Below are 57671 nucleotides of genomic sequence, written 5' to 3'. Positions count from 1 at the left end.
TCCGCCGTGCCCGGCTCCGCCGCTTCGGCTCCGGCCCGTCCGAGCGCCCCCGCGCACGAGCCGGAGGACCTCGAGCTCACCCGGATGAGCGCCGTCGCCCCCGCGCAGCCGCGCCCGCGCGCGGTCCGGCTCCGCTTCGACGACGGGACCGTCGTTGTCGTCTCCGACTCCGCGCTCGTCGGGCGCAACCCCGCGCCGCGCACCGGCGAGGCCGCGGGCGAGCTGGTGGCGCTCGCCGACACGACCCGCTCGATCTCGAAGACGCACGCGAGGCTCGAGCTCCTCGGCGACGAGCTCTCGGTGATCGATCGGCACTCGACCAACGGGACCGGGGTCGTGATCGACGGCACGGCGACCCCGGTGCCGCCCGGCGGGCGCGCCGCGGTGCCCGTCGGCGCCACACTGACCTTCGGCGACCGCACGGCGGCGGTGGAGTGGGCATGAGCGCTGCGGGCAGCCCGATCGCCGTGCAGTGGGGCAGCGCCACCGACCGCGGGATGAAAAGGGCGATCAACGAGGACTCGCACGTCGCGGAACCCCCGGTCTTCGTCGTCGCCGACGGCATGGGCGGGCACGACGCCGGAGAGGTCGCCAGCGCGATCGCCGTCGACGCGTTCCGCAGTCTGGTCGGCCACGACACGGTCCGCGTCTCCGAGATCGAGGAGTGCTTCGCCGGCGCCCAGGTCCGCATTGCGGAGCTGGCCCTCAGCACCGAGCGCAGCGCCGGGACGACCGTCAGCGGACTGGCCATCGCCGAGATCGAGGACCTGGGCTACTGGCTCGTGTTCAACCTCGGCGACTCCCGCACCTACCGCATGGCGCACGGCGCCCTCGAGCAGGTCAGCGTCGACCACTCGGTGGTGCAGGAGCTCGTGGAGGCGGGCGAGCTCGACGCCTCCGGGATGCAGACCCACCCGCAGCGCAACGTGATCACCCGGGCGCTGGGTGCGGGCAGCGCCGGTGCGCCCGACTTCTGGCTGCTCCCCGCCGCGACTGGCGACCGGATGCTGGTCTGCTCCGACGGGCTCACCACCGAGCTCGACGACGCCCGCATCGCTCTCGTCCTCCGCGACGAGGCCGACCCGCAGGCCGCGGCCACCCGGCTGCTGCACGAGTCGCTCCTCCACGGCGGCCGCGACAACCTGACCGTGCTGGTCATCGACGCGACGGCCGTCAGCGCCGGCGACGACCTCGATCGCACCGTGCCGAGCGACCGGCTGCCGCTCGCCACCGCCGTCAGCGACGACACCGTGCCGCGCGCGATCGTCACGCGCGAGATCGTCGCGGCACCGTTCGTCGCCGGCACTCCCGACACCGAGGGGGCTCGCCCGTGACCGAGATCCGCTATCGACCCGGCCGCTGGTTCGGCGTCGTCTCCGACCGCGGGATGGCGCTGCTGCCCGACGTGCTGGGCGAGGAGGGCGTCAAGCAGGTCTCCGAGGCCTTCGCGGCGGGCCGCGGCCTCGCGGGCGTGCTCGAGTCGCTCACCGGAGTCTTCGGGGCCGGCCTGCTGGCGCTCCCGCCGTTCGCCGTCGTCTCCCTCGAGGACGACCTGTCGCGGGTCGCGGTCCGCGGCGATCTGCTCGTCGAGGTGATCGAGGAGCTCGGCGACGACGCGCCCGTCGTCGCACTCTCCGGCGAGGGGGTGACCACCTGGAACGAGCGGATGATCGCCGCTCCGGTCTCGATCAGCCTGCGCGTCAAGGCGGGCCGGCGCGGGGCGGCGCTGAGCCTGCCGATCGGCAGCGGGGTCGTGCTCTGCTCGCGGCTGACGGCGACGTTCCGGGGCGCGACCCTCGAAGCCCGGCCGGTCGGCGCGGAGGTGGGCGACGTGGCGGATCCGACCGAGGAGGAGCCGGTCGTCGAGGTCGTGCCGGTCGTCGACACGGCGATCGTCGAGCCGCAGGTCGTCGGGGTCGCTGCCGTCGAGGCTCCCGCCGCGCCGCCGCCGGCCGAGGAGGCCGTCCCGGTCGTGGTGGCGCCGGTGGTCGCGGTGCCGGTCACCGTCGAGCCGGTGCTCGTCGAGCCGGTCGTCGTCGATCCGGTGGTCGTCGAGCCGCAGGACGCGGACCCGGCGTCGGTCGGGCGGATCCCCGCCGCCGAGCCCGCGGCCGAGACCGGCGAGCTCGACGAGTGGGGCTACTCCGCCCCGCCCGCCGCCGCGCCCCCTGCGGCTCCGGCGCCGCCCGCCGTCTCCGCGCCGGCCGCCGCGCCCGAGCCCGCCGCCGCCCCCCTCGGCCACGACGAGACCCGCGTGCCCGTCTCCGACACGGTCCGCGCCGCCGACGACGAGTACGACCACCTCTTCGGCGAGACCGTCGCCCGGGTCGTCGAGGACGCCGCGATCCGCGAGCCGGAGGACGAGCACGGGCTGATCGACCTCGTCCCGGCCGCGTCGCCGTCTCCGGAGGTCGGAGACGGGGACCACGACGGGCACACGATCTCGATCGCCGAGCTGCGCGCCCTCGCGCCCGCCCCGGCGACGCCGACGCCGACGAGCGCGATCGCCCGCCTCGAGCTCTCCACCGGCGACGTCGTCGAGCTCGACCGTCCCGTCGTGATCGGCCGGCGCCCCTCCGCGGGCCGCGTGGCCGCGCACGAGCTGCCGCGGCTGATCACCGTGCCGAGCCCGCTCCAGGACATCTCGCGCAGCCACGTCGAGGTCCGCGCGGAGGGCCGGTTCGTCGTCGTCCGCGACCTGGCGTCGGTGAACGGCACGCTCCTGCTCCGCTCGGGGCAGGTGCCCGTGCGGCTCACCGGGTCGGAGTCGATGGTGCTCGCCGGCGGCGACGTCCTCGACCTCGGCGACGGCGTCACCGTGACGATCCGAGAGCAGGCATGAGCGCGCCGCGGTCGTCCCCGCCCCCCGCGATCCAGGGCTTCGAGTTCCAGCGGCCGCTGGGCTCCGGCGGCTTCGCCGACGTCTTCCTCTACGAGCAGGCCCGCCCCCGGCGCACCGTCGCGATCAAGGTGCTCCGCGCAGGCCTGACGACGGATCGCGAGCGCGACGCGTTCGAGGCCGAGGCGAACCTGATGGCCTCCCTCTCGACGCACCCGTCGATCGTCACCATCTACCAGGCCGACATCGCCGCCGACGGCCGGCCCTACCTGGCGATGGAGTACTGCCCGAACCCCAACCTCGCCGTCCGGCTGAAGAGCGGCCGGCTGGCCGTCGCCGACGCGCTGCGCATCGGCATCCAGGTGGCCGGCGCGGTCGAGACCGTGCACCGCGCGGGCATCCTGCACCGCGACATCAAGCCCGCCAACGTGCTCGTGACCGCCTACGACCGGCCGGCCCTCACCGACTTCGGCATCGCCGGAGCGCTCCTGGACGGCTCCGCCGACCTCGCAGGACTGTCGATCCCATGGTCGCCCCCCGAGGCGTTCGGCGCCGAGATCCCGAACGAGGTCGCCCTCGACGTCTACGCCCTCGGCGCGACCGTCTACTCCTTGCTGGCCGGGCGCTCGCCGTTCGAGCTGCCGGGGCGCTCGATCAATTCGCACGAGCTGATCGAGCGGATCCGCTCGGCGCCGCTGCCGCCGCTCGGGCGCGCCGACGCGCCGGCCTCGCTCGACCGGGTGCTCGCCATCAGCATGGCGAAGGCGCCGCAGGGCCGTTTCACCACCGCCCTCGAGTTCGGCCGCGCCCTGCAGCGGATCCAGGTCGAGCTCTCCCTCGCCGTCACCACGGCCGACGTGCTCGACGACGCCCTGCCGCAGGAGCGGGTGGAGGAGGAGGACGACGGCAACACCCGCATCCGCGGCATCGTCAGCATCGATCCGGTGCCGCGACCCGTCGCTCCTCGCGCGGCCGCGCCGGCGCTCGCCGAGATCTCCGGCGTCCCGGCGTTCGACCTGGAGCGGACGATGGCGCGCGGGTCCGCCGCCTCCTTCGTCGCCCCGGCTCCGCTGTCGGAGCCCCGCGCGCCGGTCCAGGAGCCGCCGCGGAGCGCACCGGCACCCGCGCGCCGTCGCCGGCCGCTCGTGATCACCGGGATCGCGGTGCTTGCCGCCGCCTCCGTCGCGGGCGGGGCCGCACTGGTCGCGGCGATGCCGACCTCGACCGCGGACCCCCGCCGCACCACGGCGCCCGAGGCTCCCGCCGATCCGGTCGGCCGGGTCGACGTCCCCGCCGTCACCGGACTCACCGGCGCGGTCGGTGCCGACGGCGTCGTCTTCACCTGGACCAACCCGCAGCCGGAGGACGGCGACCGCTTCCTCTGGGCTCCGGCCGGCACCGGCTCGATCCCCGATCCCCGTACGCAGGAGGAGAGCACCGTGACGGTCCCCGCCGATGCCTCAGGACAGACCTGCCTCGAGGTGACGCTGCTCCGCCAGAGCGGCCGCGCCTCGGCCCCGACGACGGCGTGCGCGCCGTGAGCGGGTCCGTGCCGATGCCGGTCGTCGCCGACGCCGAGCTGAGCGTCGAGTTCTGCGGCGAGTGGTTCCCGCTCGGCGACGAGCCCTTCGAGATCGGCCGGGAGGGCGCCCTCGACCTCGACGACAATCCGTTCCTGCACCGGCGGTTCCTGCAGGTCGTCCGCGCCGAGGGTCTCTGGTGGCTCTGCAACGTCGGGAGCCGGCTGTCGGCGACCGTCACCGACGGCTCGGGCGGCATCCAGGCCTGGCTCTCACCCGGCAGCCGCCTGCCGATCGTGTTCGGCACGACGATGGTGGTGTTCACGGCCGGTCCGACCACCTACGAGCTGACGCTGTACTCGAGCAGGCCGACCTTCGACTCCGTGCTCGCACCGCGCGCCCTCACCGGGGCGACGACGATCGGCGTGACCCCGTTCACGGCGTCGCAGCGGCTGCTGATCGTCGCCCTCTGCGAGCCGATGCTGCGCCGGGAGGGCACCGGCACGAGCGTGATCCCGAGCTCGGCCAAGGCGGCGGCGCGGCTCGGCTGGACGCAGGCCCGGTTCAACCGCAAGCTCGACAACGTCTGCGAGAAGCTCGCCCGCGTCGGCGTGCAGGGCGTGCGCGGCGAGACCGGCTCGCTGGCCACCCACCGCCGCACCCGCCTGGTCGAGTACGCGGTCACCAGCCGACTGGTCACCCGCGCCGATCTCGCGCTCCTGGACGCGCCGCAGGACGAGCCGGACGAGGACGGGACCGACTGATGCGCCTGAAGCTGACACTCCGACGCGCCTCCGGCTCGAGCACGGACGTCGTCGTCACCGTCGATGCGACCGTCTCGGTCGGCGCGGTGGCCGCGGCCCTGCTTGAGGCCGACCCGCTGCGGACCGACCGCGAGCACGCGGGATCCGGCGGCGGCGGACCGGTCACCCTCGACGTCCTCGGCGCGAGCGGCCTCGACCGCCCGCGCTCGATCCACCCCGATCTCGCGATCGTGGAGGCCGGCATCCGCTCCGGGGGGACCGTGCAGATCTCGCGGGCCGCCGCCGCGGACGGCGCCGACCGGGACCGCGGCCCGGCGGTCGCCGTGCTGCGCGTGCTCTCGGGCCCCGACGCCGGCCGGGAGTTCCCGCTCCCGGCCGGCACCAGCCGTCTCGGCCGGGAGCGCGGGGTCGACGTGCGGCTCTCCGATCCCCTGATCTCCAAGCGGCACGCGAGGGTGAGCATCGGCGAGACGGTGGAGATCATCGACACCAACTCCGCGAACGGCCTCAGCATGGGCGGGCGGCTCGTGCAGCGGGCGATGCTCACCCCGGCCGACGTCGTCGTGATCGGCGACAGCGCCATGAGCGTCGTTCCGCTCGCCCGCCTCGGCGGCGCCCCGCCCACCACTCCGGTGATCGACTTCACCCGCTCGCCGCGGGTCGTCGTGCGGTTCGAGGAGCGCGTGCTCCCCGCCCCGACGCCGCCGTCCCGGCCGACGCCCCAGCGGTTCCCGCTGCTCGCGCTCGTCGCCCCGCTGATCATGGGCGCCGTGCTCTACGTGCTCACGCAGCAGCTGCTGAGCGTGATCTTCGTCGCCCTCAGCCCGCTGCTCGCGATCGGCACCTGGATCGATCACACCGTCACCGCGCGGCGGACCCGGAAGGCGCAGGTCGCCGCGTTCTCCCGCTCGCTCGAGGCCCTCGAGGAGGACGTCCGGGCCGCGCAGGCCGTCGAGCGGGCCGTCCGCCTCGCCGAGCAGCCGTCGGCCGCCGACGCGGTCACCGCGATCGCCCAGCGCGGCGAGGACCTCTGGACCCACCGCCCCGAGCACCGCGGCTTCCTCGCGGTGCGGCTCGGCGTCGGCTCGCTCCCCTCCCGCTGCCGGATCGAGCAGACCGCGGGCAACGACACCGAGCCCGAGTTCCTCCGCGAGCTGGCCGCGACCGTCGAGCGTCACCGCCTCGTGCACGGCGTTCCCGTCGTCGCCGAGCTCCGCAGCAGCGGTGCGCTCGGGATCGCCGGGCCGGCCGCCGTCCGCGCCGATGTCGCCCGCGCGATCGCCGTGCAGCTGGTCGGCACGCACTCGCCGGCCGAGCTCGCCGTCGCGGCGCTCACCTCGCCCGCCTCGCGCCCGACCTGGTCGTGGCTGGAGTGGCTGCCGCACACCGGCTCGGTGCACTCGCCCCTCGCGGGGGAGCACCTCGCCGACAACCCCGGATCCGGCGCATCGCTGCTGTCCCGGCTCGAGGAGCTCGTCGAGGAGCGGCGCGAGGAGGGGCCCGCCCTGCGCGGCTCGGTCGGCCCCGAGGAGGCCGACCGCCTGCCAGATCCCGTGACGCCCGCGGTGATCGTGGTCGTCGAGGACGACGCTCCCGTCGACCGGGCCCGGCTGATCCGGCTGGCCGAGCGCGGGCCGGACGCGGGCGTCCACGTGCTGTGGTGCTCCGCGAGCATCGCCGAGCTCCCCGCCGCCGCCCGCAGCTTCCTGCTCGTCGCCGACCCGGGTTCGCCCGCGACGACCGGGCAGGTCCGGCTCGGCGAGCACTCGCATCCGGTGGTCTTCGAGACGGTCGACGCGAGCACGGCCCTCGCGCTCGCGCGCTCCCTCTCGCCCGTCGTCGACGGCGGAGTCCCGGTCGAGGACTCCTCCGACCTGCCGCGAGAGGTCGCCTACGCCGCACTGGCGGGTCCCGAGCTGATCGCCGCGTCCGGCGCGGTCATCGACCGCTGGCGCGAGAGCAAGTCGATCACCGTGCGCGACGGGTCCGCCCCCGTGCGGCGCCGCTCGGCCGGATCGCTGCGGGCGCTCGTCGGCTCGGCCGGCACCGAGCCGTTCTACCTCGACCTGCGCAGCCAGGGACCGCACGCTCTCGTCGGCGGGACCACGGGAGCCGGCAAGTCGGAGTTCCTGCAGTCCTGGGTGCTCGGCCTCGCGTCCGCCTACAGCCCCGACCGCGTCGCCCTCCTCTTCGTCGACTACAAGGGCGGCGCGGCCTTCGCCGACTGCGTGCAGCTGCCGCACACCGTCGGCCTGGTCACCGACCTCTCGCCGCACCTCGTCCGCCGGGCGCTGACCAGCCTCCGCGCCGAGCTGCGCTACCGGGAGCACCTGCTCAACCGCAAGAAGGCGAAGGACCTCGTCTCGCTCGAGAAGACCGGCGACCCGGAGACCCCGCCGAGCCTGCTGATCATCGTCGACGAGTTCGCCGCGCTGGTGAACGAGGTGCCGGAGTTCGTGGACGGCGTGGTCGACGTCGCCCAGCGCGGCCGCTCGCTCGGTCTGCACCTGATCCTCGCGACGCAGCGGCCGGCGGGCGTCATCAAGGACAACCTGCGCGCGAACACCAACCTCCGCATCGCCCTGCGGATGGCGGACGCCGACGACTCGACCGACATCCTGGGCACGCCGATGGCGGCCTCCTTCGACCCCGGCATCCCCGGGCGCGGGGCCGCCAAGACGGGGCCCGGCAGGATCGCCGGCTTCCAGACCGGCTACGCCGGCGGGCGGACCACCGGTGAGGCGCCGCCGCCCCGGATCGACATCGAGGAGATGGCCTTCGGCTCCGGCACCGCCTGGGAGCAGAGCGCGGTCGAGGCGGAGGAGACCGGGGACCCCGGTCCGACGGACATCGCCCGCATGGTGGCGACGATCGGCCGGGCGGCCGCCGACGCGCGCGTCCCCGCACCGCGGAAGCCCTGGCTCGACGAGCTCGCCCCCGCCTACGACTTCTCGAAGCTGCCGCACCCGCGCACCGACGACCGCCTGCTGCTGGGGGTCGTCGACAGCCCGGAGACGCAGAGCCAGCCGACCGTCTTCTACGAGCCCGACCGCGACGGCAACATGGCAGTCTTCGGCACCGGCGGCTCGGGGAAGTCGACGACCCTGCGCTCGATCGCGGTCGCGGCGGCCGTGACGCCGCGCGGAGGCCCCGTGCAGGTCTACGGCCTCGACTTCGGCGCCAACGGCCTGCAGATGCTCAACGACCTGCCGCACGTCGGCGCGATCGTCCGCGGCGACGACGACGAGCGGGTCGTGCGCCTGCTCCGGATGCTCCGCGACCTCGTCGCCGGCCGCGCCGAGCGCTTCGGCGCCGTCGACGCCTCGACGATCGGGGAGTACCGCCGGCTCGCGGATCGCCCAGACGAACCGCGGATCCTGCTGCTCGTCGACGGCATCGGCGCTTTCCGGGAGGCCTACGAGTACGCCGGCACCAGTGCCTGGTTCAGCGTCTTCACGCAGATCGCGACCGACGGGCGGCAGCTCGGGATCCACATCGTCGTCGCGGGCGACCGTCCCAACTCGGTGCCCACCTCGCTCAACTCGACCATCCAGCGCCGCGTCGTGCTCCGCCTCGCCGCCGAGGACGACTACCTGCTGCTAGGCGTGCCCAAGGACGTGCTCTCCGCCACCTCGCCGCCGGGACGCGGCGTGAGCGAGGGCAGCGAGGTGCAGATCGCCGTGCTCGGCGGCGAGTCGAACGTGGCCATCCAGGCCCGCAAGATCGCCAGCCTGGCCGACGCGATGCGCCGGCAGGGCGCTGTGGCGGCTTCGCCCGTCGAGCGCCTCCCGGAGGTCGTACCTCTTGCCGGCCTGCCGGCCGTCGCATCGTCCGGCGTCTGCATCGGACTCGCCGACGAGGATCTCGCCCCGATCGGAGTGGACGCCTCCGGTGCGTTCCTGGTCGCAGGGTCGCCGGGGGGAGGACGGACGACCGCGCTCGCCTCGCTCGCTGCGGCACTGCGGCGAGGCGGGCGCGGAGCGCGCGTCGTCCACCTCGCCTCTCGGCGGTCCGGTCTCGGGGCCAGGCCCGCCTGGAGTGCCAGCGTCGTCGGGGTCCCCGAGGTCGCGGCGGCGGCCGATTCGCTCACCAGCGAGATCGAGCTCGGACGCTTCGGGCCGGCGGGCAGCGCCCTCGTGATCGAGGGGCTCACCGACTTCACCGGGACCGAGGCCGAGATGGCGCTCGACCGGCTCGTGCGAGCCGGTGTCCGGGCCGGCGTCTTCGTGGTCGGCGAAGGGGAGTCGTCGACATGGAGCCAGTCCTACACGCTCGCGCAGCCCTTCAAGGCGGGCAGGCGAGGCCTCCTGGTCGTTCCCGGCGAGACGGACGGCGACACGCTTCTCGGCACTCCACTCGGCAGGATCCGCCGCGCGGATCTTCCGCCCGGCCGGGGGTTCCTCATCGGTCGCGGCCGGTCGGTGAAGCTGCAGATCGCCACGGACTCGGGCTGAAGCACCCGGGGGGAGGCATGGGCACCCGTGCCCATCGACCCCCCGTCCAGCCCTCGATAACTTCTCCACAGGTCGACCGGGAACCCGCCAGCGGGAGCCGGACGGCCGGAGAACCAAGCCTCCGGATGCTCCGGAGCAACGACGAAAGGACGAACACCATGGCCGTTTGGGGACTCGACGTCGAGCAGGTCCGCCAGCTCTCGAGCAAGCTCAACCAGGAGGCGAGCACGATCCAGCAGGTGCTCTCGACCCTCACGAACCAGCTCGGCAACACGCAGTGGACGGGACCGGACGCGGAGCAGTTCCGCAACGACTGGTCGAGCACGCACGTGGCGGCACTCAACCGCGTCATCAACGCGCTGCAGGACGCTTCGCAGCGCGCCTCGCAGAACGCGTCGGCGCAGGAGAGCGTCTCGAACGGATGACCCGACGGGGGCGGGTTCCGACAGGATCCCGCCCCTCCGGTCGTCCGAGAGCGTCGAGGAGGAGAAGTGATGAGCAGTGGAATGTACGGCGCCGATATGGCGCAGCTGCGCGACCTGGCGCGGCGGCTCCAGTCCGCCAGCGACCAGCTGAACGGCTCGCGCCAGCGCATCGGGAGCGGCATCCGCATCGCCGCCTGGATGGGCCCGGTGGCCGTGCGGTTCCGGATGCTGTGGGACAGCGAGTACAGCCGCCAGGTGCAGAGCGCCTCGGACGCCCTCGAGCGCATCTCGCGGGACGTCCTGAAGCAGGCTGAGCAGCAGGAACGCGCGAGCGCTCGCGACGGCGGTACTCGACTCGGTGGAGGCCGCCCGGACGGGACCACGGTCGGGCAGATCTCGCTGGAGGACTTCTCCGAGGCGATCAGGGCGCTCCTCGGAGTTCACGGACTCGCTTCGGACGGCGCCGCCTATCTCAAGGCCCTGCAGAAGATCGTCGACGCCGGCGGGACCGGGATGAACTCCATCGACGATGTGCTCAAGGAGTTCAAGTCGCTCGGCGGTGTCGCCAGTGCCATCGGATTCCTCTTCAACGGTTGGGACCTCTACTCCGCGGTACGAGACGGGGATACGGGGGACAGGTGGAAGCGGCTCTGGACACCCTTGCGGGAGTCGCCGGACTCTTCATCCCGGGCGCGGGCCTCGCGTGGGAAGGCGGCAAGCTCATCGGCACCGGCATCTACCAGGGCGTGAACACCTTCTACGACAGCCCAGGAGGTGCCCTCGATCAGGGCGCACGGTTCATGTTCGGTGACAGCGCATCGTTCGACACTCTGACCCCTGAGCAGCACATCCGACTCGCCGAGCGCTACGAGGGCCTCGGCGGCTTCGGTCTGTCGATCGTCGACGGAGTAGCGGGCACGACGAACGACTTCTTCTACTGGATGGGGACGAAGCTGTGAAGACGATCAGCACCTTGTTCTCGGCTGAGCTGCTGTTCCTGGCTCAGGCCGAGGACCGTCGCGAGGTTCTCGCTTCGGCGCTCACGAGCGGGCTCTTCGGCGGCGATCTGCTCTCGGCGGACGCGGTCGCGGATGTGGGAGGGGCGACACTCGCTGCCCGCAGCGCGCTGGGCGCGACGGTGGAGGAGGCGGCGCTGGAGGAGGTGCGATCGGCGCTCCGACGGCTTCCCGAAAGCCCCGATCGGCTCCGGGTCGCCCGGGTGCTGATGAGGAGCGGGGAGCGGACGACCATCCTGGTCTGCCTCTCCTCGCGTGACGCGCCGGGCTGCCTCCTCCTCTTCTCTTTCCGGCCGGACGGCTCCGTCGACGTCGTGCTCCCTGAGCCAGGCGCGGTCATCGCCTGGTCGACGATCTTCAGTCGCGTCGAGGCCCCTGACATCGCCATGCTCGAGCGAGCTGCAGGTGGGAGCGCCGACGCGTTCGGATGGGCGAACGGCGTGGTCGGGCAGCGCCGAGCCGGCCGGCACTGGGAGGAGAAAGGGCGGGACGTCACTTTCGAGGCCTACGCGCAGAATGCGATGTCGCTGCTCGGGGAGACCCGTGCCTGAGCGGACGCGGCTCGCGCTGTCCGGCTCGACGGTCTGACATGGCCGGCCGCTCCGTCTCCGTCGCGGTCACCGCGACCGTCGCCGCGCTCGTCGTCGCCGCCGGCGCATGGGCGGCGCTCGCGACGCCGTGGGGGAGCGGCGTCGTCCGCGACGTCGCCTCCGGAGTCGTGCCCGCGAGCCCCGCCGCCCTCACCGGCGACGAGACGTACCTCGCGTCCGAGCTCGAGGCGCTCGTCGTCGGCGGGAGCGTCCTCGGCGAGCTGACCGGAGTGGACCCCGGCGACGGTGAGCTCGGCGTCGAGCGGGTCACCGACTTCCTCGGTGGAGGGATCGAGCCGGAGAGCTGCCGGGCGATCCTCGACGCCGACGCTCTCCACCCCGCCGGGTACCGCTCGCGCACGGGCGCCGGCTTCGAGAGCGAGCTGCTCCTGCTGCCCAGCGTGACTGCTGCCGCGGACCGCTACGGCGATCTGCTGCGTGCGTCGGGGCGCTGCCACCGCATCGAGGAGCGATCGCAGGACTACGACCTGCTCCGGACGACGACCTGGATCGAGAGCGGGACCGGGTCCGCGCCCTCGGACGGGCCCGACGATGCGGTGCACTGGTTCGCCGGCGTCCGCAGCGACGACGTCGGAGTCACGACGGCCGTGGTCACGGCGACCACGGGGAACGTGCTCCAGGTCTTCCGGCTCGTGCAGTCGCCGGACTCCTCCGGGCTCGGCAAGGCGGTCGCCGAGCGGCTCGCCCGATCCGCGTTGCTGGCTCTGCAGAACCGAGCGGACGGGGCGTCCGCGGTCGGCTACGCCTCCGGCACGCCCGTAACGCCGGACCCCGAGCCGACCGGCCTGTGGGCGCTCTCGCAGGACGGCCTGCCGGAGGCGCCGGCGACGGCGCTCTCGCCCGCCTTCTTCTCCTCCGCTCCTGTGCCGGCGCTCTGCGAGTTCGACGCGGGGACCCTCGTCGACGGCGTCCTGCCGACTCCCGCGGACGAGCCGGGCGGCGTGTACCTGCACGACGAGGGCGTCTCGACGGGGGCGCACCTCGCCGTCCTCGCAGCACCGACCACCGCGGACGCCGCTGGCGTCTCGGTGATCGGCTGCAGCCACGGCGGAGTCAACTGGCCCGACTCACTCGTCTTCTACGCTGCCGACGGACGCGTCCTCGATGCGATCGGACTTCCCGAGATCGTCCCTGGCGGCTATCGCGACCAGGTGCTCGACCTGACTGCCGACGCCTATGGAGGCTTCCGAGTCTCCTGGTACTGGGAGGACCTCGGCGGCTCGCAGCCCACCCGCCCGGTCACCGCGACGATGCGCTGGGACGGCACGCGTCTCGTGATCGCCGACGTGCTGATCGGCGAGCGCTCCACATGACGCCGACGTCTTCTTCTTCGCCACCCGCTCCGACTCCGAGGACGACACGATGACCCCACGCTCCTCCGGCTCCCCGCGCCCCGCAGGCAGCAGGGCCTGGATCCTGCCGACCGCCGCCGGCGCGCTCGTGCTGCTGACGCTCGTGACGGGCGCCGTGCTGACGGTGCCGACGCTCCTCGGTGGCGGCTCCGGCCTGCCCTTCCCCGGCGCTGCGGTGGAGCCCTCGACGAACGCCGCGGTCGACCCGGAGCCGGTCGACGCCGTCCCGAGCGCCGCCGGAATCCCGGCCGCCGACGCCCCCGCCGCGGCCCCGGACCCGGACCCGGGCGGCGTCCCGACGATGCTCATCCTCGACGCCTCCGGCTCGATGGTCCGCGACGTCCCGACGGGCGGCACCCGCATGGACGCCGCCCGGGCCGCCGCGACGACCCTCGTCCAGGGACTCGATCCGGCGAGCGAGCTCGGGCTGACGGTCTTCGGCACCGGCACCGGCAACTCGGACGCCGAGCGGGCGGCCGGCTGCTCCGACGTGACCGTCCTCCAGCCGGTCCAGCCCGTCGACACCGTCGGCTTCACGGCGGCGATCGCCGGCATCGTCGAGTCGGGCTTCACCCCGATCGGCCCGGCGCTGCGCTCGGCGGCGGAGCAGCTGCCCACCGACGAGCTGGCGACGATCGTCCTCGTCAGCGACGGCGTCGACACCTGCTCGCCGCCGTCCTCCTGCGAGGTCGCGGGCGAGGTGCTGAAGGCGCATCCGCTGCTCTCGATCGAGGTCATCGGCTTCGCGGTCGACGCCGACGAGCAGGCGCAGTCGCAGCTGCAGTGCATCGCGACCCTCGGCTCCGGCAGCTACGTCGACGCGGCCGACGCTGACCAGCTCGCAGCACGGCTGCGGGCGGCGACCGCGACCGGCGACCTCGTGACGGCCGAGGGCTACGGCAGGGCCCGCCTCGGGATGACCCTCGAGCAGGCGCGCTTCGCGCTCGACGGCTTCTCGGTGACGAGCGAGACCGTCGAGGTCGTCCTGGTCGAGTGCTCCTTCGCGACGCTCGAGTTCCGCGGTGGCGTGCTCACCGCCATCACCCCGAGGACCGGAGCATCGACCGCGGACGGGGTCGCGGTCGGCGCCGATGTCGCCGCCGCGCAGGCGATCTACGGCGCTCCGTCCGCGCCGGTCGCCGTCGACGACGGCTGGTCGGCCGACTTCGCCGCCGCCCCGGGCAGCGCGAGCGGCTACCGGATCGTCTACGACGGCTCCAGCGGCGGAGCGGTCGCGGGGACGATCCGCCGCATCGTCGTCTGCACCTGCGGACCCGACGCCTCGGCGGCCAGCCTCACGACGTCGCTCGTCTCGTCCTGGGAGGTGACGCTCGACGCCGTGGGGCCGATCGGGCTCGGCGAGTCGTTCGACGACGTGGAGGTCGACGTGCCGCTCGTCAGCGAGGGGCTGCCCGAGTACTGCACGTGGGCCCGGTACATCGACACCGGGAGCGACGCCGTCTCCGTGGACGTCGTGGCCCGGGCGGACAGCGACGAGCACCGGGTCCTGATGGTCGTGGTCCAGGGCTCGTCGGCCTTCGCGCCGGCCCCGCGGAGCTGGCGCGACATCGGCTTCGGCTCGTCCCTCGCGGAGCTGCTGGCCGCGCACCCCGATATGGCGGTGATGCGCGACGAGATGTACGGCGACTACGCCGTGGTCAGCGGGGCGTCCGGCAGCTCGCTCTTCTTCCACCTCGAGCGGGACTACGTGGACGGCATCACCCTCGCCGAGGGCTCGGTCCCGCCCTACGAGTGGTGCGCGTGAGTCGCGCGGCGGTCCGCCTCGGCTGAGGTCGAGGGGGAGCGGGGGCTCAGGAAGCCGCCTTCTCCTCCTCCGCTTCGGCCGTCGAGGCCGCCTTCTTCGCGGCGGGCTTCTTCTTCGGGGTGATCTTCTCCGGAGCGGCCTTCTCGTCGTCGGTCTTCGCGGCGCTCTTCTTCGCCGGCGGCTTCTTGGCGGCGGTCTTCCTCGGCGCCGAGTCCTCGTCGGCCGAGGCGTCCTCGTCGGCCTTCTTCCTCGTCGTCCGCTTCTTCGCCGGCGCCTTCTCCTCGGGGTCCGCCTTCGCCCCCGCCTTCGCCCCGCGGCTGCGCTCGACCGAGCGCTTCAGCGCCTCCATCAGGTCGAGCACCTCGCCGCCGCCCTCCTCCTCGGGCTTCTCGCCGAAGGTCGCGGAGGTGTCGAGGGCGTCGCCCTGCTCGATCTTCGCGTCGATGAGGGTGCGCAGCTCGGCCTGGTAGGAGTCCTGGAACTTCGACGCGTCGAAGTCCTCCGAGTAGGAGTCGACCAGGTGCGCCGACATCTCGAGCTCGCGCGCCGCGATCCGAGTGGTGCCCTCCAGCGACGGGAACTCGACCTCCCGCACCTCGTCCGCCCAGAGCAGGGTCTGCAGCATCAGGAGCTTGCCGCGCACGCGCAGCGCGGCGAGGCGGGTCTTCTGCCGCAGCGCGAACTCGACGATCGCGGTGCGGTCCGTCTGCTCGAGGGTGCGGCGCAGCAGGACGTAGGCCTTGGGGGAGGAGGAGTCGGGCTCCAGGATGTAGGCGCGGTCGAACATGATCGGGTCGACCTGCTCGCTGGGCACGAACTGCACGACGTCGATCTCGCGGTCGCGCTCCTCCGGCAGCGCCTTGAGCTCGTCCTTGGACAGGACCACGGTGCGCTCGCCGTCGTCGTAGGCCTTGTCGATGTGGTCGAAGGTGACGACCTCGCCGCAGATCTCGCACTTGCGCTGATACCGGATCCGTCCGCCGTCCTTGTCGTGGACCTGGTGCAGCGGGATGTCGTGGTCCTCGGTCGCGCTGTAGATCTTCACCGGCACGTTGACCAGGCCGAAGGTGATCGCGCCCTTCCAGATGGCTCGCATGCGCCCAGTGAACACCGTGTCCCCCGGCCGCCGGAAGCCCTGTCGGACGTGAGGGAGCCCCCGACCGTCGAAGGGACCCGCCGCAGCTCGACGGTCCGGGGTCCCCTCAGGGCGGAACGACGGAGCCGCCCGGTCGTCGCGGAGCGACGGCCGGACGGCTCCGGGGCGGTGGCGGCTAGCCGCGCTCGGCGCTCCGGCGGCGCAGCGCGGCGAGCAGGAGCCCGCCGACGCCGCCGGCGATCAGCAGTCCGCCGAGACCCAGCGGCAGGCCGACGTCGGCTCCCGTCGAGGCCAGGGGCGGGCGGCCGCCGGGGTGCGGCGCCACGGCGGTCGGCGTGCTGCTCGGGGCGGGAGCGGCCGTCGGCGCGGTGGTGGGCGCGGTCGTCGGGGCGACGGTCGGCTGCGCGGTCGGAGCGACGGTCGGCTCGGCGGTCGGGGCCACGGTGGGCTCCGGCGTCGGGGTCGGCGTGGTCGGGTCCTTCTCGGCGTCGATCGCGGAGGTGTCCGCGGCGAACGAGGCGGTCACGAAGGCGATGGCCTTCGACGTGATGCCGAGCGCCTCCTGGTTGATGTTGTCGATGTCGTCGGCGGCGGAGTGGTAGTTCGGGTCGTGCGTGATGCCGGCGGTGCCGCCGAACAGCGCGACCTCCTCCTCCGTCTTGACGTCGTCAGCGCCGGTGAAGACGCCCGAGGACGGGATGCCGACCGAGATGAAGCCGTCGTAGTCGCTGCGGCCGTCGAACGCGGTGTCGATCCAGGGCTGGTCGATCGAGTCGAAGTAGTCGGTGAACGCCTTCTCGGTCGCGATCGAGCCGGCGGGCACGTCCACGGGGGCCTCGTAGGTGGACTGGTCCGCGTCGTAGACGGAGATCACGTAGTTCGGCGAGGCGACCATGTCGAAGTTCATGTAGGTCGCGATCTTCGAGGCGTCCTCCTCCGTCAGGGAGTCGACGTAGGTGTAGGAGCCGACCAGGCCCACCTCCTCGGCGCCCCACCAGGCGAAGCGGACCGCGTTGGTCGTGTCGCCCGCGGCGGCCAGCTGCACGGCCGTCTCGAGCAGCGTCGCGGATCCGGAGCCGTTGTCGTTGATGCCGGGGCCGGCGGGCACGCTGTCGAGGTGCGCGCCGAGCATGACCACGTTGTCGTGGTCGCCGCCCGGCGTCTCCGTGACGATGTTGAAGGTCTCCACCTCGGTCGTCGTCTGGTCGATGAGGACCGAGACGCTCGCGGGGAGCGACGCCAGCAGCGCCTGCCCCTCGGCCTGCGTGACGCCGACGCCGGGGACGGCGGCCGCGTCCTGTCCGCCGAACGTCCCGTTGAGGGCGTCGCTCGGCGCGTTGTCGTAGATGATGATCGCGGCGGCGCCGGCGGCACCGGCGGCGACCGACTTCTCGAGGAAGCTGCAGGAGCCGCGGCTGACGAGCGCGATCTTCCCGGTGGCGTCGAGGCCGGTCCAGGCGTCCGTGGTGCAGCCGAGCGGATCGACGGGGGCGATGAGCTCGCCGGTCACGCCGCCCTCGGGCGTCGACGGAGTGAACTCCATCGGCGTGCCGACGGCGCCGGTGCCGGTGGTCAGCGTGAACGCGTCGATCGTCTGCGTCGCGGTGGTGAAGTCCTGGCGCTGCGTCGTGTAGCCGGCGTCCGCGAGGACCTCCTCGACGTACGCGCCGCTCAGCTCGTAGCCCGGAGTGCCGATCGCGCGGGTGCCGCCGTTGGCGTCCGCGATCGACTGGAGCGCCTCCAGGTGGGTCATGATGCCGTCGACGGTGACGGTGTCGGCGAAGTCGACCGGCTCGACGGCGCTCGCCGTCGGCGCGAAGGCGAAGCCGGCGACGAGGGCGCCCGCTCCGATCATCGCGCTCGAGCCGATCAGCGAGCGGCGTCGGCGGCCACTCGGGGTGTTCGTGGTGGTTCGCGCCACTGGGGCTCCCTCTCCTCGAGAACGGGCCGCCGCGTCGGCGGCCCCGACGCGGGCCTCCCGAGACTGGGAGGGGATCGCGTCCTCTGCGAGGGTATTCACAGGAAACGGTGCGGCCCAGTCCCCCCTGCCAGATTTCATCCGGACGAAACACGGACCGGCCGGCGGGCCGGTCAGGCCGTCGCCGGGCTCTCGGCCCACTCGCGGAGCATCGCGAGCGTCTCCTCCGGACGGTCGCGGTGGGGGCTGTGACCTGCGCCCGCCACGACCGCGTACCGGATGCGCGGATTCGCGCGCAGCACCAGGGCGGCGAGGGAGGGAGGGAGCAGCGTCTCGACCTGCGGGTCGCCGGCCAGCACGAGGACCGGCGGGCGGAGGCCCGGCAGGTCCGCCAGCAGGTCCCACGGGTCGTTGTCGTCGATCGTCGCGGCGACCGCGGCCGGATCGGCGGCCCGCACCGCGGCGAGCTTCTCGGCCCGGTCCCGCTCGTCCCAGAGCGGCTGCGCGACAGCGAGCTCCTCGGCCGAGACCGCGAGACCGGCGAGCTCGCCCGCGCGGACGGCGGCCCGCTGCTCCGGGGCGAGCCGGAGCACCGGGTCCAGCAGCGCCAGGCGCCCCGCCCAGCCGGACTCGCGGGCGGCGGCGCGCACCGCGACCGCTCCGCCGAGCGAGTGCCCGACGACGAGGTCGAACGGTCCCCGCGCGAGGGCGTCGTCGGCGTAGGCGTCGTGGCGGGCGGAGCCGCCGCGCGGCCCGTCGCCGTGTCCGCGCAGGTCGGGAGCGGAGACGCTCCAGCCCGCCGCGGTCAGCTCGCGGCTCAGCCGCCACCAGGTGCGGCCCGAGCCGCCCAGGCCGTGCAGGAGCAGGACCCTGCCCGCCGTCATCGCCGGAGCCTCAGTCGAAGCGCGGGTCGCGGCCGGTGCGCTCACCGGTCGCGAGCCCGGCGATCGCGGCGAGGTCCTCGTCGTCCAGGGCGAAGCCGAAGACGTCCAGGTTCTCGCGGATCCGCTCCGGCGTCACCGACTTCGGGATCACGACGACGCCGAGCTGCACGTGCCAGCGCAGCACCGCCTGCGCCGGCGAGACGCCGTGCTTCGCGGCGACGCGGGCCAGGGCCGGCTCGTCGAGGAGGCGCCCGCGGGCCAGCGGCGACCACGCCTCGGTGACGATCCCGTGGGCGGCGTCGAAGGTGCGCAGCTCCTCCTGGGGCAGCCGCGGGTGCAGCTCGACCTGGTTGATCGCCGGCACCACTCCCGTCTCGTCGAGCAGGCGCTGCACGTGCTCCTCGGCGAAATTCGAGACGCCGATCGAGCGGGCCCGCCCCTCGCTCTGCAGGCGCTCGAGGGCGCGGTAGGTGTCGACGTAGCGGTCGCGCGAGGGGATCGGCCAGTGCACGAGGTAGAGGTCGACGTAGTCGGTGCCGAGCAGCTCGAGGCTCCGGTCGAAGGCGGCGAGCGTCTCGTCGAAGCCGTGGTCGTCGTTCCAGACCTTGGTCGTCACGAAGACCTGCTCGCGGGGGAGGCCGCTCGCGCGGATCCCCTCGCCGACTCCGCGCTCGTTGCCGTAGAGGGTGGCGGTGTCGACGTGCCGGTAGCCGGCCTCCAGGGCGACGGCGACCGTGCGGGCCGCCTCCCCGTCGCCGATCTTGTAGACGCCGAGCCCGAGCTGGGGGATCGCGCGGCCGTCGTTGAGGGGGATCAGGGGGACGCTCATGCCTCCCATGCTGGCACGCGCCTCAGACGCTCCAGTCGAGCTCGCCGTGCGGTCCCACGTGCACGTCGTCCTCGATCAGCGCCGCGAGACCGGCCACCCCGAAGAGGAGGCGCCGCTCGGCGCGCTCCGCGTCACTGCGCTCGTCGATGCCGCGCGCGGCGAAGTGCACGTCGTGGCCCGCCTGCAGGCCCTCGACGCCGAGCCGGCCGCGGAGCGCGCGCACGGGGCGCCGGCCGATGCCGAGTCCGCGCCAGAGGGAGCCCGTCTCGAGGACCACCGCCGTCTCGGAGGCGACGACCCCGTGCTGCTCGCGGTGCGCGGTGAGCTGCCACCCGTAGCCGAGGTGGTGCAGGCGGGTCGAGTGCGGGCCGCGCCAGGCGTGAGAGGACTCCTCGCGGCGGAAGTAGACGGGACTCGGGCGGAAGGACCCCTGCCAGAGCGCGGCGGCGAGCTCCGTGCACCACTCCGGGGTCTCCGGATCGGACCAGGGGTCGAGGAGGTCGGTCCGGGCGGCGGCGCGCCGGTGCTCGCGCACCAGCTCCTCCGCGTCCTCCCGCAGTCCCATGCCGTCCCCTCGTCGTCGTGGGCCTTCACCCTAGGGTGTCCGACAGGCGCCGGACAACCGGGGTGGCGGCCTAGGAGGGCAGCGTGACCGGCTCGGTGTCGGGCAGCGGGCTGGCGTCGCGCCCGCGGAGATCCGGGTGGTACCGGCGGCCGAGCAGGGGCACCAGGAAGCCGACCAGGGCGAAGGCAGCGGCGACGACGATGGCGGCGGTCGGCCCGGCCTGGTCGATCTGCACGCCGGCGATCGCGGAGCCCAGCGCCGCGCCGATCAGCTGACCGGTGCCGACCCAGCCGTAGGCCTCCGCCGTGTCCGAGAAGCGCACGCTCGAGGCGGTGATCGCGAACAGCGCCGCGAGAGCGGGGGCGATGCCGATGCCGGCGAGGAACAGCGTGACGCACAGCCACCAGAAGTCGGTCGAGACCGCCGCCAGGCCCATGCCGACCGTGACGATCAGCATCCGCCGCGCGGTCGCCCACCGGCTGATCGGGATGTGGCCGAGGGCGAGGCCGCCGACCAGGGAGCCCGCCGCGAACACGGCGAGCACGACACCCGACTCGACTCCGCCCTCGCCGAACACCGCGACCACGCCCGCCTCGACCGCCGAGCAGGCGCCGATCAGGAGGAAGCCGACGACCGTGGCCAGCAGCACCGGGGGCTTCGTGAGCACCACGCCGAGGCGGCGCTTCGAGCGCGGGATGCGGACGCGGCCCACCTCGGGCGAGGCGATGAACCAGATCCCGCCGCCGATCAGGAACGCGGCGGCGGTCAGGATGCCCGCGACCGTCGACACCTGGATCGACACGAGCGTCGCCAGCACCGGGCCGAGCACCCAGATGATCTCCTGCGCGGAGGCGTCGAGCGAGAAGAGCGGGGTCAGCTGCGAGCTGGTGACCATCTTGGGGTAGATGGTCCGCACGGCCGGCTGCACCGGCGGCATGCTCAGGCCGGCGACGAACCCGATCACGACGAACTGCCACACCTCGAGCGGGAGCACGGCCATCGCGATGATCGCGCCCGCGCAGACCACGAGGGTGATCGTCAGCACGCGGCGCATCCCGAGCCGCCCCATCAGGCGGCTGGTCAGCGGCCCGGCGATGGCCTGCCCGATCGACATCGAGCCGAGCACCAGGCCGGCGGCGGCGTAGGAGTGGTGCACCCGCTCCACGTGCAGGAGGAACGCCAGCGAGAGCATCCCGAACGGGAAGCGCGCGGTCAGCTGCGCGAGGATGATGCGCCCCACCCCGGGGGTCTTCAGGAGATCGGTGTAGCTGCCCACCGGACGACACTAGCGCTCCGGAGGGGACTGCGGTTCGTCGAGGGAGACCGCTGCCCGAGGGTCCCTCGACGGGTCGCGGTTCCCTCGGCGGAGGGGCGCGTCAGCCGGCCAGCACCTTGCGGATCCGCTGCAGCGACACGCTCTCGGCGGTGCCGAGCGACTGCGCGAAGAAGCTCACCCGCAGCTCCTCGATCATCCAGCGGGCGCGCGCGATCCGCTCCGGGGCGTGCGCGGGCAGCGGCACGACGCCGCCTGCCGAGCGGTAGAGCTCCTGGGCCGCCTGCACCTCGTTCAGCCAGACGCGGTCGCGCCCGACGTTCTCGGCGATCTTTCCGAAGCGCTCGGTGATCCCGCCGAGGTAGCGCGGGAGGTGCCGCAGCCGCTCCACTCCGGTCGCCGAGACGAAGCCCGGGTAGACCAGGCCGGAGAGCTGCTCCCGCGCATCCGTGAGGGCGGGCAGGAGCGCCATGCTCGTCGAGGCCTTGAGCGCCTTCTCGACGCCCCGGGCGGTGGTGAGGATCGTCGTGACCGTCTTCACGGTCTCGAACATCGCGTCCATGACGCTCGCCGAGACCCGGTCGCGCACGGCGTCGAACTCGGCGCGGAGGAAGAGCATCCCGTCGGGCTTCATCCGCCAGAGGACCGCGTCGACGCAGGCGAGCAGGCAGTCGGTGAAGAGCGCGGTCGTGTTCTGGTACGGGCTCTGCGCGAGCACGAGCTTCTCGTTCGAGGTGAGGTGCTGCTGCACGTAGGCGACGGGGCTCGGCGTCGCGAGCAGGAGGAGGCGGCGGACGCCTCGCGGGTGCTCGCGCGCCTGGTCCTCGGCCGTGGCGAGCAGGCGGATCGAGACCGAGTCGCCGTCGTCGATCAGGGCGGGGTAGGCGCGGATGGTGTTCCTGCCCTGCCGGGTGTCGGTGACGCGGGGCAGCTCCGGCATGTCCCAGGTCTTCAGGCCCCGGCGCTCGAGCGCGTCGGGGACCCGGGCCTCGACCACGCGGGCGACCTCGTCGCGGACCCGGCCGCGCAGGCGCTCGGCCAGCGGGGCGAGCTCCTTGCCGGCGGCGACCGTGCGCCCCCGCTCGTCGGCGACGGCGAAGGTGACCCGCAGGTGCGAGGGGATGCGCTCGAGGTCGAAGTCCTCGGGCTGCACCACCACGCCGGCCTCGCGGCGGATCGCTCCGGCCAGGGTCGCCGCGAACGACTCCGTCGGCGGGTTCGGCACGTCGTGCGGCAGGGACGCGGTGAGCTTGCGCGCCCAGTCGTTCGCGGGCACCACGTTCCGGCGCAGGTGCTTGGGCAGCGCCTTGATCATCGCGGTGACCAGCTCGGCCCGGAGTCCCGGCACCAGCCAGTCGAAGCCGAGGGGCGTCACGCGGGGCAGGAGCGCGAGCGGCACGTGCACCGTCACTCCGTCCTCCTCCGTCCCCGGCTCGAACCGGTACGAGAGGCGGAAGCGCTGGTCGGCCTGGCGCCACTGCGTGGGGAACGCGGTCTCGTCGATCTGCTCCGCGTCCTCGGGGAGGAGCGTCTCCTGCGTCATCGTCAGCAGATCGGGCTCGTCGTGCTGGGTCGTCCGCCACCAGGAGTCGAACGAGCGCACCGAGGTGATGTCGCGGGGGAGCCGGCGGTCGTAGAAGTCGAACACGGCCTCGTCGTCGACGAGCAGGTCGCGGCGGCGCGTGCGCTCCTCCAGCCGCTCGAGCTCGGCCCGCAGGGCCCGGTTCTTGCGGTCGAAGGCGTGGCGCGACTCCCACTCGCCCTCGACGAGGGCGTGCCGGATGAACAGCTCGCGTGCGTACGAGGCGTCGATCCGCGAGAACTGGACGCGGCGGCGGGCGATGATCGGCACGCCGTAGAGCGTGACCTTCTCGTAGGCGACGGCCGCGCCCTGCGACTTCTCCCAGTGCGGCTCGCTGAACTGCCGCTTGACGAGGTCGCCCGCGATCGCCTCGGCCCAGGCCGGATCGATCGCGGCGTTCGAGCGGGCGAAGAGGCGGCTGGTCTCGACCAGCTCGGCGCTCATCACCGCGTCGGGGAGCTTCTTGGCCAGGGCGCTGCCGGGGAAGATCGAGAACTTCGCGTTGCGGGCGCCGATGTACTGCACGTTCTGGCGCTCGCGGCTCTTCGCCGCTCGCTGCGCCTGCTGCGAGGTGGTGTCCTTGATGCCCAGGTGCGAGAGCAGGCCGGCCAGGAGGCTCCGGTGGATCCCGTCGGGGTCGACCTTCGGCTCGCCCAGCTCGAGCTTGAGGGGGCGCGCGAGCTGGCGCAGCTGGCGGAACACGTCCTGCCACTCGCGCACGCGCAGGTAGTTGAGGTACTCGGCCTTGCACAGGCGCCGGAAGGCGCTCGAGGAGAGCTCCTCCTGCTTCTCCTCGACGTAGTTCCAGAGGTTCAGCAGGGTGAGGAAGTCGCTGGTGGGATCGACGAAGCGCGCGTGCTGCTGGTCGGCCTGCGCGCGGCGCTCGAGAGGGCGCTCGCGGACGTCCTGGATCGTGAGGCCCGCGACGATCGCCATCACCTCGCGGCTGACGCCGTGGCGGCGCGACTCGATCACCATCCGGCCGAAGCGCGGATCGATGGGGAGCCGCGCGAGGTCGCGCCCGATGCGCGTGAGCTGCGGCGCGGCCTCCGCCCCCTTGCGCGGGACGCCGCTCGAGTGCGCGTTCGGCGGCGTGCCGCGCACCGGAGCGGCGTCTCGCGGCGCGGCGGAGGCGGCGGAGGGGGAGCCGGGGACGCGGAGGGCGCCGAGCTCCGTGAGCAGGTCGAGGCCGTCCTTGATGCCGCGGGAGTCGGGCGGAGTGAGGAACGGGAACGAGGCGATGTCGCCCAGTCCGAGCGAGATCATCTGCAGGATGACCGCGGCCAGGCCCGTGCGGAGGATCTCGGGATCGGTGTACTCGGGGCGGCGGAGGTAGTCCTCCTCGGAGTAGAGGCGGATCGCGATGCCCGCGCTGGTGCGGCCCGAGCGGCCGGAGCGCTGGTTCGCGGAGGCCTGCGACACCGCCTCGATCGGCAGCCGCTGCACCTTCGAGCGGGCGCTGTAGCGCGAGATGCGGGCCGTGCCGCCGTCGATCACGTAGCGGATCCCGGGGACGGTGAGGCTCGTCTCCGCCACGTTGGTCGCGAGCACGACGCGGCGGCGGACGCCGGGGGTGCGCCCCTTCTCGAAGACGCGGTGCTGATCGGCCGCCGACAGGCGCCCGTAGAGGGGGAGCACCTCGGTGCCCGGCAGGTTCCGACCGCGGATGGCGTCCTCGGCGTCGCGGATCTCGTTCTCGCCAGAGAGGAACACCAGGACGTCGCCCGGATCCTCGCGCGCCAGCTCGGATAGGGCGTCGGCGATGCCGGTCATCAGGTCGCGGCTGCCGCTCGTCGCGTCGGGGACGTCGGTGTCGTCGTCCTCCTCCGGCTCCTCGGCGACCAGCGGGCGGTAGCGGATCTCGACCGGGTAGGTGCGGCCGGAGACCTCGATGATCGGCGCGGGCTCGCCGGCGGCGTCGGCGAAGTGGGCCGCGAAGCTCTGCGGATCGATCGTCGCCGAGGTGATGATCACCTTCAGGTCGGGGCGCTGCGGCAGCAGGCGGTGCAGGTAGCCCAGGAGGAAGTCGATGTTGAGGCTGCGCTCGTGCGCCTCGTCGATGATGATCGTGTCGTACCGGCTGAGCATCCGGTCGTGGTTCATCTCGTTGAGCAGGATGCCGTCGGTCATCAGCTTGATCCGCGTCGAGGCGGACGCCTTGTCGGTGAACCGGACCTGGTAGCCGACCAGCCCGCCGACCTCGTCGTCGAGCTCCTCCGCGATGCGCTCGGCGATGGTGCGCGCGGCGATGCGCCGGGGCTGCGTGTGCGCGATGCTCTCGCGGCCGAGCTCCAGGCAGATCTTCGGCAGCTGGGTCGTCTTGCCCGATCCGGTCGCGCCGGCGACGATGACCACCTGGTGGTCGCGGATCGCGGCGGCGATGTCGTCGCGCCGCGCCGACACGGGGAGTTCGGGCGGGTAGCGGATGCTGAGCACGTCTGACATGAGCCCTCCATCCTACGCCGCGTGCGACAATGCCCTGTCTCGTGAAACATCGCGGGCCACCCTGCCCGGTCGGGCGCTCCGGCGCCGGTCGACCGCGGCGCACGATCCCGTGGAGCACCCCGATGAATCCGCAGTCCCTGCTGGTCGTGCTGAACATCGTGCTGCTGCTCTTCGCGATCAGGGGCGTGCTGTCGAACCCGAGGCTCTCGAAGGTCGCGAAGGTCTCCTGGGTGGCGTTCATCGTGATCGCGCCGTTCATCGGCAGCCTCGCCTACCTGGCGGTGGGCCGTCGCGGCGGGAGCGGCGGAGGCGGCACGGTCGTGCGCGGCACGGAGCGGCCGTCGGGCTGGTTCTTCGAGCGCTGAGCGGCCGGGCGGCCGGGCGGCGGGGGAGATCCGCGGACGTCGGCGCCCCGCGGACCTCCTGACCCTCCGTCCCGCGGCAACCCCCTGACCGCAGGCTCCGTCCGCGTCTAGCGTGGAGCGCATGGCCGATCGTCTGCGCTCCAGTGTCAGCCCCTACCTCCGCTCGCACGCGGACAATCCGGTCGACTGGTTCCCCTGGGGCGAGGAGGCGTTCGCCGAGGCGGTGCGCCGCGACGTCCCGGTGATGGTGTCCATCGGCTACTCCACCTGCCACTGGTGCCACGTGATGGCGCGGGAGTCGTTCTCGGATCCGGTGCTCGCCGCGCGGCTGAACGCGGACTTCGTCGCGGTGAAGGTCGACCGCGAGGAGCACCCGGACGTCGACACGGCCTACCTGACGGCCGCGAGCGCGTTCACCCGACAGCTCGGCTGGCCGCTGACGGCCTTCGCCACCCCCGCCGGCGAGACCTTCTTCGCCGGCACCTACTTCCCGCCGCGCGCCGTCGGCGGCGTGCCCGCCTTCTCGGACGTCCTCGACGCGGTCTCGGAGGCGTGGCGGCTGCGGCGCGAGGAGGTGCAGGCGACGGCGGGCGGCCTGGCCGCGGCCCTGCGCGAGGCGACCGCGGCGCTGCCCGCCGATGCCGCGCTGCCCGGCGACGCCGAGCTCGACGGCGCCGTCCGCGCACTCGAGGACGAGGAGGACCGGGTGCACGGCGGCTTCGGCGGCGCCCCGAAGTTCCCGGTGGCTCCCGTGCTCGGGTTCCTGGCCTCGCGGCCCTCGGGAGCGGCGCTCGCCGAGCGCACGCTGCTCGCGCTGGCCGCGTCCCCGCTCCGCGACCGCGACGGGGGCTTCTTCCGCTACGCGACGCAGGCCGACTGGAGCGATCCGCACTACGAGCGGATGCTGTACGACAACGCGCAGCTGCTCGACGTCGCGGCCGTCCTGCTCGGGCACGACGGCGCCCGGGTGGAGGAGCTGACCGGAATCGCGGAGGGCGTCGCCGCGTTCCTCCTGACCACTCTCGAGCGGCCGGGCGGCGGCTTCGCATCGGCGCAGGACTCGGAGAGCATCGTCGACGGCCAGCGCTCGGAGGGCGGCTACTACCTCGCCGAGGACCGGTCCCGCCTCGCGCCTCCCGCTCTCGACGAGAAGGTCGTCACCGGCTGGAACGGCCTGGCGATCCGCGCGCTCGCCCGCGCCGGACGCGTGCTCGGACGGGAGGAGTGGATCGACGCCGCCCGGCGCGCGGCGGACGCGGTGCTGCAGCGGCACCTCGTCGACGGCCGCGTCACGGTGCGCGCCTCCCTCGACGGTGCCGTCTCCGCGGCCCGCCCGGCGCTGGAGGACCTCGGGATGCTGGCCGGCGGGCTCCTCGAGCTCGCCCTGGCGGAGGGCCGCCCGCGCTACGCGGTCGCGGCGCGCACCCTGATCGACGGCGCGCTCGACGCGGCCGACGGCCCGCTGCCGTTCGCGCTGCCCGGGGGAGGAGACCCGGCGCTGACCGCGCGGGGACTCCTGCTCGCGGCCGACCCCTCCGAGGGCGCCTACCCCTCCGGCCTGTCGGCGACTGCGGACGCGGCGCACGAGCTGTACCTGCTCACCGGATCGCAGCGCTACCGGGAGGCGGCCGAGGCGGTCGTCGCCTCGATCGCTCCGGGCGCGGTCCGCCGGCCGATGGGCTTCGGCGCCGTGCTCGGGCTCGCTTCGCGGCTGGCTCGCCCGGTGAGGCAGCTGGTCGTCGTGGGCCCCGGAGCGGCGGAGGCGGTGCAGGGCGCCCGGTCCGCCGGGATCGGCGTGCTGGTCGGCGTGTCCGACGAGGGCGCCCGGGACTGGGCGGACGCGGGCTTCGAGCTGTTCGAGGGGCGGATCTCGCGGGAGGGGCTGCCGACCGCCTACTCCTGCGAGGCCTTCGTCTGCGCCCTGCCGACGACCCGCCTCCCGGAGGAGCTGCTCACGCGGCCGTGACCACCAGCGGCGCCTCGGGGTCGGCGGCCCACTCGTTGAGCGAGCCGTCGTAGACGACCGCCGTGTCGACTCCGAGCACCGCCAGTGCGAGCGCATCGGCCGTCGCGGCGATCCCGCCGCCGCAGTAGAGGACGATTCGCTCGGCCTGGAGAGCGTCTCCGAACAGAGACCGCAGCCGCTCCGGCGGCAGGAGCGTGTTGTCGGCCCGGTCGACGAGCCGCCCGGCGGGGACGCTCCGCGAGCCCGGCAGGTGTCCGAGGCGGGGTCGGCGCCCCTCCTCCCCGGTGAACTCCTTCGGCGGGACCGCGCAGACCAGCGCCCCGGGAGCCTCGCCGCGCACCACGCTCTCGACGCCGGCCTTGTCGATCCAGAGCGGCCGCTCCTCGCGCACACTGATGCCTCCGCTCTCCGCGGGCTCGACGTGCCCCGTCTCGATCGGGCGCTCCTCCCGCCGCCAGGCCGGGAGCCCGCCGTCGAGCACCGCGACGGCGTCGTGCCCGGCCGAGCGCAGCAGCCACCACAGGCGCGAGGCCCACTGGCCGACCGCGGAGTCGTACACGACGACCACCGAGTCGTCGTCGATGCCGAGCGCGGCGGTCGCGGCGGCGAAGCGCTCCGGGTCGAGCCGGGTGAAGGGCAGGGGAGCCGCCGGATCGGACAGCTGCTCGAGCAGGTCGCCGAACACGGCGCCGGGGACATGCCCCTCGAGGAGGTACTGCTCGTCGCCGCTGAGGTAGCCGGGCCGCCCGTCGAAGCCGGGCACGAGCAGCACGCTGGCGTCGACGACGACGAGGTGCTCGCGGCCGAGCTGGTCGGCGAGCCACTGGGTCGAGACGATCGGCCGGGCGAGGTACGGGGCGGAGGAGGTGCTCACCCGCCCCACGGTAGGCGCGACCGCCGACAGGCGCGCCCCCGTGCGTCACGCACGGTCACGGACGCCGCCGGGCGCTCAGCACTCGATGACGTTGACCGCGAGGCCGCCCTCGCTCGTCTCCTTGTACTTCGACGACATGTCGATGCCGGTCTGGCGCATCGTCTCGATGACCGCGTCGAGCGAGACGCGGTGGTCGCCGTCGCCGTGCAGCGCGAGGCGGGCCGCGCTCACGGCGGTGGAGGAGGCGATCGCGTTCCGCTCGATGCAGGGGATCTGCACGAGCCCGCCGACCGGGTCGCAGGTCAGTCCGAGGTGGTGCTCCATCGCGATCTCGGCCGCGTTCTCGACCTGGCGCGGACTGCCGCCGAGCACCGCGCAGAGCGCTCCGGCGGCCATCGCGCAGGCCGAGCCGACCTCGCCCTGGCAGCCCGCCTCCGCACCGGAGATCGAGGCGTTCGTCTTGCAGAGCGAGCCGATCGCGGTGGCGGTGAGGAGGAAGCGGCGCAGCCCCGCGCGGTCGGCGCCCGGGACGAAGCGGAGGTAGTAGTGCCCGACGGCGGGGATGATGCCCGCCGCTCCGTTCGTCGGAGCCGTCACGACGCGCCCGCCTGCGGCGTTCTCCTCGTTCACCGCGAGGGCGAAGGCGTGGAGCCACTCCACCGAGGTCGCGCGGGCGCGGTCGAGCGGATCCTCCTCGAAGGCCTCGAGCCGCTCGCGGAGCACCGAGGCCCGGCGGCGGACGCCCAGGCCGCCCGGCAGCACGCCGTCGGTCGCCAGGCCGTGCTCGACGCAGGCGGCCATGGCGTCCCAGATCGCGTCGAGGCGGGCGTCGATGTCGACCCCGGGGTGCAGAGCGCGCTCGTTCGCGGCGGCGATCTCGGCGATGCCGGAGCGGGTCCGATCGCAGGTCGCCAGCAGGTCGAGCCCGGAGACGAAGGGGTAGGGGTGCGGGGCCAGCGCAGCCAGCTCGGCACGCTCGCCCGCGCGCCGGATGAAGCCGCCGCCGATCGAGTAGTAGGTCTCCTCCCACACCGGCAGCGCGTCGTCGCCGACCCAGACGCTGAAGGTGAGGGCGTTCGGGTGCTCCGGCAGCCTCGTGCGCGGCTCGAAGACGACGTCGTCGCGCGTCATCGCGAGGCGCTGCTCGCCGGCCAGCAGGATCGTCCCCTCCGCGTCGAGGCGCTGCCATGCCCCGCGCACCAGCGCCGGGTCGCACGTCTCGGGGTCCAGGCCGGCGAGACCGGCGACCACCGCGTCGGGGGTGCCGTGGCCGATCCCGGTGGAGCCGAGCGAGCCGTAGAGGGTGCAGCCCACCCGGCTCACACGGCCGAGGAGCCCGGCGTCGCGGATCCGCTCGGCGAGGGCGAGGGCGGCGCGCATCGGCCCGACGGTGTGCGAGCTGGACGGGCCGATCCCCACGCTGAACAGGTCGAGGACGGAGACGTAGGCGCTCATCCACCGAGACTACGCCGGGGCCGGCGGAGTGCGCCGCCCGAGCCGCGCCCGCGTCGAGGAGCCACGGAGATCCGGCGTCGACGAGGGTCTGCGGCGGGTCAGCGCAGCGTCTTGCGCGCCGAGATCTGGCCGGTGTCGAAGCCGAGCAGGTGCAGGCCGCCGTGGAAGCGGGCGTGCTCGACCTTGATGCAGCGGTCCATCACGACGGTCAGGCCCTTCGACTCGCCGTACTCGGCCGCCTCCTGGTTCCAGATCCCCAGCTGCACCCAGACCGTGGGCGCGCCGACGGCGAGGACGTCGTCGATCACGGCGGGGATGTCGCTCGCCTTGCGGAACACGTCGACGATGTCGGGCACGACCGGGAGCTCGGCGAGACTGCGGTAGACCGGCTGCCCCAGGATCTCGGTGGCGTTCGGGTTCACGAAGTAGAGCTCGTAGTCGCTCGACTGCTGCAGGTAGGTGGCGACGAAGTAGGAGGAGCGGGCCGGGTTCGGCGAGGCGCCGACGATCGCCACGGTCTTCGCGCGGCGGAGGATGTCGAGTCGCCTGCGGGCGTCGGGGCCCACCCAGGTGCGCTGCGAGCGGAGCATCTTCGCCAGCGGCGAGTTCGCCGGGACCGAGCAGCTCAGCCCGTTGGACAGCTGGACGACCGTGTCGGCGGTGTCGGTGGTGCTCATGCTCAGACCTCCACGGCCGGGGTGTGCAGGGTGGTGGTCGTGTCCTCGGGGAGCTCGGTCGGAGCGTCGGGGGTGCCGTGCTCCTCGACCGCGCGGGCGAGCGCCTGGTCGAGATCGTAGATGATGTCGTCCGCGTCCTCGATGCCGACGGAGAGGCGGACGAGTCCGGGGAGGACGCCCGCGTGGAGGAGCTGGTCCTCGGTGAGCTGGGCGTGGGTGGTCGAGGCGGGGTGGATCACCAGCGTCTTGGCGTCGCCGATGTTGGCGAGGTGGCTGGCGAGGTCGACCGATTCGATGAAGGTCTGGCCGACGGCGCGGCCGCCCTTGACCACGAAGCTGAAGACCGAGCCCGGTCCCTTCGGCAGGTACTTCTGCGCGCGGTCGTGGTGCGGGTGCGCGGGCAGCCCGGCCCAGTAGACCGCCTCGATGCGGGGGTCGGCGTCGAGCCACTCGGCGACGCGGCGCGCGTTGTCGACGTGCGCCTGGATCCGGTACGGCAGCGTCTCGACGCCCTGGGCGAGCAGGAACGCGGAGTGCGGAGCGAGGACCGGCCCGATGTCGCGCAGCTGCTCCGCGCGCAGGCGCGTGAGGAAGCCGTACTCCCCGAAGTTGCCGTCCCACGACAGGTCTCCGTAGGAGGCGACCGGGTCGTGCAGCAGCGGGAACTTCTCGGGGGAGTAGTGGAAGCGCCCCGACTCGACGACGACGCCGCCGAGCGTGGTGCCGTGTCCGCCGAGGAACTTGGTGGCCGAGTGGATGACGATGTCGGCGCCCCACTCGATCGGGCGGACGAGGTAGGGCGTGGCGACCGTGGAGTCGATGATCAGCGGGATGCCGGCGGCGTGCGCGACCGCGGCGAGGCCCTCGATGTCGGCGATCTCGCCGGAGGGGTTCGCGATCGTCTCGGCGTAGAGCACCTTGGTCTTCTCGGTGATCGCCGCCGCGTAGTCGGCCGGGTCGCTCGAGCGGACGAAGGTGGTGTCCACTCCGAAACGGCGGAGCGTGACGTCGAGCTGGGTGATCGATCCGCCGTAGAGGTTGGCGGAGGACACCACGTGGTCGCCCGCGCCGACGAGCGCCGCGAAGGTGATGAACTGCGCCGAGAGCCCGGAGGCCGTGGCGACGGCGCCGAGGCCGCCCTCGAGGCTCGCGACGCGCTCCTCGAAGGAGGCGACCGTGGGGTTCGACAGGCGCGAGTAGACGTTGCCGTACTTCTGCAGCGCGAAGCGGGCCGCGGCGTCGGAGGTGTCGTCGAAGACGAAGGCGCTGGTCTGGTAGATCGGCAGAGCGCGGGCGCCCGTCACCGCGTCGGGGATGTTGCCCGCGTGGATCGCACGCGTCTTGAAGCCGTACTCACGATCTGCCATGCGATCGACGCTAGCGGGAGCCGCGGACACCGCCGCGCCGGAGCGACGCATCGCGTAACAGAGCGGCCCCGCAGTGCAGAGCGACCGTGCGCGACAGAGCGGTCGAGCGGATCGGAGCGCCGATCAGAGCGCCAGCTGCACCGCGGCCAGTCCCATCGCCGCGATCGCCGCCCACGACACCAGGGCGACGAGGAGAGCACGCCACCCCGTCGTCACGAGCGCGCGCACCCGGACGGCGCTGCCGAGCGCGAAGAGGGCCGCGGCGAGGAGCCAGGTCTGCGCGGTGTCGGCGGCGGCGAGCAGTCCCTCCGGCAGGGGGAGGAGCGTGCGCAGCAGCACCGCGGCGAGGAACCCGACCACGAACAGCGGCACGATCGCCGGGCGCGTCCCGCCGGTCCCGCCTCGGCGCCTCGTGACCGCCGCCGCCACCGCGACCATCGGCGCCAGCATGACCACTCGGGTGAGCTTCACCACGACCGCGACGGCCAGCGCCGACGCTCCCGCCACCTGGGCCGTCGCCACGACCTGGCCCACGTCGTGGACCGAGGCGCCGACCCAGTGCCCGAACTGCACGTCGGAGAGCCCGAGCGGCTGCTGCAGTGCGGGGAGCACTGCGATCGCGAGCGTGCCGCAGAGCGTCACCAGCGCGACCGGCGTCGCCTGCTCCTGCTCCTTCGCCCGGGTCGCTCCGGCCATCGCGCCGATCGCGGAGGCCCCGCAGATCGAGAAGCCCGCCGCGAGCAGCAGCGGCTCCTGCCCGGGCAGCCGGAGCGCCCGGCCCAGCGCCCAGGTCAGGCCGAAGGTGGCCAGGACGATCCCGACGACGACCAGGATCGCGCCCCAGCCCAGCGCAGCGATGTCGATCAGAGAGAGCTTCAGCCCGAGCAGGACGATGCCGGCGCGCATCAGCGAGCGGGACGAGAACTTCAGGCCCGGCGCCAGCGCCCCGCTCAGCAGGGGGCGCGCCGCGGGCAGCTGCGCCACGAGGATCCCGAGCGCGACCGCCGCGGTCAGCATCGGCACTGCCGGCACCGTCGCGTGCAGCAGGGCCGCGATCACCGCCGCGACGGCGCAGGCCGCGACTCCCGGGCCCAGCCGCCGGATCATACCCACGAGGGCAGCCACATGTGGGCCTGCCAGAAGGGGAAGGACGTCTGCGCGCCGATCCAGAGCGGCAGGAAGTAGGCCGTCAGCGCGGCCGCCGCCACCGCGAAGACGAGCACCACGAGGACGCCCCGGGTGCGCCGCCTCCGCTCGTCGCCCGGACTCCCGATCACGATCCCGGCCGTCAGCGCCAGTGCCAGCATCATGTAGGGCTCGAAGACGACGCAGTAGAACTGGAACACCGTGCGGTCGAGGTAGAGGAGCCACGGCAGGTAGCCCGCGACGATCCCCATCAGCACGAAGCCGGCGCGCCACTCGCGGTACCGCGCGAGACGGTAGAGGAGGTACACCAGCGCCAGGACCCCGGCGTACCAGATGAGCGGATTGGCGACCGAGGTGATCGCCTCGTCGCAGCGTGCTGCGGTGCAGCCGTCGACGCCCGTCGCCTGGTCGACGAAGTACATGCTGGTCGGTCGGAGCATGAGCAGCCAGGTGAGCGGGTTCGCCTCGTAGGGGTGCGAGGCCCGCAGGTTGATCGAGTAGTCGTACATCTGCACGTGGTAGTGCCAGAGGCTCTGCGCCCAGTCCGGCACCCACGCCAGAGCCCCGGTCCAGGCGTTGCCGGGGGCCTCCGACGCCCACTGCCGGGCCCATCCGCCGGAGGTGCGCAGCCAGCCCGTCCAGGTGACGAGGTAGGCGATCAGGGCGATCGGCACGACCAGGAGGAAGGTGACCGGACCCTGCTTGAGGATCGCGCCGCTGCCCCAGAACGGCACGCCCGCGCGGCGCCGCATCAGCGCGTCGACGACCACCGCGTACACGCCGTACGCCGCGAGGAAGTAGACGCCCGTCCACTTCACGCCCGCGGCCAGGCCGAAGAGCACGCCGGCCGCGAGCAGCCAGGGCCGCCACCACAGGACCGGCCCCCAGCTCGGCAGCGCTCCCGCCGCCACCTTCCGCGCCAGCTGCAGGTCGGCCCAGCGCCGGTCCAGCAGCACCGCCGCGACCCCGCAGAGCGCGACGAACATCAGGATCCCGTCCAGGAGCGACACCCGCGACATCACGATCGCGTGGCCGTCGAGCGCGAGCATCAGCCCCGCGAAGGAGGAGAGGAGGGTGGAGCGGAACAGGAGGCGGCCGATCACGATCACCAGCGCGACGGCGAGGATCCCCACGACGGCGGTCGCGACGCGCCAGCCGACGCTGTCGTCCGCGCCGAACACGCCCATCCCGAGCCCGATGATCCACTTGCCCAGCGGCGGATGCACCACGAAGGACGGCGCCCCCGTGAAGGTGTCCACGTCGCCGGCCGCGAAGCCGGGGTCCGGGTTCTCGGGCCAGGCGCCCTCGAACCCGAGGTTCCAGAGGGTCCAGGCGTCCTTCACGTAGAAGGTCTCGTCGAACACGAGCGAGCGCGGGTGGCCGAGGTTCCACAGCCGCAGTACCGCGGCCAGTGCGACCACCAGCAGCGGCAGTCCGAGCTCGTACAGCCGGCGGCGCGCGGGGGAGGCGACGAGCCGGGTGTGCAGGTCGTCGAACCGGGAGCCGCGCGGCACGTCCGGGAGCGGGGTGCGCTCGCGCGGTGCGGACGCCTCGGCGGGCTCCACCGGGACCGAGCGCGCCGATCCCGCCGCGTCCAGGAGCAGGTCGTCGAAGTCGCGCTGCGGTCGGTCCGTCACCCGGCCATGCTAACGGGGCGCCTCCTCCCGGGACGGCGGCGATCCGCGGCGGGAGGCCCCGGACCCGGCCTGGGAGACTGGCGGCATGATCATCCTCGCCGGCACTCCCATCGGAAACCTCGGCGACGCCTCCCGCCGGCTCGTGGAGGCGCTGGGCTCCGCCCGCCACGTCGCCGCCGAGGACACGCGCGTGACCATCCAGCTGATGCGCGCCCTGGGCGTCGAGAACCGGCCCGCCCTCTACGCCCTGCACGACCACAACGAGCGCGAGCGCGCCGCCGAGCTGGTGGAGCTGGCCCGCGAGGAGGACCTGCTCGTGCTGAGCGATGCTGGCATGCCCACGGTCTCGGACCCGGGCTACCACCTGGTCGAGGCGGCGGTGGCGGCGGGAGTCGCGGTCACCGCGCTGCCCGGTCCCTCGGCGGTGCTCATGGCGCTCGCCGTGTCCGGGCTCCCGACGGACCGCTTCAGCTTCGAGGGGTTCCTGCCCCGCCGGCACGGCGAGCGGGTCTCGACCTTCCGGGCGCTCGTCGACGAGCGGCGCACCATGGTCTTCTTCGAGTCCCCGCACCGGATCGGCGACGCGCTCGCCGACCTGGTCGAGGCGATGGGCCCGGAGCGGCGCGTCGTCGTCTGCCGCGAGCTCACCAAGATGTTCGAGGAGGTCCGGCGCGGCACGGCGGCCGAGCTGGCCGAGTGGGCCGCCGACGGCCTGCGCGGCGAGATCTGCCTGGTCGTCGAGGGAGCCCCCGCGCGGGAGGCGTCGCTCGAGGACGCGCTGGCCGACGTGCTGGCCCGCGTCGAGGCCGGATCGCGGCTCAAGGAGGCGTCGGCCGAGGTCGCCGAGATCACCGGGCTCTCCCGCCGCGCGCTCTACGAGGCGGCGCTCGCCTCCCGCCGCGGCTGAGGCTCCCTCCCCGGCGGCGATCGCGGCCGGTCGTCCACAGCGTCCGTCACACGCCGGGAGCGGTGCCGCGCGGTGAATAGGATGGTCGCCATGTCCGACGGCGCCTCCTTCTACCTCACGACCCCGATCTTCTACGTGAACGACGTCCCGCACATCGGGCACGCGTACACCGAGGTCGCCGCCGACGTGCTCACCCGCTGGCACCGCCAGGCGGGCGACGACACCTGGCTGCTGACCGGCACCGACGAGCACGGACAGAAGATCCTCCGCACCGCCACCGCCAACGGCACGACCCCCCAGGAGTGGGCCGACCGCCTCGTGAGGACCGCCTGGCAGCCGCTGCTCGAGACCATCGACATCGCCAACGACGACTTCATCCGCACCACGGACGCGCGGCACGAGGTCAACGTCCAGAAGTTCCTGCAGAAGCTGTACGACGAGGACGCGATCTACACCGGCGAGTACGAGGGCTACTACTGCGTGGGCTGCGAGGAGTACAAGCAGCTGTCCGACCTCGAGGAGGGCACCGGCGACTACGCCGGCCAGTACGTCTGCAAGATCCACTCGAAGCCGGTCGAGCTGCTGAAGGAGAAGAACTACTTCTTCAAGATGAGCGAGTACACCGAGCGGCTGCTCGCGCTCTACGAGGAGCGTCCCGACTTCGTCCAGCCCGAGTCGGCGCGCAACGAGGTCGTGAGCTTCGTCCGCCAGGGCCTGGCCGACCTGTCGATCTCCCGCTCCAGCTTCGACTGGGGCGTGAAGGTCCCGTGGGACGACTCGCACGTGGTCTACGTCTGGTTCGACGCGCTGCTCAACTACATCACCGCGGTCGGCTACGGCCAGGACGAGGCGGAGTTCGAGCGCCGCTGGCCCGCGACCCACATCGTCGGCAAGGACATCCTGCGCTTCCACGCGGTGATCTGGCCCGCCATGCTCATGGCCGCGGGCCTCGAGGTCCCCCGGCAGGTGTTCGGCCACGGCTGGCTGCTGGTCGGCGGCGAGAAGATGTCGAAGTCGAAGCTCACCGGCATCGCGCCCGAGCAGATCACCGACACCTTCGGCTCCGACGCCTTCCGCTACTACTTCCTCCGGGCCATCACCTTCGGCCAGGACGGCTCGTTCTCGTGGGAGGACCTGTCGGCGCGATACCAGTCCGAGCTCGCGAACGGCTTCGGCAACCTCGCCTCGCGGGTCGTCGCGATGCTGCACCGCTACTACGACGGCGTCGTGCCTGCGCCGGGCGAGCCGACCGAGGCGGAGGAGCGCGTGCAGCGCATCGTCGCCGAGGCCGCCGCGTCGGCCGACCGGTCGATCGACGCGCTCGCGATCCACGATGCGATCACCGCCGTGTGGAGCATCGTCGAGGAGCTCAACGGCTACATCACCGAGCAGGAGCCGTGGGCACTCGCCAAGCGCGAGGAGCGCGAGCGCCTCGGCACGGTGCTCTACACCGCGACGGAGGGGCTCCGCGCCCTGGCCGTGCTGCTCTCGCCGGTCGTGCCGCGCGCGACGGCGTCCCTCTGGGAGGCGCTCGGCGTGACGGAGTCGCTCGGCGCCCTCACCGCGCAGCCGATCCGCGAGGCGGGCCGGTGGGGGGTCCTCCCCGTCGGCACGACCGTCGGGACGCTCGCCGCGCTCTTCCCGCGCATCGAGGCTCCCGCGTCCTGACGGCCGCGCCTCGACCCGTGGACGGAGCAGTCGCGCGGCCTGGAGTCGCCGACGGAGGATCCGCAGGAGAGTGCCCGATGACCGCGATCCGAACGCGAGGGGCCGGGTGCGAGCGGTCCTCCGCTCCGGGGACGGCGGGGCGCTGATGACGCGCGAGGTCCTCGACGCTCTCGAGCAGGCGGCCGAGCTCACCCGGCGCCACGTCGGGCACCCGGAGCGCGCCGCCGCGCTCGCCCTGCGCCTGCACCGGGTGACCGCTCCGACCGAGCTCGTCTACACCCGGTTCCCGCCGACCCTCAGCCTGGTGCTGGCCGGCCGGAAGCGCTCGGTGGTCGGCGACTCCGACGAGCGGTGGGGCGCCGGCCGCTTCCTGATCACCCCCGTCGATCTGCCGGTGGTCGCGGCCGTCGTGGAGACCGGCGACCGCGGCGACTTCCTGTCGGCCAACTGGCGTCTCGACCCGCTCGTGGTGGCCGAGATCGCGGCGCTCGCCCCCCGGACGGCCCCGCGGGCTCCCGCCCCGCGGATCGGCACGGTCACGGAGGAGATGGCCGACTCGCTGCGCCGACTCTTCCGTCTGCTCGACGCCCCCGCCGACATCCCGGTGCTGGCCCCCGCGATCACGCGCGAGCTCGTGCTGCGGCTGCTGCAGACGGACCAGGCGCCCCGGCTGCTGGCCGCGTCCAGCACCGTCCGCTCGGAGGCCGTCTCCCGTGCGGTCGAGGCGATGAGCGCGTCGCTCTCGCGCGGCTGGACCCTCGGCGCGCTCGCCGCGGAGGCGGGCACCAGCGTGCCCACGCTCACCCGCCGCTTCCGCGAGCTGACCGGGATGTCGCCGCTGGGCTACCTGCGGCGGCTCCGCCTGGGGGAGGCCAGGAGACTGCTCCTGGTCCGGGGCGACACCGCCGCGCAGGCCGCGGCCGCGGTCGGCTACGCGAGCGCGTCGCACTTCGGGCGCGACTACCGCCGCGCCTACGAGACGACCCCCGCGGCCGACGCTGCGCTCCACCCCGGGCCGCTCGTCCAGATCCACTGAGCGGCGGGCGCTGTCGCGGGGACTCCGAGCGGCGCGTACCGCGGCGTCAGACGCGGGCGCCGACGATGCCTCCGTCGACGTCGAGCGTCGTGCCGTGGACGTACGAGGCCTCGTCCGAGACGAGCCAGCGCACGGCCAGGGCGATCTCGTCCGGACGTCCGGGCCGGCCGGCGGGGGCGGACGCGGTCATCTGCTCCAGGATCGCCGCGGCGTGCTCGTTGCCGGGCGTGAGAGTCGCGCCGGGCGCGACGGCGACCACGCGCACGCCGCTCGGGCCGTACTCGGCCGCCCACGCCCGCGTGAGGTGCTCCAGCGCCGCCTTGGTCGCGGGGTAGAGCGCGGTTCCGGGCGTTCCCACCCGTCCCATCCACGAGGTGATGTTGACGACCACTCCGCTCCCGCGCTCGGCCATGGCCGGGGCGATCGCCGCGACGAGCTGGTGCGGCACGCGGATGTTCGTGGTGAGGAGGGACTCGACGTCGGCGTCGCTGAGGTCGGCGGTCGGCCCCACCGGGAACACTCCGGCGTTGTTGACGAGGACGTCGATCCGCCCGTCGAGGAGGGTCAGCGCCCGGGCGGCGACGGCGCGGGTCTCCTCCGGCGTGCCCGCGAGGTCGGCGACGAGCGCGGAGGCGGTGCCCCCGTCGGCGCGGATGCCGCGGACGGCGGACCCGACCCGCTCGGGGTCGCGTCCGTGCACGAGGACGTGAGCGCCGGCCCCGGCGAGGCGGCGGGCGATGGCCGCGCCGATCCCGCTCGAGGATCCGGTGACGAGGGCGTGGCGTCCGGCGAGGGAGCCGGATGCGGAAGGGGCGAGGAGCTCGGTGTCTGTCATGGCTCCAGCCTCCCGGCGGCGCGGGAGGCGGGCTGTCCCGATCCGATCGGGTGCTGACCCGATCCGCTCAGGGCGCCTCAGCGGCCGCCTCTCGGCCCTCGTCCACCCGGGACTCCGGCCCCCGCGAGCCCTCCCGGTAGCCTGGAGCGCATGACCGACAGCCAGCACGTCCGCTCCCGCGAGGCCTCGTCCGGCCGCGACCTGACGTACCCGCCGCTGCCCGAGGCGCTCGTCGTCCCCGTCTACGACAACCACACGCACCTCGAGATCGCCGACGGCCTCGAGCCGCTCGACCACCGCGAGCAGCTCGACCGGGCCTCCACCGTCGGGGTCCGCGGCGTCGTCCAGGTCGGCACGGACGTCGAGACGAGCCGCTGGTCGGCCGAGCAGGCGGCGAGCGAGCCGCGCATGCTGGCCGCCGTCGCGATCCACCCCAACGAGGCGCCCGAGCTGGAGCAGCGCGGCGAGCTCGACGCCGCCCTCGCCGTGATCGCCGAGCTGGCGGAGCAGCCGCGGGTGCGCGCCATCGGCGAGACCGGGCTCGACTTCTTCCGCACCGGCGAGAGCGGCCGCGCCGCGCAGTTCCGCTCCTTCGAGGAGCACATCCGCATCGCGAAGGAGCACGACCTCGCGCTGCAGATCCACGACCGCGACGCGCACCGCGAGGTCATCGAGACCCTGCGCCGCGTCGGCGCCCCCGAGCGCACCGTCTTCCACTGCTTCTCCGGGGACGCGGAGATGGCGCGGATGTGCACGGACGAGGGCTGGTACCTCTCCTTCGCCGGCACCGTGACGTTCAAGAACGCCGAGCCGCTGCGGGAGGCGCTCGTCGCGACTCCTCGGCACCTCATCCTGGTCGAGACCGACGCGCCGTACCTCACTCCGTCGCCCTTCCGCGGCCGCCCGAACGCGCCCTACCTCCTCCCGCACACCCTGCGCTCGATGGCCGCGACCCTCGAGACCGACGTCGGCCACCTGGCCGCGACGATCGCCTCGAACACGGAGGCCGTGTACGGCGAGTGGGGCGGCGAGGTCGGCTCCGAGCCGACGGAGCCGGTCGGACCCCTCGCATGAGCGGCCGCCACGCCGCCGAGCCGACGGCCGCCGCGATCCCGCGCCTGCTGGGCCCGGCCGAGATCCGCGACCTCGCCGGCCTCCTCGACGTCACGCCGACCAAGAAGCTCGGCCAGAACTTCGTGCACGACGCCAACACGGTCCGCCGCATCGTCAAGCTCGCTCGGGTGCGCCCGGGGGAGACCGTCGTCGAGATCGGCCCCGGCCTCGGATCGCTGACCCTCGGCCTGCTCGAGGCGGGCGCGCAGGTCGTGGCCGTCGAGATCGACGGGCGCCTCGCCGAGCAGCTGCCGCGCACCGTCGAGCTGATGGCGCCGGGCGCCGATCTCGCGGTCGTGCACGCCGACGCGATGAAGGTGCTCGACCTGCCGGGGGATCCGGTCCGGCTCGTCGCCAACCTCCCGTACAACATCTCGGTGCCGGTGCTCCTGCACTTCCTCGAGCACTTCGCCAGCATCCGGTCCGGAGTGGTGATGGTGCAGTCCGAGGTCGGGCACCGGCTCGCCGCCGGTCCCGGCTCCAAGGTCTACGGCGGCCCGAGCGTCAAGGCGGCGTGGTTCGGCTCCTGGACGACGGGCGGCGCGGTCTCGCGTCAGATCTTCTGGCCGGTGCCGAACGTCGACAGCGTGCTCGTCGCGTTCGACCGCGGCGAGGAGCCGGGCGACGAGACCCTGCGCCGCGCCGTCTTCGCGGTCGTCGACGCGGCGTTCGCGCAGCGGAGGAAGATGCTCCGCCAGTCGCTCGCGACCCTCTTCGGCGACAGCGCCGCGGCGATCGTCGCGCTCGAGCGGGCCGGCGTCCCGCAGACCGCGCGCGGCGAGGAGCTGGACGTCGCCGCCTTCGTCCGCCTGGGCCGCGAGCTCGATCCGGCGCGGGTCCCCGTGCGCGGCGCGGCGGTGCCCGACGGGTCGCCGGCGGAGACCGACGGGGACGACGCGGACGGCGACGGGGAGCCCGCCCCGGGTGCGGACGAGGGCGCCTCCGCCACCCTGTAGCGTGGATGCATGGCCCACCGCGCGACGTCGAACCGGGTCCACGCGCGGGCGCCCGGCAAGATCAACGTGTTCCTCAAGGTCGGCGCCGTGCGCGACGACGGGTACCACGAGCTGGCCACCGCGTTCCAGTCGCTCTCCCTCTACGAGGACGTGTTCGCGGAGGAGGCGGCCGACTTCTCGGTCTCCTTCTCGGGCTCGATCGACACCTCCCGCCTGGCCGTCGACGGCTCCAACCTCGCGATCAAGGCGGCTCGGGCGCTCGCCCGGGCGACCGGCTACCGCGGCGGCGTGCACCTCGAGATCGAGAAGAACGTCCCCATCGCCGGCGGCATGGGCGGCGGCTCGGCCGACGCGGCGGCGACCCTGCTCGCCTGCGACGCGCTCTGGGGCACGGCCTGCACGAGGGAGCAGCTGCTGGGCATCGCCGCGAGCCTCGGCGCCGACGTCCCCTTCTCCTTCACCGGCGGCACCGCGATCGGAGTCGGCCGAGGCGACGAGCTGAGCCCGGCGCTCGCCAAGGGCCGCTTCGAGTGGGTGCTGGTCCTCTCGGAGGAGGGCCTGTCGACCCCCGAGGTCTACAGCGAGCTCGACCGGCACCGCGAGCGCCACCTGCACGACTTCCGCCCGATCTCGGCGACCCCCACCATCGATCCGAACGTGCTGCAGGCCCTCCGCGCCGGCGACGCCGCCATGCTCGCCGACGCGATGCACAACGACCTCCAGGCGCCGGCGCTGCACCTGCAGCCAGGGCTCGCCCGCATCCTCGAGCTCGGCGAGGGCCGCGGAGCGCTCGGCGGCCTCGTCTCGGGGTCCGGACCGACCGTCGCGTTCCTCGCTCCGGACGCCGATGCGGCGGCCGACCTGCAGCGCGAGCTGAGCTCCGCGCGGCTGAGCGCCGTGCGGGTGTCCGGCCCGGTCCACGGGGCTCGCCTGCTCTCGACCTAGTCGCGGAGGCGGTGCCTCCGGAGCGGGGCTCGCGAGCCTCGCGCCCGGCGCCCTCCACAGACGGTCCGCAGAGAAGTTCCGACCTCGTGGCTTAGAGTGCCGCTCATGTCCCGCCGAGCCACCCTCTTCGCGATCCTCTCCGGGATCGTGGCCGCCGTCGTCGCCCTCGCGGCCGCCGAGGTCGTCGCGGTCTTCACCGGAGCGGGCGGCAGTCCGCTGGTCGCGGTCGGCGGCTTCGTCATCGACATCGTGCCCCCGGGCGTGAAGGACACGGTCATCGCGCTCTTCGGCACCGGCGACAAGCTCGTGCTGCTGGTCTCGATCGGCCTCGCGATCGCGCTGCTGGCCGTCGGCGCGGGAGTCCTCGAGTACCGCCGCCCGCCGTTCGGCGTGCTGCTGCTGGCCGTCGTCGCGGGCGCCGGTGCGCTCGCCGCCGTCAGCCGCGAGGGCGCGTCCGGGATCGACGCGGCGCCGAGCGTCGTGGGCATGGTGGCCGGTGCCGCGGTGCTCCGCTCGGCCTCCGTCCGCCTCCGCGGCTGGCAGGAGGAGCGCGAGAGCGACTCCCCGGACCGCCGGTCGTTCCTCCGCCTGGTCGGGATCGCCGGAGTCGCCGCGGTCGCCGCCGGCATCGGCGCCCGCTTCCTCACGTCCGCCTCCGCCGCCGTTACGGCCGTGCGCGAGGCCGTGTCCCTGCCGGCTCCCGCCTCGGCCGCCGCGCCCGTCCCGGCGGGCGCCGTGCTCGACGACATCGACGGCATCAGCTCCTACGTCACTCCCAACTCCTCGTTCTACCGGATCGACACCGCGCTCTCGGTGCCGTCGGTCGAGCCCGCCGACTGGTCGCTGAAGATCACCGGCATGGTGGAGGAGGAGATCGAGATCACCTGGGACGAGCTGCTGGCACTGCCGCTCGAGGAGCATCTGGTCACCCTGTCCTGCGTGTCCAACGAGGTCGGCGGCGACCTGATCGGCACCGCCCTCTGGCTGGGCTACCCGATCCGCGAGCTGCTGGCCCGCGCCCGGCCGACCGCCGGCGCCGACATGGTGCTCTCGCGGAGCATCGACGGCTTCACCGCCTCCAGCCCGCTCGACGTGCTGCAGGACGAGGACCGCGCGAGCCTGCTCGCCGTCGGGATGAACGGCGAGCCGCTCCCGGTCGAGCACGGCTTCCCCGTCCGGATGGTCGTCCCCGGCCTGTACGGATACGTCTCGGCGACGAAGTGGGTCGTCGAGCTGAAGGTCACGACCTTCGCGGAGGACCTGGCGTACTGGTCGACGCGCGGCTGGACCGAGCGCGGTCCGATCAAGATCGAGTCGCGGATCGATGTGCCGCGCCAGGGCCAGCCCGTCGAGGCGGGGACGGTCGCCGTGGCGGGAGTCGCCTGGGCGCCGCACACCGGCATCGCGAAGGTGGAGGTGCAGATCGACGGCGGCGCCTGGCAGGAGGCGCGCCTCGCCGAGCAGGTCACCGCGGACACGTGGATCCAGTGGGTCCTCGAGTGGGACGCGACGGTCGGCGACCACGTCGTGACCGTGCGCGCCACCGACGCGGACGGCACGGTGCAGACCACGGTCGAGCGCCCGCCCGCTCCCGACGGTGCCACGGGACTGCACCGCCGCTCGGTGTCCGTCTCGGAGCCGGCAGCCGCGGGCTGAGGTCCGGGGGCCGCGACCCGGCCGCACTGTGATCGACCCGCGGCGGACCGCTCAGGCGGCACCGCCTAGGCTGGATCCCTATGGCACATCTGCTGGGCGCCGAGGCGCTGCGACTCGAGTACCCCACACGCGTGATCTTCGACGACGTCTCCCTGGGGATCGAGGAGGGCGACCGCATCGGGATCGTCGGACGCAACGGCGACGGCAAGTCGACCCTCCTGCGCCTGCTCGCGCAGCGCATCGAGCCGGACAGCGGCCGCGTCACGCACCGCCGCGGCGTCACGCTCGGGATGCTCGACCAGGCCGACACGGTCGATGAGGACCTCACCGTCGCCCAGGCCGTCGTCGGCGGGCTCCAGGAGCACGAGTGGGCGGGCGACGCGCGCACCCGAGACGTGATCGCGGGCCTGCTGCGCGACGTCCCCTGGGACGGAGTGGTCGGCTCCCTCTCGGGCGGGCAGCGGCGCCGGGTCGCCCTCGCGAAGCTGCTCGTCGGCGACTGGGACGTCGTCTTCCTCGACGAGCCCACCAACCACCTCGACGTCGAGGGCATCGCCTGGCTCGCCGAGCACCTCAAGCGCCGCTGGGCGGCGTCGTCGGGCGGGCTCGCGGTCGTCACCCACGACCGGTGGTTCCTCGACGAGATCTGCACCGCCACCTGGGAGGTGCACGACCGTCTCGTCGAGCCGTTCGAGGGCGGGTACGCGGCGTACATCCTGCAGCGCGTCGAGCGCGACCGGATGGCCTCGACCATGGAGGCCAAGCGCCAGAACCTGATGAAGAAGGAGCTCGCCTGGCTCCGCCGCGGCGCCCCCGCCCGCACGGCGAAGCCCAAGTTCCGGATCGACGCCGCGAACCAGCTGATCGAGGACGAGCCCCCGGTGCGCGACTCGGTCTCGCTCTCGCAGCTCGCCGTCTCGCGCCTGGGCAAGGACGTCGTCGACCTGCTCGACGTCACCGTCCGCTACGGCGAGCGGACCGTCCTCAACCGCATCGAGTGGCGGATCGCGCCCGGCGAGCGCACCGGCATCCTGGGCGTGAACGGCGCCGGCAAGTCGACCCTCCTCGGCCTGGTCGCGGGCAGCGTGGAGCCGACGAGCGGCCGGGTGAAGCGCGGCACCACCGTGCGCGTCGCGATCCTCGACCAGCAGCTGCGCGAGCTGACCGGGGTCCAGCACCGGCCCGTCCGCGAGATCATCGCGGAGCAGCGCACCAGCTACTCCATCGGCGGCAAGGAGATGACTCCGGGCCAGCTGCTCGAGCGCCTCGGCTTCTCGAGCGCGCAGCTCTCGACGCCGGTGAAGGACCTCTCGGGCGGTCAGCGCCGGAGGCTCCAGCTCCTGCTCATCCTGCTCAGCGAGCCCAACGTGCTGATCCTCGACGAGCCGACCAACGACCTCGACACCGACATGCTCGCCGCGATCGAGGACCTGCTCGACTCCTGGCCGGGCACCCTCCTCGTCGTCTCGCACGACCGGTACCTGCTCGAGCGCGTCACCGACCAGCAGTACGCCGTGATGGACGGCGCGTTCCGCCACCTGCCCGGCGGCGTCGAGCAGTACCTCGACCTGCGCCGCGCGCTCGAGAAGGGTGCGCCCGCGGCGGCGTCGTCGGGCTCCTCCTCCGCCGCGCCGGCGTCGAGCGGACTCGCGGGGGCCGAGCGCCGCACCGCGGAGAAGGAGGTGTCGGCGATCGACCGGCGCCTGCACAAGCTCACGCAGCTGACGAAGACCGTGCACGAGAAGATGGCGACGCACGACCAGGACGACTACGACGGCATCCTGGCGCTCAACGCCTCGCTCCGAGCCTACGAGGACGAGGCGGCCGAGCTCGAGCTGCGCTGGCTGGAGCTCTCGGAGCAGCTCGAGGGCTGACGCCGCTCTCCTCCGCGGCACCGGCAGCTGTCCCGTACCGCGTGGGCGGGCCGCCGTCGCGGGCCCGGGGCGACCGGCTCAGCCGAAGTCGAGGGAGAGCTTTCTGAGGAGCTGCGCCAGCCGCTCCTGCTGCGCGTGGGTGAGCGCGCCGAGCAGCTCCTGCTCCGCGTCGACCAGGCGGGTGATCGCCGCGTCGACCCGGGCGAGCCCCGACGGCGTCATCTGCACCAGCACGCCGCGCCCGTCGTTCGGGTCGTCGAGGCGCTCGACCAGGTCGCGCTCGACCAGCCGGTCGATGCGGTTGGTCATGGTGCCGCTGGTGACCATGGTCGCCTGGAGGAGCTGCTTGGGGCTCATCCGGTACGGCGCGCCCGCGCGCCGCAGGGCCGAGAGCACGTCGAACTCCCACGTCTCGAGCTCCGACCGGCCGAAGGCGCTGCCGCGCGCGCGCTCGAGCTGCTTGGCCAGCCGGCGCATCCGCGAGAAGACCTGGAGCGGCGTGAAATCGAGATCGGGCCGCTCCCGGACCCAGGCGTCGACGATCCCGTCGACCTCGTCATTCGCACTCACCCGTCCATTGTGGCGGCTGCGCGGCTCGGGCGACGCCGGGAGGCGGACGGGCCCGGGAGGCGGACGGGCCGGGAGGCGGACGGCCGGGAGGCGGGGGCCTCCCGGGCCGCCGTCGCCCGCCCGAGCGGCGGCCGCCCGCGCCCGAGGCGGGGCCGGGGGCGCGGGGATGGCAGGATGGACGGCGCGCGATCGCGCGGTCCGCCATGGTGTAACGGCAGCACGGCAGCCTTTGGAGCTGTCCGGTCCAGGTTCGAATCCTGGTGGCGGAGCGGCACCAGGACGGTGCGCTCACGGAGGAGAACGCGAAGAACATGGCAGACAGCACGCTCGCCGTCGTGATCCTGGCGGCAGGCCAGGGCACCCGCATGAAGTCCCGCACCCCGAAGGTCCTGCACCGCCTCGCCGGGAGGCCGCTGCTCGGGCACGTGCTCGACACGGCCGCCTCGCTCGACGCGGCGCACGTCGTCACCGTGGTGCGCCACGAGCGCGACCGGGTCGCCGAGGCCGTCCTCGAGCACACGCCCTCCGCGCTGGTGGTGGACCAGGACGAGACGCCCGGCACCGGCCGCGCGGTCGAGCAGGGCCTCGCGGCGCTCCCGGAGTCCTTCGCCGGCACGGTCGTCGTGCTGAGCGCCGACGTCCCGCTGCTGGACGCGCCGACCCTCCGCCGCCTGCTCGACGAGCACCTCGCCGCGGCGAACGCGCTCACCATGCTCTCCTGCGTGCTCGAGGACCCGACCGGCTTCGGCCGGATCGTCCGCGGCGCCGACGGAGCCTTCGCCTCCATCGTGGAGCAGAAGGACGCCAGCCCCGACGAGCTCGACCTCACCGAGATCAACGCCGGCGTCTACGCCTTCGACGCCGCCGCGCTCCGCTCGGTCATCGGCGCGATCGGCACCGAGAACGCTCAGCGGGAGAAGTACCTCACCGACGCCGCCGCCGCGCTCAAGGCCGCCGGCCGCGCGATCGAGGCCGTCCCTGTGCAGGACCGCTGGCTCGTGGCCGGGATCAACGACCGCGCCCAGCTCGCCGACGCGGCGCTCGAGCTCAACGCGCGCATCGTGCGCCGCTGGCAGCTCGAGGGCGTCACGATCCAGGACCCGGCGACCACCTGGATCGACGTGGACGCGGTCCTCGCCCCGGACGTCGAGATCCTCCCGGGCACGCAGATCAAGGGCCCGACCGTCATCGCCACCGGCGCGGTCATCGGCCCGGACACCACGCTCGACTCCTGCGAGGTCGGCGAGGACGCGGTCGTGAAGCGCTCCGACGCGACGCTCGCCGTGATCGGCGCGAAGGCCCAGGTCGGCCCGTTCTCGTTCCTCCGCCCCGGCACCGTGCTCGGCGCCCGCGGCAAGATCGGCACCTACGTCGAGACCAAGAACGCCGTGATCGGCGAGGGATCGAAGGTCCCGCACCTCTCCTACGTCGGCGACGCGGTCATCGGCGAGGAGTCGAACATCGGCGCCGGCTCGATCTTCGCCAACTACGACGGGGTGAGCAAGGCGTCCTCCGTGGTGGGCTCGCACGTGCGTGCGGGGTCGCACAACGTCTTCGTCGCCCCCGTTAGAATCGGTGACGGAGCGTACACGGGCGCCGGCACGGTCATCCGCAAGGACATCCCCGCCGGAGCCCTCGGGATCACCGTCGCTCCGCAGCGCAACATGGCCGGGTGGGTGCAGACCCACCGTCCGGGCACCGCAGCGGCCGACGCCGCCGAGGCGGCCCTGGCGTCGGATCCCACCGGATCCGACCAGGCGCCCACCGGAGGAAGCGGAGCACAGTGACCGGCATCACCGCCAGCAACAAGAAGAGCCTGGTCCTCGTCTCGGGGAGGGCGCATCCGGCACTGGCGGAGGCGGTCGCCGCCGAGCTCGGGACCGAGCTCGTCACGACCGAGGGGCGCACCTTCGCCAACGGCGAGCTCTACGTCCGCTACGGCGAGTCGGTCCGCGGAGGCGACGTGTTCGTCCTCCAGTCGCACACGTCCCCGATCAACGAGTGGCTGATGGAGCAGCTGATCATGGTCGACGCGCTCAAGCGCGCCTCCGCCAAGCGGATCACCGTGGTCGCCCCGTTCTACCCCTACGCGCGCCAGGACAAGAAGGGCCGCGGCCGCGAGCCGATCTCGGCCCGCCTCGTCGCGGACCTCTTCAAGGCGGCGGGAGCCGACCGGATCATGTCGGTCGACCTGCACGCGGCGCAGATCCAGGGCTTCTTCGACGGCCCCGTCGACCACCTCTTCGCGATGCCGGTGCTGCTCGAGCACTTCCGCGAGAAGCTCGACCCCTCGACCCTCACCATCGTCTCGCCCGACATGGGCCGCGTCCGCGTCGCCGACATCTGGAGCGACAAGCTCGGCGTCCCGCTGGCGATCATCCACAAGCGCCGCGACCCGAAGGTCGCCAACCAGGTCTCCGTCCACGAGATCGTCGGCGAGGTGAAGGGCCGCGTCTGCCTCCTCGTCGACGACCTCATCGACACCGGGCGCACCATCGCGAAGGCGGCCGAGGCGCTGAAGAAGGCGGGCGCGATCGGCGTGGTCGTCGCGGCCACCCACGCCGTCTTCTCGGACCCGGCGGTCGAGCTCCTGAGCTCCGAGTTCATCGACTCGGTCGTCGTCACCGACACTCTGCCGCTGCCGCCGGAGAAGACCTGGGACCGCCTGACGATCCTGCCCATCGCTCCGCTGCTGGCCCGCGCCATCCACGAGGTCTTCGACGACGGCTCGGTGACGTCGATGTTCGACGGCGACGCGTAGGACCCCGCACCCCGGGTGCGCCCTGCACGGCGCACCCGGGTCCCGCCCCGGCTCCACCGCCTAGGGTGAGGCCGTGCCCCAGCGTTCGGATGCGACCCTCGCCCTGGCGGCGGTCTTCCTGGTCTGGTCGCCGGCCGCCGCGGCGGCGGGCTGGTGGCTGCTCCTCGGGCTCGCCGTCGCGGCGGCCGCCGCGGCTCTGAGCGCCGTCGCCGACGCCGGGCGCACCGTCCACGACGGCCCCTCCTCCGAGTGGCTCGGGATCGTCGGGCGCGCCTTCGCCTCGGCCGCGCTGGCCCTGACCGCGGCCCAGTCGGTCCTCGGGGGAGCGGCCCGGCCCCTGGCCGTCCTGCTGCTCGTGGCCGTCGCGCTCTTCGGTCTGCGCGGCGGGCGCCTCCCCGCTCGCCCGGTCCTGCTCCTCGTCGGTGCGGTCGTCGTCCTGCTGGCCGCCGCCGCCGTGATCGTGCTGGTGTCCCCTCCGGACCCCGCGCCGCTCGACCCGCTGCGCGACGGAGGGCCGCTGGGAGCCGGCACCGCCGCGGCCCTGCTCCTGATCCTCCTGCCGACCTCCCGCTCCGGCGCGGTGACGGCTCTCCGCCCCGCCCTGCTGCGCATCGGGATCGCCACGGCGGCCGCCGCCGCGCTCGGCACCGGTCTGCTCCTGGCGGCCGGTCCCGAGGTCCTCGCGTCCTCGGAGACCCCCCTGAGCGCTGTCACCCGGGGCACGCCCGCGTCCGGGCTCGTCGAGGCCGCCGCGGTGATCGCGGTCCTGCTCGCGCTCCTCGACCTCGGGAGGAGGGATGCGCGCGCCCTCGTCCGTCTCGCCGGCGCGGGGGAGATCCCGGCAGTGCTCGCCACCAGGAACCGCAGGACCGGCGTGCCGGCGGCGGCCCAGCTCGTCCTCTGCCTGGTCGCCGTGCTCGCGGCCGTGATCCTCGACGCCGACGCGCTGCTCGCCTTCGCCGTGGCCGCCCTGCTGGTGGCGACCATCGTGCGGCGCCTCGACCACGGAGCTGCCGGGGCGAGCGGCCCGGCCCTCGCGTCGGCCGCGGTCTCGCTGCTGCTCCTGCTCGCCCTCCCGGCGGCCACGGCGGCCGCCGCAGCGGTGCTCCTGGCGGCGCTCCTGATCGCGCGGGCGTTCCGGAGCTGAGGGGTCAGCCGGCCCGGGCGTCGAGCGCCCGCTCGGGAGCCGGACGCCACCGCCCGGCTCCGCTGACGACGGGGGAGCTCCCTCCGCGACGAGCAAGGCGCCCCCGACCGAGGATCCGTGGATCCTGCGGGCGGGGGCGCCTTCCCGTGCGACGCGGGTCAGTGCGTGGAGGGGTCCTGCTCGACCTCGGTGCGGTCACCCGACCACAGCGTGTGGAAGGTGCCCTCCTTGTCGACGCGCTTGTAGGTGTGCGCTCCGAAGAAGTCGCGCTGGCCCTGCACGAGAGCGGCCGGGAGGCGCTTGGAGGCGAGCGAGTCGTAGTACGACAGCGCGGCGCCGAAGCCGGGGATCGGCACGCCCGAGAGCGCGGCGGTCGAGACGATGCGGCGCCAGGCGGCCTCGCCGTTGGCGACGGCCTCGGCGAAGTACGGGTCCTCGAGGAGGGTCGTGATGCCGGCGTTCTCGTCGTAGGCGTCGACGATGCGGTTGAGGAACTGGGCGCGGATGATGCAGCCCGCGCGCCAGATCTTGGCGACCGCGCCCTTGTCGATCTCCCAGCCGTACTTCTCGGCCCCGGCGATGATCGCGTCGAAGCCCTGCGAGTAGGCGACGACCTTGGAGGCGTAGAGCGCGGCGCGCACGTCGTCCTCGAAGCCCTCGTACTTCTCGACCGGGGTCGGGCGCGAGGTGACGCGGGCCTGCACGGCCTCGCGCTGCTCGGGGTGGGAGGACACGGCACGGGCGAAGACGGCCTCGGCGATGCCGCCGACGGGGACGCCGAGGTCGAGCGCGTTCTGCACGGTCCAGACGCCGGTGCCCTTCGAGCCGGCCTGGTCGAGGACGACGTCGATGAAGGGGTTGCCGGTGTCGGCGTCGACCTGGCGGAGCACCTCGGCGGTGATCTCGATGAGGTACGACTCGAGGTCGCCCTTGTTCCAGGCGTCGAAGACCTCGGCGATGGCCGCGGGCTCGTGCCCGCCGACGGTGCGGAGCAGGTCGTACGCCTCGGCGATGAGCTGCATGTCGGCGTACTCGATGCCGTTGTGGATCATCTTGACGAAGTGGCCGGCGCCGTCGGTGCCGATGTGGGTGACGCAGGGCTCGCCCTCGGCGACCGCGGCGATCGACGAGAGGATCGGGCCGAGCGTCCTGTAGGACTCGACCGAGCCGCCGGGCATGATCGACGGGCCCTTGAGCGCGCCCTCCTCGCCGCCGGAGATGCCGGTGCCGACGAAGTGGATGCCGGTCTCGCGGACGGCCTTCTCGCGGCGGATGGTGTCGGTGAAGAGCGCGTTGCCGCCGTCGACGATGATGTCGCCGGGCTCGAAGACCTTCGTCAGCTGCTCGATCACGGCGTCGGTGCCGCGGCCGGCCTGGACCATGATGATCGCGGTGCGCGGGGTGGCGAGCGAGGCGGCGAAGTCCTCGATGGTCTCGGACGCGACGAAGCCCGCCTCCGGGTGCTCCGTGATGAGGGTCTCGGTGCGGCCGTAGGAGCGGTTGAACACCGCGACCGTGTTGCCCTCGCGGCTGGCGAGGTTGCGGGCGAGGTTCGAGCCCATCACCGCCAGACCGACGACTCCGATGTTGGCTGTGGCGGTGGGCTTGTCAGACACGGTTCTCCTCGACGTTCGCGTTCAGGGGCGAGCCCAGGCTAGCCCCGGGTCGCTCCGGGGAGCCCGGGTCCGAGCCGTCTCCCGGCTGCACATCGGTCGTGCGGCGCGCGCACGGTCTTGCGCGCGCCGCGACGACCGCGACCGGAGCCGGTCAGGCGCCGTGGCCGAGGGGGACGCGCTCCGACGGGATCGGCGGCGGCGGGGGAGTGCCGTCGCCGAACGGGCGGCCGCCGAGCTCCTCGCGGCGCGAGGGGACGAGCCAGCCGGAGAGGTCCGGGCCCTTGGGGACGACGCCGGTCGGATTGATGTCCCGCTGCACCTCGTAGTAGTGCGACTTGATGTGGGTGAAGTCGATCGTGTCGCCGAACCCCGGAGTGGCGAAGAGGTCGCGGGCGTAGCCCCAGAGCGCGGGCATCGCCGACAGCAGGTTCCGGTTGGCCTTGAAGTGGCTGTAGTAGATCGCGTCGAAGCGGGCGAGCGTCGTGAAGAGCCGCACGTCCGCCTCGGTGATGGTGTCGCCGACCAGGTAGCGGCGGGTGCTCAGCCGCTCCTCCAGCCAGTCCAGCCGCGCCCAGAGGCGGTCGTAGGCCCGCTCGTAGGAGCGCTGCGACCCGGCGAAGCCGCACTTGTAGACGCCGTTGTTCACGTCGTGGAAGACCAGCTCGGCGATCTCGTCGATCTCCTCGCGGTGCTCCTCAGGGTAGAGGTCGGGGGCGCCGTCGCGGTGGAACGCGGACCACTCGGTGGAGAAGTCGAGCGTCATCACCGGGTAGTCGTTGGTGACGACCTGGCCGCTCGGGATGTCCACGAGGGCCGGGACGGTGATCCCGCGCGGGTAGTCGGGGAAGCGGGCGAAGAACGCGTCCTGGAGGCGGGGGATGCCCAGCACCGGGTCGACCCCGCCCGGATCGAGGTCGAAGGTCCAGCTGCGCTTGTCGTGCGTGGGCCCGCAGATGCCCATCGAGAGGGCGTCCTCGAGACCGAGCAGGCGCCGCACGATCACGGCGCGGTTCGCCCACGGGCAGGCGCGGGAGACCACGAGGCGGTAGCGCCCGGCCTCCACCGGGTACCCGTCGCGGCCGTCGGCGGTGATCCGCGTCGGGATGTAGTTCGTGTCGCGGTGGAAGCCGTTCTTCTCGACGTAGGAGCCGAAGTCGTCGCTCGTCATACCCGCACGGTAGGCGGTCCGCCTGGACGTCCGGCTCCGAGTCCGGCGGCGCGACCGCCTGCTGGCGGGCGGCCGCGATGCCGGGTAGGATCGGCAGCTGAACTTCGGCGAGGGATGCACGTGCATCCGTGATCGACGCGGTGGAAGCAGGCGAGGCCCCCACGGGGCGCCACGGACTTCTCCTCACGCTGACATGCGTTCGAGTCGACAAACCGTCCGTGGCCGCAGGCCACGACCCGATCCGGTGGCGTGCGCGCCGCCCAAGGAGAACATCATGGCTGAACTGACCAACAAGGTCGTCGTCGAGGTCCGCACCTCGTTCGGCAAGGGCGCCGCCCGCAAGATCCGCGCGCAGGACAAGATCCCCGCGGTCCTCTACGGCCACGGCACCGAGCCCCAGCACCTCACCCTCCCGGGCCACCAGGTGCTCCTGCTCACCCGCAAGGCGAACGCGATCCTCGAGCTCGACATCGAGGGCGCCGCGCAGACCACGCTGGTGAAGGACATCCAGCGCGACCCGGTGCGCCAGATCATCGAGCACATCGACCTCGTCGTCATCAACAAGGGCGAGAAGGTCGAGGTGGACATCCCCGTGCACGTCGAGGGCGACGCCGCTCCCGGCACCCTCGTCTCGATCGAGTCGAACACCCTCTCGCTCGAGGTCGACGCCACGCGCATCCCGCAGAACATCGTCGTCTCCGTCGAGGGCCTCGAGGCCGGCACGCAGATCACCGCCGCCGACGTCACGCTCCCCGAGGGCGCCACGCTGGTCACCGACGCCGAGGTGCTCATCGTCAACGTCACCGCCGAGGTCGAGCAGGACCTGGGCGAGGACGACGAGAGCCCGGCCTCGGGCGACGTCGTCGCCGAGACCGCGGAGTAGTCCGCACCACCCCGGGAACGGGCCCGCTCGCAGCCGCGGCGGGCCCGTTCCGCGTCCGGCGGGGACCCCCCCCGCCGCCCCCGAGGAAGAGGAACGACATGGGTGACACCTGGCTGGTCGTCGGACTGGGCAACCCGGGCGCGCAGTACGCGCGCAACCGGCACAACGTCGGCCAGATGGTGCTCGACGAGCTCGCGACGCGGATCGGCGGCTCGTTCCGCCGGCACAACCGCGCCAACGCCGTGGTCGCCGAGGGCTTCCTCCGCCCGGGCGGACCGAAGCTCGTGCTGGGCAAGCCCAACAGCTTCATGAACCTCTCCGGCGGGCCGACGGCGCAGCTGCTCGACTTCTACTCGGTCGACCCGGCGCACCTGATCGTCGTGCACGACGAGCTCGACATCCCCTTCGACACCCTGCGCCTCAAGCAGGGCGGCGGTCACGGAGGGCACAACGGCATCCGCGACATCCTCGCGGCGACCGGAGGAGCCGAGTTCCTGCGCGTGCGGGTCGGCATCGGCCGCCCGCCGGGCCGCCAGCAGGCCGCCGACTTCGTGCTGAAGGACTTCGCCGGCCCGGAGCGCGAGGCGCTCCCGATCCTGGTCTCGGACGCCGCCGACGCCGTCGAGCTCATCGCCGACTCCGGCCTCTCCGCCGCCCAGCTGAAGTTCCACACCAGCGCCTGACCCGCCCTCCACCGAGGGAACCCTGGACGGCGAGGGAGACCGCAGCCCCGGGCTCCCTCGACGGTTCGGGGTTCCCTCGGCGGTCGGCCCGCGGGGCGGCCGTAAACTGGACCCGTGCCCCTCAACGAGATCATCTCGGCGCTGTCGCGCGCCTCCACGTTCGACGATGCTCTCGCGTACGCGGTGCGGGACGCCGACTTCTCGGTGGCCGACGGCCTCCGGGTCCCCCTGCTCGCGGGCCTGATCGAGAGGCGCGCGGAGGCGGGACGCCCGCAGGCGGCGCTGGTGGTCACGGCCACGGGCCGCGACTCCGAGAACGTGCGCGCCTCCCTCGGCTGCATGCTGCCGGACGCGGACGTCGTCGAGTTCCCGGCCTGGGAGACGCTGCCGCACGAGCGCCTCAGCCCGAGCGCCGAGATCGTGGGGCGGCGCCTGGACGCGCTGCGGCGGATGAAGCAGTGGTCGGGCGAGCGGCCCCTCGTAGTGGTCGCCTCCGTGCGCGCGGCGCTGCAGCCGGTCGCCGACAACCTCGCCGACATCGAGCCGATCCGACTCGTGAAGGGCGCCCGCGGTTACGACCTCGGCCGCATCTCCTCCGAGCTGGTCGACCTGGCCTACGCCCGGGTCGACATGGTCACGCGCCGCGGCGAGTTCGCCGTGCGCGGCGGCATCCTCGACGTCTTCCCGGCGGTGGCCGAGCATCCGAGCCGAGTGGACTTCTTCGGCGACGAGGTCGACTCCATCCGCGGCTTCTCCGTGGCCGATCAGCGCTCGCTCCCGGGCGAGGCCGACTCGGTGGTCCTCCCGCCGAGCCGCGAGCTGCTGCTGGTGCCCGCGGTGCGGCAGCGGGCCCGCGAGATGCTGCACGAGTTCCCGAGCCTGTCGGCGATGCTCGCCAAGATCGCCGAGGGCATCCCGGTCGAGGGGATGGAGTCGCTCGCCCCCGCGCTGCTGGAGCGGCTGGTCCCGATCTCGCACTACCTCCCCGAGGGTGCGGCCGTCGCGGTCCTCGCCCCCGAGCGCGTGGCGACGCGGGCGATCAGCCTCGCCGAGACGAACCGCGAGTTCCTGCAGGCGGCCTGGAGCGCGGCGACCGCCGGCGCCGAGGCCCCCATCGACCTCGCCTCGGGCGAGTTCATCTCGCTCGGCGCGCTCCGCGACTCCGTGAAGCTCAGCGCCCCGGGCGCCGACGCTCCCGACCACCCGTGGTGGACGATGAGCACGTTCCGCCAGGGCCCCGCCGCGGGCGAGGCCGAGGTGCTGCCGGAGGAGCTCGGGATCGACGAGATCCTCGCCGTCCGGGTCGAGGGCGAGCCGGTCCCCGGCTTCGGAGCGAGCGTCGAGGGCGCCCTCGCCCACGTCCGCGCGCGCCTGGCCGACGGCTGGACCGTGGTCCTGACCGCGCCCGGCACCGGCACGGTCGAGCGCACCGACCAGGTCCTCGCCGAGCACGAGGTCGCCGCCCGCATCGTCGCCGACCTCCCCGCCGGGCTCGAGACGGGCCTCGCCTACGTGGTGCAGGCCTCCGTCGATCACGGCTTCGAGGTGGAGGAGGCGAAGCTCGCCCTGCTCACCGACACGGAGTTCTACGGCCGCACCGTCGGCTACGACTCCCGAGCGGTGAAGAAGCTCGCCTCGCGCCGCAAGAACGTCGTCGACCCGCTGCAGCTCACGCCCGGCGACTTCGTGGTGCACGCCACCCACGGCATCGGCCGGTTCGTGGAGCTCTCTCAGCGCGAGGTCTCCAGCGGGGGCCGCAACGCGATCAAGACCCGCCGCGAGTACCTGGTGCTCGAGTACGCTCCCAGCAAGCGCGGCTTCCCGGGCGACAAGCTGCTCGTCCCCACGGACCAGCTCGACCTGCTCTCCCGCTACGTCGGCGGCGAGGCTCCGGCGCTGAGCAAGATGGGCGGGAGCGACTGGGCGCAGGCCAAGAGCAAGGCCCGCCGCGCGGTCCGCGACATCGCGGTCGAGCTCGTGAAGCTCTACTCCGCCCGGATGGCCTCCCGCGGGCACGCGTTCCCGCCGGACACCCCCTGGCAGCGCGAGCTGGAGGAGGCGTTCCCGTTCGCCGAGACCCCCGACCAGCTCACCGTCATCGACGAGGTCAAGGCCGACATGGAGCGGCCGATCCCGATGGACCGCCTGCTCTCGGGCGACGTCGGCTTCGGCAAGACCGAGGTCGCCGTGCGCGCCGCGTTCAAGGCGATCCAGGACGGGAAGCAGGTCGCGATGCTCGTGCCGACCACGCTGCTCGTCCGCCAGCACCTCGAGACGTTCCAGGAGCGCTTCGCCGGCTTCCCCGTCCACCTGCGGGCGCTCAGCCGGTTCCAGAGCGCGAAGGAGTCGAAGGAGACGATCGAGGGCCTGGCCGACGGCACCGTCGACATGGTCATCGCGACCCACCGGCTCCTCAGCGACAACATCGTCTTCAAGGACCTCGGCCTGCTCGTGATCGACGAGGAGCAGCGCTTCGGCGTCGAGCACAAGGACAAGCTCAAGGCGCTGAAGAAGAACGTCGACATCCTCTCGATGAGCGCCACGCCCATCCCGCGGACGCTCGAGATGGCGGTGACCGGCATCCGCGAGATGTCGACCCTCGCGACCCCGCCGGAGGAGCGCCACCCGATCCTCACCTTCGTCGGCCCTTACTCCGAGAAGCAGGTGTCGGCCGCGATCCGCCGGGAGCTCCTGCGCGAGGGCCAGGTGTTCTTCGTGCACAACCGCGTCTCGACGATCAACCGCGTCGCCTCGCAGCTCGCCGAGCTGGTGCCCGAGGCGCGGATCGCGGTCGCGCACGGCAAGCTCAGCGAGTCGCAGCTCGAGCGGATCATCGTCGACTTCTGGGAGCGCAAGTTCGACGTCCTGGTGTCGACGACGATCGTCGAGACCGGCCTCGACATCCCGAACGCCAACACGCTGATCGTCGACCGCGCCGACAAGTACGGTCTCTCGCAGCTGCACCAGCTGCGCGGGCGGGTCGGCCGCGGCCGCGAGCGCGCCTACGCCTACCTCCTCTACGACGAGA

Annotated in this window: 45 protein-coding genes and 1 tRNA gene (2 of these 46 cut by a window edge); 29 read left to right on the top strand and 17 right to left on the bottom strand. The window is 73.4% G+C overall.

The window, feature by feature from the left end:
• From C5C37_RS01310 to C5C37_RS01260, 12 genes are all read left to right on the top strand, one after another.
• Positions 1-444: the end of an RDD family protein gene (locus C5C37_RS01310; protein ID WP_104338297.1), read on the top strand. 831 nt of this gene lie to the left of the window's left edge; only the last 444 of its 1275 coding nucleotides appear in the window; its start codon lies beyond the left edge, outside the window; its stop codon occupies positions 442-444.
• Positions 441-1334 (top strand): PP2C family serine/threonine-protein phosphatase, encoded by an 894-nt coding sequence (locus C5C37_RS01305; protein WP_104262868.1) that lies wholly within the window; start codon positions 441-443, stop codon positions 1332-1334. Before C5C37_RS01310 ends, C5C37_RS01305 begins: the two co-directional genes overlap by 4 nt.
• Entirely contained in the window at positions 1331-2842 is a 1512-nt protein-coding gene (locus tag C5C37_RS01300) for an FHA domain-containing protein (protein ID WP_104222287.1), read from the top strand. The genes C5C37_RS01305 and C5C37_RS01300 overlap by 4 nt, the downstream gene beginning before the upstream one ends.
• The gene (locus C5C37_RS01295) at positions 2839-4380 is read left to right on the top strand and encodes a serine/threonine-protein kinase (RefSeq protein WP_104222289.1); all 1542 of its coding nucleotides are present in this window, start codon (positions 2839-2841) and stop codon (positions 4378-4380) included. Before C5C37_RS01300 ends, C5C37_RS01295 begins: the two co-directional genes overlap by 4 nt.
• A 14-nt stretch (positions 4381-4394) precedes the next feature.
• The gene (locus C5C37_RS01290; protein ID WP_104262901.1) at positions 4395-5123 is read left to right on the top strand and encodes a hypothetical protein; all 729 of its coding nucleotides are present in this window, start codon (positions 4395-4397) and stop codon (positions 5121-5123) included.
• On the top strand, positions 5123-9577 hold the full coding sequence (locus C5C37_RS01285; protein ID WP_104222291.1) for an FtsK/SpoIIIE domain-containing protein: 4455 nt from the start codon (positions 5123-5125) through the stop codon (positions 9575-9577). The genes C5C37_RS01290 and C5C37_RS01285 overlap by 1 nt, the downstream gene beginning before the upstream one ends.
• A gap of 158 nt (positions 9578-9735) precedes the next feature.
• A complete protein-coding gene (locus C5C37_RS01280) occupies positions 9736-10002 on the top strand; it encodes a WXG100 family type VII secretion target (protein WP_104222293.1) in 267 nt (88 codons plus the stop codon).
• 81 nt (positions 10003-10083) lie between these two features.
• Positions 10084-10752 carry a WXG100 family type VII secretion target gene (locus C5C37_RS01275; protein WP_146085140.1) on the top strand — a complete coding sequence of 223 codons (669 nt, stop codon included), beginning with the start codon at positions 10084-10086 and terminating at the stop codon, positions 10750-10752.
• A gap of 50 nt (positions 10753-10802) precedes the next feature.
• Complete coding sequence (locus tag C5C37_RS17305) at positions 10803-10961, top strand: hypothetical protein (RefSeq protein ID WP_181127342.1); 159 nt, start codon at positions 10803-10805, stop codon at positions 10959-10961.
• Positions 10958-11569, top strand: coding sequence for a hypothetical protein (locus tag C5C37_RS01270; RefSeq protein ID WP_104222297.1), 612 nt, complete (start codon positions 10958-10960; stop codon positions 11567-11569). Before C5C37_RS17305 ends, C5C37_RS01270 begins: the two co-directional genes overlap by 4 nt.
• Before the next feature lie 38 nt (positions 11570-11607).
• Complete coding sequence (locus tag C5C37_RS01265) at positions 11608-12942, top strand: hypothetical protein (RefSeq protein WP_104338295.1); 1335 nt, start codon at positions 11608-11610, stop codon at positions 12940-12942.
• A gap of 49 nt (positions 12943-12991) precedes the next feature.
• Positions 12992-14746 (top strand): VWA domain-containing protein, encoded by a 1755-nt coding sequence (locus C5C37_RS01260; protein WP_104338294.1) that lies wholly within the window; start codon positions 12992-12994, stop codon positions 14744-14746.
• Between the two features lie 46 nt (positions 14747-14792).
• Here the strand turns inward: C5C37_RS01260 and C5C37_RS01255 are convergent, their stop codons facing one another.
• The 7 genes from C5C37_RS01255 to hrpA all read right to left on the bottom strand — a co-directional run bounded on the left by C5C37_RS01255 (position 14793) and on the right by hrpA (position 25338).
• Positions 14793-15842, bottom strand: coding sequence for a Ku protein (locus tag C5C37_RS01255; protein ID WP_104262866.1), 1050 nt, complete (start codon positions 15840-15842; stop codon positions 14793-14795).
• 175 nt (positions 15843-16017) lie between these two features.
• Positions 16018-17763, bottom strand: a complete 1746-nt coding sequence (locus C5C37_RS01250; protein WP_104338293.1) for a M28 family peptidase — start codon at positions 17761-17763, stop codon at positions 16018-16020.
• 170 nt (positions 17764-17933) lie between these two features.
• Positions 17934-18644: an alpha/beta fold hydrolase gene (locus tag C5C37_RS01245; protein ID WP_146084575.1), complete on the bottom strand. Its 711-nt coding sequence runs from the start codon at positions 18642-18644 to the stop codon at positions 17934-17936.
• A 10-nt stretch (positions 18645-18654) separates the two neighbouring features.
• Positions 18655-19473 carry an aldo/keto reductase gene (locus C5C37_RS01240; protein WP_104262863.1) on the bottom strand — a complete coding sequence of 273 codons (819 nt, stop codon included), beginning with the start codon at positions 19471-19473 and terminating at the stop codon, positions 18655-18657.
• Between the two features lie 22 nt (positions 19474-19495).
• The gene (locus tag C5C37_RS01235) at positions 19496-20038 is read right to left on the bottom strand and encodes a hypothetical protein (RefSeq protein WP_104233702.1); all 543 of its coding nucleotides are present in this window, start codon (positions 20036-20038) and stop codon (positions 19496-19498) included.
• Between the two features lie 70 nt (positions 20039-20108).
• The gene (locus C5C37_RS01230; RefSeq protein ID WP_104222308.1) at positions 20109-21314 is read right to left on the bottom strand and encodes an MFS transporter; all 1206 of its coding nucleotides are present in this window, start codon (positions 21312-21314) and stop codon (positions 20109-20111) included.
• Positions 21315-21414: 100 nt separating this feature from the next.
• Positions 21415-25338 carry an ATP-dependent RNA helicase HrpA gene (gene hrpA / locus C5C37_RS01225; RefSeq protein ID WP_104338292.1) on the bottom strand — a complete coding sequence of 1308 codons (3924 nt, stop codon included), beginning with the start codon at positions 25336-25338 and terminating at the stop codon, positions 21415-21417.
• Between the two features lie 122 nt (positions 25339-25460).
• On the opposite strand from hrpA, the gene C5C37_RS01220 reads away from it, so the two are divergent.
• Both C5C37_RS01220 and C5C37_RS01215 read left to right on the top strand, forming a co-directional pair.
• Positions 25461-25703, top strand: a complete 243-nt coding sequence (locus C5C37_RS01220; protein WP_160033960.1) for a PLDc N-terminal domain-containing protein — start codon at positions 25461-25463, stop codon at positions 25701-25703.
• A gap of 121 nt (positions 25704-25824) precedes the next feature.
• The gene (locus C5C37_RS01215; RefSeq protein ID WP_104247352.1) at positions 25825-27669 is read left to right on the top strand and encodes a thioredoxin domain-containing protein; all 1845 of its coding nucleotides are present in this window, start codon (positions 25825-25827) and stop codon (positions 27667-27669) included.
• Here the strand turns inward: C5C37_RS01215 and C5C37_RS01210 are convergent.
• The 6 genes from C5C37_RS01210 to C5C37_RS01185 form a co-directional block, all read right to left on the bottom strand.
• Positions 27656-28543: a sulfurtransferase gene (locus C5C37_RS01210; protein ID WP_146085137.1), complete on the bottom strand. Its 888-nt coding sequence runs from the start codon at positions 28541-28543 to the stop codon at positions 27656-27658. The genes C5C37_RS01215 and C5C37_RS01210 overlap by 14 nt on opposite strands.
• 75 nt (positions 28544-28618) lie before the next feature.
• Positions 28619-29998, bottom strand: a complete 1380-nt coding sequence (locus tag C5C37_RS01205) for an L-serine ammonia-lyase (RefSeq protein ID WP_104247354.1) — start codon at positions 29996-29998, stop codon at positions 28619-28621.
• Positions 29999-30096: 98 nt separating this feature from the next.
• Positions 30097-30675, bottom strand: a complete 579-nt coding sequence (locus C5C37_RS01200) for a CoA-binding protein (RefSeq protein ID WP_104237688.1) — start codon at positions 30673-30675, stop codon at positions 30097-30099.
• 2 nt (positions 30676-30677) lie between these two features.
• Positions 30678-32042: an O-acetylhomoserine aminocarboxypropyltransferase/cysteine synthase family protein gene (locus C5C37_RS01195; protein WP_104226921.1), complete on the bottom strand. Its 1365-nt coding sequence runs from the start codon at positions 32040-32042 to the stop codon at positions 30678-30680.
• Positions 32043-32165: 123 nt separating this feature from the next.
• Positions 32166-33149 carry a YeiH family protein gene (locus C5C37_RS01190; RefSeq protein WP_104226922.1) on the bottom strand — a complete coding sequence of 328 codons (984 nt, stop codon included), beginning with the start codon at positions 33147-33149 and terminating at the stop codon, positions 32166-32168.
• Complete coding sequence (locus tag C5C37_RS01185; protein ID WP_258067634.1) at positions 33146-34825, bottom strand: dolichyl-phosphate-mannose--protein mannosyltransferase; 1680 nt, start codon at positions 34823-34825, stop codon at positions 33146-33148. Before C5C37_RS01185 ends, C5C37_RS01190 begins: the two co-directional genes overlap by 4 nt.
• A gap of 85 nt (positions 34826-34910) precedes the next feature.
• On the opposite strand from C5C37_RS01185, the gene rsmI reads away from it, so the two are divergent.
• The 3 genes from rsmI to C5C37_RS01170 all read left to right on the top strand — a co-directional run bounded on the left by rsmI (position 34911) and on the right by C5C37_RS01170 (position 38436).
• The gene (gene rsmI / locus C5C37_RS01180) at positions 34911-35732 is read left to right on the top strand and encodes a 16S rRNA (cytidine(1402)-2'-O)-methyltransferase (RefSeq protein WP_104226923.1); all 822 of its coding nucleotides are present in this window, start codon (positions 34911-34913) and stop codon (positions 35730-35732) included.
• A 90-nt stretch (positions 35733-35822) separates the two neighbouring features.
• Positions 35823-37400, top strand: a complete 1578-nt coding sequence (gene metG, locus C5C37_RS01175) for a methionine--tRNA ligase (RefSeq protein WP_104226924.1) — start codon at positions 35823-35825, stop codon at positions 37398-37400.
• A 70-nt stretch (positions 37401-37470) separates the two neighbouring features.
• The gene (locus C5C37_RS01170; protein ID WP_258073994.1) at positions 37471-38436 is read left to right on the top strand and encodes an AraC family transcriptional regulator; all 966 of its coding nucleotides are present in this window, start codon (positions 37471-37473) and stop codon (positions 38434-38436) included.
• Between the two features lie 46 nt (positions 38437-38482).
• On the opposite strand, the gene C5C37_RS01165 is transcribed toward C5C37_RS01170, so the two are convergent.
• Positions 38483-39271, bottom strand: coding sequence for an SDR family NAD(P)-dependent oxidoreductase (locus C5C37_RS01165; RefSeq protein ID WP_104338290.1), 789 nt, complete (start codon positions 39269-39271; stop codon positions 38483-38485).
• Positions 39272-39421: 150 nt separating this feature from the next.
• Between C5C37_RS01165 and C5C37_RS01160 the strand changes: the two genes are divergently transcribed.
• The 5 genes from C5C37_RS01160 (at position 39422) to C5C37_RS01140 (ending at position 45815) form a co-directional block, all read left to right on the top strand.
• Positions 39422-40345, top strand: coding sequence for a TatD family hydrolase (locus C5C37_RS01160; RefSeq protein WP_104222332.1), 924 nt, complete (start codon positions 39422-39424; stop codon positions 40343-40345).
• Positions 40342-41340 carry a 16S rRNA (adenine(1518)-N(6)/adenine(1519)-N(6))-dimethyltransferase RsmA gene (gene rsmA / locus C5C37_RS01155; RefSeq protein ID WP_181127341.1) on the top strand — a complete coding sequence of 333 codons (999 nt, stop codon included), beginning with the start codon at positions 40342-40344 and terminating at the stop codon, positions 41338-41340. The genes C5C37_RS01160 and rsmA overlap by 4 nt, the downstream gene beginning before the upstream one ends.
• 9 nt (positions 41341-41349) lie before the next feature.
• Positions 41350-42285 carry a 4-(cytidine 5'-diphospho)-2-C-methyl-D-erythritol kinase gene (locus C5C37_RS01150; protein WP_104268899.1) on the top strand — a complete coding sequence of 312 codons (936 nt, stop codon included), beginning with the start codon at positions 41350-41352 and terminating at the stop codon, positions 42283-42285.
• Positions 42286-42390: 105 nt separating this feature from the next.
• Positions 42391-43941, top strand: a complete 1551-nt coding sequence (locus tag C5C37_RS01145) for a molybdopterin-dependent oxidoreductase (RefSeq protein ID WP_104222336.1) — start codon at positions 42391-42393, stop codon at positions 43939-43941.
• Between the two features lie 80 nt (positions 43942-44021).
• A complete protein-coding gene (locus tag C5C37_RS01140) occupies positions 44022-45815 on the top strand; it encodes an ABC-F family ATP-binding cassette domain-containing protein (protein WP_104222338.1) in 1794 nt (597 codons plus the stop codon).
• Between the two features lie 78 nt (positions 45816-45893).
• On the opposite strand, the gene C5C37_RS01135 is transcribed toward C5C37_RS01140, so the two are convergent.
• Positions 45894-46385 carry a MarR family winged helix-turn-helix transcriptional regulator gene (locus C5C37_RS01135; protein WP_104222340.1) on the bottom strand — a complete coding sequence of 164 codons (492 nt, stop codon included), beginning with the start codon at positions 46383-46385 and terminating at the stop codon, positions 45894-45896.
• Between the two features lie 197 nt (positions 46386-46582).
• Between C5C37_RS01135 and C5C37_RS01130 the strand changes: the two genes are divergently transcribed.
• The 4 genes from C5C37_RS01130 to C5C37_RS01115 all read left to right on the top strand — a co-directional run bounded on the left by C5C37_RS01130 (position 46583) and on the right by C5C37_RS01115 (position 50293).
• Positions 46583-46654: transfer RNA gene (locus tag C5C37_RS01130), tRNA-Gln, on the top strand.
• A gap of 42 nt (positions 46655-46696) precedes the next feature.
• Positions 46697-48172, top strand: a complete 1476-nt coding sequence (glmU, locus tag C5C37_RS01125) for a bifunctional UDP-N-acetylglucosamine diphosphorylase/glucosamine-1-phosphate N-acetyltransferase GlmU (protein ID WP_104222372.1) — start codon at positions 46697-46699, stop codon at positions 48170-48172.
• The gene (locus C5C37_RS01120) at positions 48169-49146 is read left to right on the top strand and encodes a ribose-phosphate diphosphokinase (RefSeq protein WP_104222342.1); all 978 of its coding nucleotides are present in this window, start codon (positions 48169-48171) and stop codon (positions 49144-49146) included. Before glmU ends, C5C37_RS01120 begins: the two co-directional genes overlap by 4 nt.
• 73 nt (positions 49147-49219) lie before the next feature.
• A complete protein-coding gene (locus tag C5C37_RS01115; protein ID WP_104338289.1) occupies positions 49220-50293 on the top strand; it encodes a hypothetical protein in 1074 nt (357 codons plus the stop codon).
• Positions 50294-50451: 158 nt separating this feature from the next.
• Here the strand turns inward: C5C37_RS01115 and gndA are convergent, their stop codons facing one another.
• The gene (gene gndA, locus C5C37_RS01110; protein WP_104233684.1) at positions 50452-51909 is read right to left on the bottom strand and encodes an NADP-dependent phosphogluconate dehydrogenase; all 1458 of its coding nucleotides are present in this window, start codon (positions 51907-51909) and stop codon (positions 50452-50454) included.
• Between the two features lie 151 nt (positions 51910-52060).
• Positions 52061-53077: a glutathione S-transferase family protein gene (locus tag C5C37_RS01105; RefSeq protein ID WP_104338288.1), complete on the bottom strand. Its 1017-nt coding sequence runs from the start codon at positions 53075-53077 to the stop codon at positions 52061-52063.
• A gap of 274 nt (positions 53078-53351) precedes the next feature.
• On the opposite strand from C5C37_RS01105, the gene C5C37_RS01100 reads away from it, so the two are divergent.
• The 3 genes from C5C37_RS01100 to mfd all read left to right on the top strand — a co-directional run.
• Positions 53352-53960, top strand: coding sequence for a 50S ribosomal protein L25/general stress protein Ctc (locus C5C37_RS01100; protein WP_104338287.1), 609 nt, complete (start codon positions 53352-53354; stop codon positions 53958-53960).
• 98 nt (positions 53961-54058) lie between these two features.
• Positions 54059-54643, top strand: coding sequence for an aminoacyl-tRNA hydrolase (gene pth / locus C5C37_RS01095; RefSeq protein ID WP_104233681.1), 585 nt, complete (start codon positions 54059-54061; stop codon positions 54641-54643).
• A 114-nt stretch (positions 54644-54757) separates the two neighbouring features.
• Positions 54758-57671: the 5' portion of a transcription-repair coupling factor gene (gene mfd / locus C5C37_RS01090; protein ID WP_104262852.1), read on the top strand. Its footprint extends 698 nt past the window's final position; only the first 2914 of its 3612 coding nucleotides appear in the window; the start codon lies at positions 54758-54760; its stop codon lies beyond the right edge, outside the window.

Origin of the sequence: Rathayibacter sp. AY1F9, assembly GCF_002932155.1 — a bacterium.
GTDB lineage: Bacteria > Actinomycetota > Actinomycetes > Actinomycetales > Microbacteriaceae > Rathayibacter.
The sequence above is the reverse complement of the archived record's forward strand: the minus strand, read 5'-3'. Positions and strand labels throughout refer to the sequence as shown.

Coding starts and splice junctions, on each gene's coding strand:
- C5C37_RS01285 (WP_104222291.1), top strand. CDS start 5,123: ATGCGCCTGAAGCTGACACTCCGACGCGCCTCCGGCTCGAGCACGGAC.
- C5C37_RS01205 (WP_104247354.1), bottom strand. CDS start 29,998: ATGAGCGCCTACGTCTCCGTCCTCGACCTGTTCAGCGTGGGGATCGGC.
- C5C37_RS01245 (WP_146084575.1), bottom strand. CDS start 18,644: ATGACGGCGGGCAGGGTCCTGCTCCTGCACGGCCTGGGCGGCTCGGGC.
- C5C37_RS01190 (WP_104226922.1), bottom strand. CDS start 33,149: ATGATCCGGCGGCTGGGCCCGGGAGTCGCGGCCTGCGCCGTCGCGGCG.
- C5C37_RS01140 (WP_104222338.1), top strand. CDS start 44,022: ATGGCACATCTGCTGGGCGCCGAGGCGCTGCGACTCGAGTACCCCACA.
- C5C37_RS01290 (WP_104262901.1), top strand. CDS start 4,395: ATGCCGGTCGTCGCCGACGCCGAGCTGAGCGTCGAGTTCTGCGGCGAG.
- pth (WP_104233681.1), top strand. CDS start 54,059: ATGGGTGACACCTGGCTGGTCGTCGGACTGGGCAACCCGGGCGCGCAG.
- C5C37_RS17305 (WP_181127342.1), top strand. CDS start 10,803: ATGTTCGGTGACAGCGCATCGTTCGACACTCTGACCCCTGAGCAGCAC.
- C5C37_RS01305 (WP_104262868.1), top strand. CDS start 441: ATGAGCGCTGCGGGCAGCCCGATCGCCGTGCAGTGGGGCAGCGCCACC.
- C5C37_RS01265 (WP_104338295.1), top strand. CDS start 11,608: ATGGCCGGCCGCTCCGTCTCCGTCGCGGTCACCGCGACCGTCGCCGCG.
- C5C37_RS01255 (WP_104262866.1), bottom strand. CDS start 15,842: ATGCGAGCCATCTGGAAGGGCGCGATCACCTTCGGCCTGGTCAACGTG.
- rsmA (WP_181127341.1), top strand. CDS start 40,342: ATGAGCGGCCGCCACGCCGCCGAGCCGACGGCCGCCGCGATCCCGCGC.
- C5C37_RS01235 (WP_104233702.1), bottom strand. CDS start 20,038: ATGGGACTGCGGGAGGACGCGGAGGAGCTGGTGCGCGAGCACCGGCGC.
- glmU (WP_104222372.1), top strand. CDS start 46,697: ATGGCAGACAGCACGCTCGCCGTCGTGATCCTGGCGGCAGGCCAGGGC.
- metG (WP_104226924.1), top strand. CDS start 35,823: ATGTCCGACGGCGCCTCCTTCTACCTCACGACCCCGATCTTCTACGTG.
- C5C37_RS01260 (WP_104338294.1), top strand. CDS start 12,992: ATGACCCCACGCTCCTCCGGCTCCCCGCGCCCCGCAGGCAGCAGGGCC.
- C5C37_RS01160 (WP_104222332.1), top strand. CDS start 39,422: ATGACCGACAGCCAGCACGTCCGCTCCCGCGAGGCCTCGTCCGGCCGC.
- rsmI (WP_104226923.1), top strand. CDS start 34,911: ATGATCATCCTCGCCGGCACTCCCATCGGAAACCTCGGCGACGCCTCC.
- C5C37_RS01100 (WP_104338287.1), top strand. CDS start 53,352: ATGGCTGAACTGACCAACAAGGTCGTCGTCGAGGTCCGCACCTCGTTC.
- C5C37_RS01240 (WP_104262863.1), bottom strand. CDS start 19,473: ATGAGCGTCCCCCTGATCCCCCTCAACGACGGCCGCGCGATCCCCCAG.
- C5C37_RS01200 (WP_104237688.1), bottom strand. CDS start 30,675: ATGAGCACCACCGACACCGCCGACACGGTCGTCCAGCTGTCCAACGGG.
- C5C37_RS01105 (WP_104338288.1), bottom strand. CDS start 53,077: ATGACGAGCGACGACTTCGGCTCCTACGTCGAGAAGAACGGCTTCCAC.
- C5C37_RS01195 (WP_104226921.1), bottom strand. CDS start 32,042: ATGGCAGATCGTGAGTACGGCTTCAAGACGCGTGCGATCCACGCGGGC.
- hrpA (WP_104338292.1), bottom strand. CDS start 25,338: ATGTCAGACGTGCTCAGCATCCGCTACCCGCCCGAACTCCCCGTGTCG.
- C5C37_RS01275 (WP_146085140.1), top strand. CDS start 10,084: ATGTACGGCGCCGATATGGCGCAGCTGCGCGACCTGGCGCGGCGGCTC.
- C5C37_RS01220 (WP_160033960.1), top strand. CDS start 25,461: ATGAATCCGCAGTCCCTGCTGGTCGTGCTGAACATCGTGCTGCTGCTC.
- C5C37_RS01150 (WP_104268899.1), top strand. CDS start 41,350: ATGGCCCACCGCGCGACGTCGAACCGGGTCCACGCGCGGGCGCCCGGC.
- C5C37_RS01145 (WP_104222336.1), top strand. CDS start 42,391: ATGTCCCGCCGAGCCACCCTCTTCGCGATCCTCTCCGGGATCGTGGCC.
- C5C37_RS01295 (WP_104222289.1), top strand. CDS start 2,839: ATGAGCGCGCCGCGGTCGTCCCCGCCCCCCGCGATCCAGGGCTTCGAG.
- C5C37_RS01280 (WP_104222293.1), top strand. CDS start 9,736: ATGGCCGTTTGGGGACTCGACGTCGAGCAGGTCCGCCAGCTCTCGAGC.
- C5C37_RS01215 (WP_104247352.1), top strand. CDS start 25,825: ATGGCCGATCGTCTGCGCTCCAGTGTCAGCCCCTACCTCCGCTCGCAC.
- C5C37_RS01165 (WP_104338290.1), bottom strand. CDS start 39,271: ATGACAGACACCGAGCTCCTCGCCCCTTCCGCATCCGGCTCCCTCGCC.